We start from the raw sequence: 55,613 nt of genomic DNA, 5'->3' as shown, positions 1-55,613 counted from the left end.
CGCCGAGCTTCGCGAGTGGCGATATCAGAGCTACGCGGTGCGGGGGGTGCCCCAGCGGTCGTACCGAGAACACTCGAAGGTGGTGCGCTACCTGCGCAATCGCGACTCCGGTGGTGCACGGTTGGCGATGAACAGCCACCTCCAGCGACCCTATGACGAGCTGACCGACATCGACGACGAACCTCTCGACACCATGTACAGCGGACCAGATGTCGAGCCGGAGTGGCACAACCGCAATCCGGACGGGTAGCGCTCATCCGCCCGAGTGACGATGATGTTGGAGGGACTCGGGCGAAACGGGTGGGGTGTAATGGCGGTCGTCCTCGTGCTGGCGGCCGCCGTGGGCCTGCTGGTACTGACCGCGTTCGTGGGCCCCGGTCTGGCTGCGCCATGGTTTCGCGTGGTGTACGTGGTCATCCTGTGGGTGGGCCCGTTCCTCCTCGTCCTGCTCGCCGTGCTGATCGGCCGCCGACATGCGACCTCGCGGCTGCGACAGGCACTCGTGGACATCGCCGGACCGGCCCTGATCGGCTCGATGTCTCCGCGTGCGGCTCTCGGGTCGCTCTTGCCACGCGTCTACGGCAAGGGTTCTCCGCACGAGGACGTTCTGGTCGGAGTGCTTGGCGGCTCGGGCAGGGATCCGGCGGGCAGCGACACGGCCGTCAGCCGTGGGACGACTGCGTACTTCCGGCTACGCGCGATCGACGAGTTCACGAGCGACAATGATGTGACCTGGACCCACGATTTCTCCGGTGTCCGGAACAACCACACGTTGGTGGTCTTCGCTACGTCGGATCCGGTGATCGCCGGACTCATCCCCCGGGAACGTGTCTATCCGCTCTTCGAACTCTGGTTGATGGACGAGGACCATCTCGAGGACTTCGTCCCGATCTTGCGGGAGAACGCGCGAATCGGAATCACGTACACAGATGCCGACGGCTTCGTCCGACCTGTTTCCCCCACTCCGCTGCGCGGGGAGGAGGTGGCACTGCGCGAGTACGGCCAGTTCGTACGGCTGCCGGAAAACCTGGATCGCAAGAACGTTCGTATCGTTCAGTTCGACCTTTATGATCTCGTCGACCCCGATCACGTAGTCGAATCCATCGAGACGCTCTCGTTCCGGGTTTCAGTGCGGAATTCGAGTGCCTTGGGCTATGTAACATGGTCGCCGCCACACCCATGTTTCGTCCACAAGATCACGTTCGACGTGGCGGAGTTGCCGTTCGAGGGGCAGCGGCTTGCCTACCTTGTCCTCACCTCGACGCTGCAGAAGGCCGGGTTGCCGACGAATACTGTGTGGGAGGAAGTAGCCGACCGGATTGAGGTCAAAGTCGAGTCATGGATGCTGCCCGGTCACGCCGTGACCCTACTCTGGCGCCCGCTCGACCCACCGGTCGCGTCGTGACGCTGCTCTGGTGCCGCCTGGCCCGCTGGCCCACCGGTCACGCGGCGGCGATACGCTGGCGCTCCCCTTCGACCCGGCGGAGTCCTGACGTGCCAATCGGTGCGGCCGATCTTCAGCGCGCCCACGCGCTTTTCGGCCTGCCCGCTGAGGTGATCGCGCAGCGGCGAATGCTGTATCGGACTCTCCTGGAAATGCTGTCCGGCGAGGAACCCCGGCCAGCTGACGTGGACATACTCGATAATCCCGCCACCCGAGGCCACCTCGGTGCCGTTCTCGCGGGCGACGAGGCTTTCATGCCAACGAAGTGCTTCCCACTGAGCGAGCTGGTCGTGGAGGGGTACACGACCAGCGTCGAAGGCTGCGCGGTCCGGCTTGCTTCCACGTTGTCTGCGCGGAAGGCGCTAGCGGGCGCGGTGGTGAAGGTCAGTGGTGAGCTGCGGCGACACGGCGCCGATCCCCAGGAATCGGCTCTTGTGACAACCACCGGCCGCCCGGCTGCGGGCTCGCTTTTCGACCGGCTCGTCGACGGCATCGAGCTTGCAGTACGCATGGCGCCGATGCTGGCGCTGGACCTGCTGTCGCATGTCAGCCTGTTCGCTGTGCTGACCCGGGATGCGGCCGGTCGTTTGGGATCTGCGTCCGCCCGCGAGTTCCCGGGGCTCATTCTCCTCCCCGAACCAGAAACTTCCCTCGAGGTGGCCGAGGCGCTGATTCACGAGGGGGCGCACCAGAAGTTCTTCGACTTGGCCACCACTCGCGCTCTCTTCGGCGCACGGCCGTCTCCGGCACCGACGTTCACTCCATCCTGGGCGCAGCCGGGAGCGCCTGGCTGGCCCGTTGAACAGACCTTCGCTGCATGGCACGCCTACTGTTGTCTGAGCGCCTTCCATGATTCCCTCAATGGTCTGGACGTCCACAGCGATTCTTTGTTGCCGCACGCTGGGGAGCGGTATCCGGAGATCGCCGACTGGCTGTTGGCCCATGGAGAGTGTCTCGGTCAGGACGGGCATGCGCTGCTGGGTGCGGTGACCGGCCGCCGCCCCGAGCACATCAGCACCGATGTTCCCGTTGACCTCGGTCGATTGTCTGCCGATATTGCCGACGGATCACTGCTCGTCCGCGAGGTCGGTGAGCGGGCGCTGGTTGCGAGGCAGTCCGGACGCGCCGAACTGTTCTGGATCCGCTCTGAGACCCTGGGAGCGCACTCAAAGGCGGGCGGTCGATCTAGCGCGACCGACGGACACCTACAATAAGCCCTGTTGACTATCGCACTTCCGAGTGACATTCGGCGCCTAGTGCAGCCGCTTCAGCGACACTACAGCGACCGGTACTTTTAGGTGCGGTGTCATGGGTATAATTTTTCGCTTTTCCTGCCCACCTCCTGGAAAGTTGACGGAACCATGGCTCTGGACGTCGCCGACGACAAAACACTCCTGGCGCCTGCACTGCAGGTCACGTGGATCGGCCCCCAGCGGCCGGTGGAAGGCGGCACTGTGTTCGTGAAGCCGCTGGTCGAGGACGACGCCGCAGAGAACGAGGTCACGGCGCACTCAGCGTCCTGATCCTCGCCCGGAAGGCATGGTCGACGGCCGGCATGTGCGTCGACCTGCCCCGTCAAGTCGCGGCATCCCGATGATCGGTTCGGTCCGCAGCAATGAGCCATGTGCGCCCGAGGGCAGGAGGCGCACCGCCTTGCTGGAGACCGACGTCAGCCGAGGAGTTCTTCCAGGGCAAGCAGGGTGGCCTCTGCCGGCGCCGCGATGGGGACGCCGCGGCCGTGCCGCACCTGTGGCTCACGAGGATTGATCCGCACCAGCGCACCGGAGGCCGCGCTGGCCCGCTCCGCCTCCCGGCGCACGGTGGGGAGGGCGTTACCGGCACCAAGCTCCACAACCGCGAGGCGCTGCCCCGTGGCACGGAGCTCGCGCAGCCAGGTGTTGTGGGCCCGCATCTGGTCGGCGGAGCGATCGGCGATCCATTCCGTGTCGCCGAACATCAGGATGTTCGGACGCGCGAGCGCCCCGCACGACGGGCAGGACGGCAGTGGCGCGATAGCGCGCATCGTGGCCGTGTCGACGTCGACCGAGATTCCGTCGGCCGGCCACACCGGTTGTCCACAGTCGATCATGCACTGCAGGAAGTGGATGGATCCGTGGCACTCGGCCATCTGTTCCTCGTCGAATCCGGCGCACTGGAACTGGCCGTCGACGTTTGAGGTGAAGACGCGCATCGGCCATCGCTGCGCCCACTTCAGCAGGACGCGGAACCCGGCGTGCGGCACGGTTCTCCGGTACAGCGCCAGCCGGTGCCCGTAGAAGCCCCAGGCCAGCTCCGGGTCGGCGGCGAAGTGCACCGGGTCGGCGATCTCCTCGAACCGCAGCCCCAGGCCCCGATAGGGCGGGTAGGCCCGCCAGAAGCCTTCGGGGCCGCGGAAGTCGGGCAGGCCCGAGTCCACGCCCATCCCCGCGCCTGCGCACACCAGCAACGCATCGGCGCCGGCGATGAGTGCAGCGGCTGCCGACGCCTGGGCGAGGTCAGGGTGCAAGGCGGCTCAGGACGCCGTGGAACGCTGCACTACCTCGAACTCGAGCAGGGACGCCCCGGACGCCACCGGCTTGGCGCGCTCGCCGGCGTGCGCCTCCGCCGCCGGGCCGTTGCGCCACGCCTGGAACGACTCCTCGTCCTCCCAGTGGGTGAGCACGAAGTAGCGGGTCTCGCCACTGACCGGACGCAGCAGCTCGAACGAGATGAAGCCGGGCTGCCCGTCCACCGCGTGCAGCCGGTTGGCGAACCGCTTCTCCAGCTCGGGTCCTGCGCCCTCGGGCACCTCGATCGCATTGATCTTCACGACTGCCATGGGACCTAGGCTAGCGGGGATGCGGCGGCGAATGCTGACCAGCGACGGCGTGCAGCTCGCGGTAGTCGAGTTCGGCGGGCGGGGCACCCCGATCGTGGTGCTGCACGGGCTGATGGGCAGGGCGACGACCTGGTGGCCGGTGGCGCAGTGGCTCATTGCGCACGGCCGGGTGCTCGGCTTGGACGCCCGCGGCCACGGCAGATCCGGAGCGCGGGGAGCGTGGACCACCGAGCGCATGACAGCTGACGTCGCCGAGTTGCTCGCCGAGGTCGGACCGGCCGTTGTGGTCGGGCACTCGATGGGCGGGCTGCACGGGCTCGTGGTCGCCGCGCGGCATCCGGAGTTGGTGCGGGCGCTCGTGGTCGAGGACATGGGCGTGGATTTCCGAGGTCGCAGCGCCGAGGACGCCCGGGCCTGGTTCGGCGCGCTCCCGCAGCCCTTCCCGTCGCTCGCCGCGGTCCGCCGCGCCTTCGGCTGGCCTCGCCCCGAGTTCGGCGACTACATGGCGGAGTGTGTGGAGGAACGGCCGGACGGCTACCACCTGCTGGCCCAGGTGGAGCATGCGACCGCGATCGCGGCGGAGTGGGCCGAGCTCGACCACTGGGACGCCGTGGGCGCGGTCCGCTGCCCGGCGCTGCTGGTCGAGGCCGAGGACAGCATCGTGCCGGCCGGGCAGATGGCCGAGATGGGGCGCCGGATGCCGGCGGCGGATCACATGCGGATCCCGGGTACAGGCCACCTGGTGCAGTCCGGCGATCCGCAGGCGTACCGGTCGGCCGTGGAGTCGTTCCTGAGTACTCACATGTGAGTACTCATGCTTTACTGCGGCCCGTGAATCCCACCCGGCTGTTCGTCCTGAGTGCCCTCGCGAAGCGCGGCGCGATGTACGGCCATCAGATCCGCCGCGACGCCCGTGTCGATCGGGCGGAGCTCTGGTCCGACGTCCGCCCCGGCTCGCTGTACGGCGCCCTGCACCGGCTCGAGGGCGAGGGACTCGTGCGGGCGTTGCGCACCGAGCAGGAGGGCAACATGCCCGCACGCACCGTGTACGAGATCACCACCGAGGGCAGACGTGAGCTGCACGTCCTGCAGACGGAGGCCTTCGAGGAGGTCCAGTTCCGGCCCGATCCGGTCGATCTCGCGCTCGCCACCGGCTCGGACGTCGACGAGGCCACGTTGCGCGGCTATCTCGTCGACCGGAAACGGGCGCTGACGGCGCGGCTGTCCCAGTTGGATCATCTGCACGACCGCGCGTGGCCGGACCAGACCGTGGCCGACGATCTCGTGGTCGAGCACGCGCGGCTGCGGCTGCGCGCGGAGCTGGAGTGGCACGAGATGGTGATCGACCAGCTCGGCAAGCTCACCGCCGCGACCGAGACCCAGGAGGTCGGGTGATGACGGTCCGGCCGCTGCGCCTCATCGGCGACCCAGTGCTGCGGATGCCGTGCAATCCCGTCACCACGTTCGACTCCGCCGTGGAAGCGCTGGTCACCGACTTGCTTGACACCGTGCGCCTGCCTGGGCGGGCGGGCCTGGCCGCCAACCAGATCGGGGTGGCGCTCGCGGCGTTCTCCTATGACGTCGACGATCGGTTCGGCTACGTGCTCAACCCGCAACTCGTCGAGGCCTCCGGCGAGTACGACGGCGACGAGGCGTGCCTGTCCGTGCCGGGGGTGCACGCCCGGCGGCTGCGTGCCGCCTACGCGCGCGTGGAGGGCGTCGACCTCGACGGGCGCGCCGTGGTGATCGAGGGCACCGGCGAGCTGGCCCGATGCCTGCAACACGAGACCGACCACCTACGCGGCGAGCTCTACATCGACGCCCTCACCGGGGAGCGCCGGCGCGACGCCATGCGGATGCTGCGACGCGCACCGGCCTGAGCGCCCCCGAATCGTGATCGACTCCGAGTGGTGGTGATCGTCCGGCGGTGTGACGATGCACGGGCTTCGCAATGGGGGGAAGGGGACGGCCCGTGGCCGAGGTGGACACCGCGCTGAGCTCAGGTTTGAAGAACCGGCACGTCACCATGATCAGCATCGCGGGGGTGATCGGAGCTGGTCTGTTCGTCGGCTCGTCCGCCGCGATCGCGACGGCGGGTCCCGCCGTCCTCATCTCCTACGCGTTCGCGGGCCTGCTCGTCGTGCTCGTCATGCGGATGCTCGGCGAGATGGCGGCGGCGCAGCCCGACTCCGGGTCGTTCTCCACCTACGCCGACCGCGCGATCGGCCGCTGGGCCGGCTTCAGCGTCGGCTGGCTGTACTGGTGGTTCTGGGTGCTCGTGATCCCGCTCGAGGCCACCGCAGCGGCCACGATCCTCAACTCGTGGATACCCGCCGTTGCCCAATGGGTGTGGGCGCTGGCGATCACACTGGCCCTCACGGCCACGAACCTGTTCAACGTCGCCAAGTACGGCGAGTTCGAGTTCTGGTTCGCGCTGCTCAAGGTCGTCGCGATCATCGCGTTCATCGCCATCGGTGTGCTGGCGGTGCTCGGTCTGCTGCCGGGCAGCGATGTCAGCGGCGCGTCCCGGCTGTTCGACCAGGGTGGTTTCCTGCCGAACGGCATCGGCGCCGTGATCGCCGCGGTGCTCACCACGATGTTCAGCTTCATGGGCACGGAGATCGTGACGATCGCGGCGGCGGAGTCGGAGAAGCCTGCGGAGCAGATCGGCCGCGCCACCCGTTCGGTGATCTGGCGGATCTCGGTGTTCTACCTGGCGTCGATCCTGATCGTCGTCGCCCTGGTGCCGTGGAACAGCCCCGCGCTCGCGGAATCCGGCTCGTACCAGGCGGCGCTGGAGGTCATGGGCGTTCCCGGCGCCAAGGCGATCGTCGACGTCGTCGTGCTGGTCGCGGTCGCGAGCTGCCTCAACTCGGCGCTGTACACGGCGTCGCGGATGATCTACTCGCTCGGGCGCCGCGGCCAGGCGCCGAGTGCCGTGATGCGTACGACGACGGACGGCGTGCCTCGCGTCGCGGTGCTCGCCTCCACCGCCATCGGCTTCCTCGCCGTGATCGCCAACTACCTGGTGCCAGAGGCGGTCTTCACCACGCTGCTCGCCACATCCGGGGCGATCGCGCTGCTCGTCTACCTGGTGGTGGCGGTGTCCCAGCTGCGGCTGCGCGCGAAGCTGGAGCAGGAGGGCGCTCACATGCCCGTGCGGATGTGGGCCTACCCGTGGCTGACCTGGGCCGTCGTGATCGTGATCCCGGTGATGCTCATCTACATGGCCACCCGGGAGTCGTCGCGGTTCGATCTGGCGATGACGGCGCTGATCGCCGTGGTGGTGGTCGTCGTCGGGATCGTGACCTCCCGCCGCGGGGAGCGGTCAGCCGATCTCCACCTCGACGACACGCGCGCGGACCGGAGTGACCGGGTGTAGCGCGGCGAACGCGTCGGCGGGCCGTTCCTCGGCCAGTACGCAGTGCGGCAGCCACGTGCCGGGCAGGTAGGCGGCGACAGGCGCGCGCACGCGGCCGGCCAGCGCGTCGTGCACCGCGGCGTGCACGGCGAGGAGCTCCGCGTCGACCACGGCAGCCAGCACGAGCTCGTCGGCGCGCCCGGCCACGGTGCCCAGTGTGGCGAGCCAGATCGAGGGCAGGGCCAGCAGCCGCAGCTCGGCGGCCAGTGCGTCCCTGGCGGGCTGCGGTATGGCCCCAGCGGCGGCGACGGTGACGGCGGGCGTGTCGGTCGGCACCGCGAGCCCCAGCGACCGCAACCGCGCCCGAAGCGACTCCACCTGGGCGCACGCGTCGTCGTCCAGCCGGAAACGGACCGTCTGCGCCATCGTCAGGCGGGCAGCGCGAAGTGGCCGTCGTCGTGCTGCTCGGCGAGGCCGTCCACGAGCAGTGAATCCAGGCAGCGGTCCCGCTGCGCCGCATCAGACCAGGCCGCGTCCAGAGCCGCCCGCTCGACGGGGCCCGGCGCGTCGCGCAGCACGTCGAGCAGCCTGCCGCGGACCTGCCGGTCGGTGCCGGCGAATGCCTGCACGGGCTTGCGCGGCCCGGAGTACTCGGGCCTGCCCGCCGCCTGCCATGCGCAGACTGTGCGGACGGGACAGGCGCCGCAGCGCGGACCACGGGCTGTGCAGACCACTGCGCCCAGCTCCATCAGTCCGGCCGATACCACCGCGGCCGACGCGTCGTCGGCCGGCAGCAGCGCATCGACGTCGGCCAGATCGGCGGTGGTGCGCGCAGGCCCCGCGTCCCCGCGGCCGTGCACCGCACGGGCAACAACCCGCCGGACGTTCGTGTCGACCACCGGGCACCGCCTGCCATACCCGAAAGCCGCGATCGCACGGGCCGTGTAGGAGCCGATGCCGGGCAGCGCCTCCAGCGCATTCACGTCCGACGGCACGACGTCGCCGTGCTCCCGGGCGATCTCCGCAGCGGCCTCGTGCAGGCGCAGGGCCCGGCGTGGGTAGCCGAGCTTGCCCCAGGCCCGCAGGACGTCGGCCCGCGGTGCCGCGGCCAGCGCCGACGGGACCGGCCACCTTTCCATCCAAGCCGTCCACACCGGCTCGACGCGCGCCACCGGTGTCTGCTGGAGCATGAACTCACTCACCATGACGCCCCACGGAGTGGTCTCCGGACGGCGCCACGGCAGATCCCGGGCGGACGCGCGGTACCAGTCGAGCACGAGAGTGGGCAGTGACACGGTCGACGATCGTGCCACTGCCGCTCTGCCGGCCTCAGACCACCTCGTTCAGCTTGCCCGTAGCCACGTCGAAGACGAATCCGCGCACCTGGTCGGTGTGCGGGACGAACGGGTTGGCCTTGATCCGCTTGATCGACTGGCGGACGTCCTCGTCGAGGTCGGAGAAGGTCTCGACCGCCCACTCGGGCTTGATGCCGGTCTCGTCCTGGATGCTCTTCTTGAACTCGTCGTCGGTGAAGGTCAGCATCCCGCAGTCCGTGTGGTGGATGAGGATGATCTCCCTGGTACCGAGCAGCCGCTGGCTGATGGCCAGCGAGCGGATCTCGTCGTCGGTGACCACGCCACCGGCGTTGCGGATCACGTGGGCCTCGCCCTCGCCGAGGCCGAGGATTCCGTAGACGTTGAGCCGGGCGTCCATGCAGGCCACGACCGCAACGTTCTTGGACGGGGGCAGCGGCAGTTGCCCCGCGAAGGTCTCTGCGTAGCCGGCGTTGTTCGCGAGAAGTTCGTCCGTGATGGACATCGGTGTCTCCTGGTTCGGAACGAGATGCCGCGGGCGGCGCCCACGACAGTGGGACGCGCGGAGGCCGCGTGGCGACCGGGAAACGTGCGCGGTGCGCTACGCGGCCGGGCGACAGAACTCGTCGAACTGCATGATCCGGCGGCTCGGCCAGAAGGCCTCGAGGAGCACCGGTGTCCGGATCATGCCTGGAAGTGAACCCGCTCCGCCGAGCGGGTGCAACCCGTTCGGCATGGTCAACCGCGCCAGGAGTGAACCTGCTCCGCCGACAGTGTGCAAACCGGCGCGTCGCGACGCGCCGAGGCAACGCCAATTCCGCAACGTATGGTAATCGCTTCGATACTCTTCGTGACGTGTGGGAGCCGGTTGGGCCGCTACCCGCGTCCGTCTACTGGAGGCGGCGCTGGGTGGCGATCGCGTCCACGGCCACTGTCCTCGTGATCGTGGCCTGGGCCGTCGTCATCGTGGTGGCGTCCGCCGCGACGTCCAACACCCCCACGACCCGGGCCGCTGTCCATTCAAGCGCGTCCGCTCCCCAGCAGGCCTCACCGTCCCCGGGAGTTGCGCCGGCGTCTGCCCCGCCGCCGGCGCAACCGGGGACGGTGGGGCCTGCGCCCACCGGATCCCCGCCGTCGAGCGAACAACTGCCGCCCCCGCCAGGCGCGGCCATCGCCGCCGAGCAACTGGTGCCCGACGACACCCCGCGCCAGTCCGTGCCGGTTCCCCCGCCGGTGCCGGTTCCGCCGACCGGCCCGGTGCCCTGCACGAACGCGATGTTGACGGTGGGCGCCGAGATCGATCGCCCCGAGCATCGGGTGGTGGACCGGCCGGTGCTGCGGCTCGTCGTCACCAACGTGAGCGATCAGCCGTGTATCCGGGACCTGGACTCGGCCAGGCAGGAGATCGTGGTGTGGGGTCCCGGCGGCGCGCGGATCTGGTCCAGCAACGACTGCGTCAACGCGTCCACCAGCGACCTGCGAACGCTCGTGCCCGGACAGCCCGTGGCATTCGCGGTGCGGTGGGCAGGGCGCACCTCGACCCCGGGATGTGCCGCACCGCGCACGGTGGTGCCGCCGGGCAGCTACAACGTGATGGCCAGAGTGGACGACGCGATCAGTGCGGCAACGCCGTTCCGGCGGCTTCCCTGACGGGTTGTCTCAACGGATCGCGTGCAGCACCGAGCCGACGTCACGGACCTCGGTGATCTTCATTCCCGCGGGGGAGGCGCCGTTGTCGGGTGGCACGAGCGCGTGCGTGAAGCCGAGGCGGGCGGCCTCGGCGAGCCTGCGATCGAGCCCCGTGACGCGACGCACCTCACCGGCCAGCCCGATCTCACCGAGCACGACGACATCGGGTGGGAGCGCGACGTCACGGCGCGCGGAGGTGATCGCGAGCGCCAGTGCGAGGTCGGCCGCGGGTTCGACGACCCGCATCCCACCCACGGTGGCGGCGTAGACCTCGGCATCGTGCAGTCGCACGCCCGCCCGCTTCTCCAGGACGGCGAGCAGCATCGCGATCCGTGCGTTGTCGAGCCCGCTGACCGCACGTCGCGGGCTGGGGATGTCCTTCCCCGTCACGAGCGCCTGGAGCTCAGCGGGGAGCGGGCGGCGACCGTCCATGACCACGGTGACGGCGGTGCCGGGCACCGGGGGACCGCCGAACCGCGCCAGGAAGAGCCCGGACGGGTCGGGCATCCCGACGATGCCTTGGTCTCGCAGTTCGAAGCAGCCCACCTCGTCGGCAGGCCCGAAGCGGTTCTTGACCCCACGCACCATCCGGAGCGTGGAGTGCTTGTCCCCCTCGAATGCGAGCACGACGTCGACGAGGTGCTCGAGCACCCGTGGGCCGGCGATGGCGCCGTCCTTGGTGACATGTCCCACCAGCAGTACCGGCAGGCCGCGCTCCTTCGCGAGCCCGGTGAGCGCGACGGTGACCGCGCGGGTCTGCGTCACGCCGCCGGGGGAGCCGTCCGCGTCGCCCGTGGACATCGTCTGCACCGAGTCGACGACGAGCAGGTCAGGGCGCAGTTCGTCGATGTGCCCGACGATTGCGCCGAGGTCGGACTCAGCGGCGAGGTAGAGCTCGTCGTGGACGGCGCCGGTGCGCTCGGCGCGCAGTCGCACCTGGCCCGCGCTCTCCTCGCCGGTGACGTACAGCACGCGACCTGTGCTCGCCGCCTTGGCAGCCACCTCCAAGAGGAGCGTGGACTTCCCGACGCCGGGCTCGCCCGCCAGCAGGACGACCGAGCCGGGGACGAGGCCACCACCGAGTACTCGATCCAGTTCGGACACGCCCGTGGGCCTGGAGCGGGCCGAGTCGAGCGCGACGTCCGCGATCCGGCGGGCAGGGGCGGTGGGGGCTCCGGCCGCGACCCTCTTCCTCGCGGGAGCGGCGGCCACCGGGGCGGACTCCTCGAGGCTTCCCCAGGCCTGACAGGACGGGCAGCGCCCCACCCACTGGGCCGCGAGGTGTCCACACTCGGCGCAGCGGTAGCCCGCACGGGCCGTGCGGGTGCGGGGTGTCACGCCTGCGGCGCGGGCACGGTCACTCGGCCGCGTTCTCGCGCGGGCCGGTGGGGTTCTGGACCGGGACGGGCACCTGGATCTGGCCGGCGTTCTCGAACGTGAAGGTGACGGGGTAGGTCGGCCCGGCCGTGATGTCCTCGCGGAGACCGGTGAGCACGATGTTCGCTTCGCGAATGCCGCCGGAGACCGGCGGAGTGCCGGGAGGCGGCGTCGATCCACCCGGTCCGGGCGCGGCCGTCGTCGTCGGAGCGGGCGCCCCGGGAGCGGCCGGAGCACCGGGTGCGGCAGGGGCGCCAGGAGTGGCCGGCGCGCCGGGCACGGCAGGGGCACCGGGAACTGCCGGCGCTCCGGGAGCCGGCGGGAGAGCGGGCGCCGCCGGAGCCGGTGGAGTGCCCTCGACGAGCAACCGCTGCCCCGGGGCGAGGTCGGACGTTCCGGTGATCTGCACGGACGTGGCAATGGGGCTCGACACCGAGACCAGCCGATCGGCCTGGGAGCCGACGTTCACGATGCTCATCGACAGGGGAGCGCTGCCCCCACGGGGGTAGACGGCCGCGCCCTGGGTCCGGTCGCTGAACTCGATGACCGAGTCGCGGAGCGCGATCGTGCCCACCTGGACGTTGGCGCCGTCCACGGCCGAGAGCTGCGTATCGGTCTGGGTGATCTGGCCCGCCCCGCACCCGGCGAGCGTGACGGCCGCGGCTACGGCCCCGACGAGGGCTGCTGCGGTCGGACGGATACGCACGATGCGGCTCACGGGTCTGACGTCCTTCCTGGCGGGCCATCACGTCGTGCTGCGGGCGCAGCGGTGCAACGGACGCGGACGGCTGACGTCCCCGCCGGTCACTGGCTTCGGCCTGCACGAGCCTAACGCCCCCTGTAGGAGCGCCGGGCGCGGTCCCCCGCAGCGGCGACTATAGCTGCGCCTGCACGTTTCCCGCTGCTTGTCAATCCCCTGACCTGCGACGACAGGCCGGGTCGGGCAGCGGTGCCAGGTCCGGCCGTGTTAACCTGGTTCCAGCGAAAGGGGCAGAGGACACATGGCTTTCAAGGTCGGAGAGACCGTCGTCTACCCGCACCACGGTGCCGCTCTCATCGAGGCCATCGAGACTCGGACGATCAAGGGCGAGGAACGTCAGTACCTCGTCCTCAAGGTCGCGCAGGGTGATCTCACGGTGCGTGTTCCCGCCGAGAACGCCGAGGTGGTCGGTGTTCGTGACGTGGTGGGCCAGGAAGGTCTGGACAGGGTGTTCGAGGTGCTTCGCGCCCCGCACACCGAGGAACCCACGAACTGGTCACGCCGGTACAAGGCGAACCTGGAGAAGCTTGCCTCAGGGGACGTGAACAAGGTTGCCGAGGTCGTCCGCGACCTGTGGCGGCGGGAGAAGGATCGCGGCTTGTCCGCCGGCGAGAAGCGCATGCTCGCCAAGGCCCGCCAGATCCTCGTCAGCGAACTGGCCCTCGCCGAGGGCACCGACGAGGAGCGGGCCGAGATGCTTCTCGACGAGGTCCTCGCCACCGCCACGGCCTGAGCGCACGCCCACTGTCCCAATCTGCTGGCCACGGTCACAGCATGAGCACGCTTGCCGTGGTGGTGGCTGGCGGCCCTGAAGAGGTAGATGTCCTCACGGCTGTCGGCGGTGAGCCGATGGTCGTGAGGTCCGTGCGCTCGTTGCTGGCCACGGGTCTCCTCGACCATGTCGTTCTGCTCGCTGCGGACGAGCGGCGTGATGCCCTGGTGCAAGCCTGCTTCGGGTTGTCCGTGAGCGTGCCTATGCATGCGTTGTCCGATATGCAGCCACATGGCCCTCAACGAGCCGATGCCACTGCGGGTGACGGGCCGATCACGATCAGTTCAGCGGACGTCGTCGTCGTGCACGAGGCGTCGCGACCGTTCGCGCCCACCGCGCTCGCCACGGCCGTCGTGGCTGCGATCCATGAGGGCCACGAGATGGCCGTCCCCGTCCTGCCGTTGGTCGACACCGTCAAACAGGTGGACGCCGAGGGCCTTGTGCTGGGCACTCCGGACCGGTCGGGGTTGCGCGTGCTGCAGACGCCACTCGCGGTGCGAGGTGATCTCCTGCGTCCCGCGCTCGCTGCGGATCCACTGGCGTTGGCGCGCCACCACGCCGCCACGGGCGGCACCGTCCACACCGTCCCGGGCCACTCGGATGCGTTCGCCGTCCACAGCGCCTGGGACCTCGAGCTCGCCGAGCTACTGGCGAAGAGGATCGAACGATGAGAGTCGGCGTGGGCACCGACGTGCATCCGGTCGAGGCCGGCCGCGAGTGCTGGGTTGCGGGGCTGCACTGGCCCGGAGTCGCGGGGTGTGCCGGCCATTCCGACGGTGATGTCGCCGCACACGCCCTGTGTGACGCGCTGCTGTCGGCCGCAGGTCTGGGTGACCTCGGAGCGGTGTTCGGCACGAGCCGCCCGGAATGGAGCGGTGCGAGCGGCGTGACACTGCTCGGCGAGGTGCGCAGGCTTCTGACGGCCGACGGCTGGACGGTCGGCAACGCCGCCGTGCAGGTGATCGGTAACGCACCGAAGATCGGCACCAGGCGGGCCGAGGCACAGCAGGTGCTCTCGGAAGCCGTCGGCGGACCGGTGTCGGTCTCGGGCACCACCACCGACGGGCTCGGGCTGACCGGCCGCGGCGAGGGCGTCGCGGCGATAGCAACGGCCCTGCTCCTCGCGATCCCCTGACCCCGACGCCTGGAGCGGGGCCGGGGTCCGTCACGTCTCGTGCATCGCGTCCAATCTGCTCTGCACCTGATCCGCGTCGAGTTGTTCGATGCGCTGGCTGAGCATCCACTGGTGACCGAACGGGTCGGCGAGCCGGCCGCCGTAGTCGCCATATCCGTGGTCGGCGATCTCGAAGATCACCGTCGCGCCCGCCGCCAGCATGCGCTCGGCCACCGCATCGGCGTCCGAGACGTCCAGCGACATGATCACCGGAACGCCACCGCCGCTCGGTGCCGGGTCGCCGTCGCCCGCGTCCTTCACCGCGAAGCGCACCGGTCCTGCCTGCACCAAGCTGTGCACGACCCGCCCGTCGGTGCCGGTGTAGCGCTCGAGCACCTCGCCGCCGAACGCGGCCGTGTAGAAGGCGAGTGCGGCGTCGGCGCCCTCCACGACGAGCCGGGGATGTAGTCCGAGAATCTCAGTCATGATGCGGAGTTTGGCCGCTTGTGAGCTTCACGTCGTGGACGAAGCGGAACTGCCCTGGTAAACCATGCGGACTACGGGTCCGTACTCTGGAAGATGTGAGCCTGCGCCTCTTCGACACTGCCACCAGAAAGCAGCGGGACTTCGTCCCCCTGCGGGCCGGGGCTGCGTCGATCTACGTCTGTGGCGCCACAGTGCAGGGCATGCCGCACATCGGGCACGTCCGCTCAGGGCTCAACTACGACGTCCTCCGCCGATGGCTGGCCCACAAGGGTCTCGACGTGAAGCTCGTGCGCAACGTCACCGACATCGACGACAAGATCCTGCGCAAGGCGGCGGCTGCCGGTAGGCCGTGGTGGGAGTGGGCGTCCACCCACGAGCGCGCCTTCGACGCCGCGTACGACGCACTCGGTTGCCTCCCGGCGTCGATCGAGCCGCGCGCCACCGGCCACGTCCCGCAGATGGTCGAACTCATCGAGCGGCTCATGGAGCGGGGCCACGCCTATGCGGCCGGAGGCGACGTCTACTTCGCGGTGCGCACCTTCCCGGAGTACGGGGCCCTGTCGCACCAGAAGGTCGATGACGTCGCCCAGGGCGAGGGAGAGGGCGGCGCGAAGCGCGACCCGCTCGACTTCACGCTGTGGAAGGCGGCCAAGCCCGGAGAGCCGTCGTGGGCCACTCCGTGGGGCCGTGGCCGTCCCGGATGGCATCTCGAGTGCTCGGCGATGTCCACCTTCTACCTGGGCCCGCAGTTCGACATCCACGGTGGCGGGCTCGACCTCGTGTTCCCGCACCACGAGAACGAACGTGCGCAGTCGAACGCGGCGGGCGACCCGTTCGCGCAGTACTGGCTGCACAATGCCTGGGTCACAATGGGCGGCGAGAAGATGTCGAAGTCGCTCGGCAACACGCTCTCGATCGACGTACTGCTGCGCCGGGTCCGTGGCGTCGAGTTGCGGTACTACCTGGTGGGTCCGCATTACCGCTCGTCCATCGAGTACTCCGACGCCGCGCTGCACGAGTCCGTGGCCGCCTACCGGCGTATCGAATCGTTCGTCCACCGCGTGCGTGAGCGGATCGGCACGCCGGAGCCTGGCGAGCTCTCCCCGGAGTTCGTCGAAGCGATGGACGACGACCTGGGCACTCCCGGCGCGTTGGCTGCGATCCACGGCACCGTGCGCGAAGGCAACAGCGCGCTGGACGCCGGAGACCGTTCGGCCGCACTGCGCGCGGCCGAGTCGGTGCGTGCGATGACGGGTGTGCTCGGGCTCGACCCCCTCGACCCCCACTGGGCCGAGGACGACGGCACGGTGGACGCCACCACGGGCGCGCTCAGCGCCCTGGTCGAGGATCTGCTCGCGCAGCGTCAGGACGCCCGCACCCGACGCGACTTCGCGGCTGCCGACGAGGTGCGCGACCGGCTCACCGCTGCCGGGGTTTCCGTGGAGGACAGCCCTGACGGCCCCACTTGGTCATTGAAGGACGTGTAGGCACATTGCCCGGTAATTCCAAACGTCGCGGTGCTATGCGCAAGGACGGCACCAAGAAGGGCATGGTCGTCGGTTCCGGAGGGCAGCGCCGCCGTGCCCTGCAGGGCAAGGGACCCACGCCGCCCGCCGAGATGCGCCCCGGTCATCCCGCGGCCCGCAAGGCGGCGAGAGCGGGCACGAGCGCCGGGAAGTCCGGGAAGGGCGGCGGTGGTAGCCGTGCGGCCGCGGGCCACCGCCGCAAGCCTGGCGACGGCGAGACCCCCGAGACGGTGCTGGGGCGTAACCCGGTAGTCGAGTGTCTACGCGCGGGGGTGCCTGCCACCGCGTTGCACGTCGCGATCGGCACCACCACCGACGAACGGGTGGCCGAGGCGGTGCACCTCGCCGCCGACGCCGGGATCTCGATTCTGGAGGTTCCCCGCCACGACCTGGACCGGATCGCCGGTGGGGCGTTGCACCAGGGCCTCGCGCTGCAGGTGCCGCCCTACGCGTACGCGCACCCCGACGAGCTGCTGGAGATCGCCTCGGAGTCGCCCGAGCCCGGGCTGATCGTCGCGCTCGACGGCGTCACCGACCCCCGCAACCTCGGCGCGGTCGTCCGCTCGGTCAGCGCATTCGGTGGCCACGGCGTCGTCGTGCCGCAGCGCCGGGCGGCGGGCATGACCGCCGTCGCGTGGCGCACGTCAGCGGGCACGGCCGCGCGGCTCCCGGTGGCACGGGCCACGAACCTCACGCGCACCCTCCGCGAGTACGCCACGGCCGGTTTCATGGTCGCCGGGCTCGACGCGGAGGGGTCGGTGTCGCTCGACGACTTCGAGCTCGCGGCCGATCCGTTGGTGCTCGTCATCGGTTCGGAGGGCAAGGGTCTCTCGCGGCTGGTGAAGCAGACCTGCGACGTCACGGTCTCGATCCCGATGGCGGGGCCGGTCGAGTCCCTGAACGCCTCGGTGGCCGCAGGCGTCGTCCTGGCCGAGATCGCGCGCCAGCGCCGCCACTGAGCCCCGGAGGGCTCAGGCGGCGGCGACGCGGCGGCTACGCAGCCGGGCCACCACCCGGCAGCCGACGTAGCAGAGGAACGCGATGCCGGCGACGTAGCCGGATACCGGGAGCCCGGGCGCGAGCGACATGACGGTGCCCCCCACCAGCGCGAGCTCGGCGAACAGCACCGCGAGCACGGTGGCCAGCAGCGGGTTGGCGGTCACGCGCGCGGCCGAGGCACCCGGCGCGATCATCACCGCCAACACGAGTACAGCGCCGACGATGGGCACGGCGAGCGCGGTGGTGAGCCCGATCAGCACCGCGAACACCAGCGACAGGAATCGGACCGGCACGCCACGGGCCAGCGCGACGTCCGGGTCCGTGCTCGCGAACAGCAGCGGACGGTAGAGCAGCGTGAGCGTGCCGATCACGAGCACGGCGACGATGGCCAGCACCACCAGATTGGTGGAATCGACAGACACGATCGAGCCGGTCAGCAGCCCGAACTTGTTGGAGGCCCGGCCGCTGTAGAGGGCGAGCAGCAGTACACCGAGGCCCAGGCCGAAGGCGAGGACGACGCCGATCACGGAGTCGCGCTCGCGCTGGCGCAGCCCGAGCAGGCCGAACACCAGCCCGGCGACGACGGCCCCGACGACCGCTCCGATCTCCACACCGATCCCGACGAGCAGCGCGGCTGCGCCACCGGTGAACGCGAGCTCCGCGGTGCCGTGCACGGCGAACGCCATGCCCCGCGAGATGATCAGAGGCGTCAACGCGCCGGCGACGAGCCCGAGCACAGCACACGCGATCAGCGCGTTCTGCACGAAGGGCAGCGCCAGGAGCTCACCGGTGCCCGAGAAGGTGAAGAGCCGGCTCAGCACCTCGTTCATGCCGACTCCTCGTGATGCTCGTCGTGCTCCTCCGCGCCGACGACGACGAGTCGGCCGCGCACCTTCACCACGTCGACGCGGGTGCGGTACAACTCCGAGAGCACGTCCGACGTCATGACCTCCTCCGGGGGCCCGACCCGGAACCGGCCGTCGACGAGGTACAGAACGCGGTCCACCAGCGGCAGCACGGGGTTGATCTCGTGGGTGACGAACAGCACCGCGGTGTCGGCCGTGCGGCGGCGCTCGTCGATCAGCCGGGTGACGGTGCGCTGGTGAGAGAGGTCGAGCGAGAGCAGCGGCTCGTCGCACAGCAGCACGTCCGGGTCGCCGACAAGGGCTTGCGCCACCCGCAACCGCTGCTGCTCGCCGCCGGAGAGCCGCCCCACCGGCGAGCCCGCATATGCGGTGCCCCCGACGGCCGCGAGTGCCCGGTCGACCCGTTCGCGCCGGGCCCGCATGCCGCGCACCCCGAGGCCGAGCCGGTGCCCGTCGAGGCCGAGGCCGACGAGGTCGCGGCCACGCAGCGGCAGGTCGGGGTCGAGCGCCTTCTGCTGGGGCACGTAACCGATGTTGGGGCTGCCCCGGCGGGGCGCCCGGCCACCGACCCGCACCTCGCCCGCCGACAACGGGAGCAGCCCGAGCAGCACGCGGACCAGGGTGGTCTTTCCGGATCCGTTCGGGCCGAGGACCGCCACGAACTCACCGGGCTCGACATCGAGGTCGAGCCCCTCCCAGAGGGTGCGGGAGCCGAACCGCACCGCTGCGGAGCGCAACGACACGGCGGACCTCGTGACCGGGAGCCGGGATACGCCGGACGCGGTGGTGTGGGAAGTGGTCACTGCGGGCTCCCGTTCAGAGCGTTGGCCAGGGCCTCGATCTCGGAGTTCATCCAGGTGATGTAGTCGTCAACACCTGCGGGAAGCGTTTCCGTCACCATGACCACCGGGATCTTCGCAGCCTGCGCCGCCTGCTCCACCTGCGTGGTGGTCGGTGTCTCGGTCTGGGCATTGAGGATCAGGGCACTCACCGGGTTGTTCGTGAACAGGGCGAGGGTCTGCTGGAGTACGGCTGCGGGTGGGTCCGTGTCCTCCTCGATCGCGCGCGCGAACTCCGGCGGCGTCACGTCGGTGAGCCCTGCGCTCTGGATCAGGTAACCCGGCACCGGCTCGGTGACGGCGACGCGGGCACCGGGGTGGGCGGCGCCGATCGCCTGCTCCTTCGTGAGGAGATTCGCCACCTTGTCCTTGAAGGCCTGTGCGTTGGTCGTGAAGAGGTCCGCGTCGGCCGGATCGGCCGCGCCGAAGTCTGTTGCAAGCTGGTCGGCCACCTTCTGCACAGTGGGGAGGCTGTACCAGAGGTGCTCGTTGAAATACGGGTTCGAGGCTGCGTCGGCACCCCCCGCTCCCGCCGTCGGGTCCAGCCCGGACAGCGCGGTGACGTCGATGGAGACCGCCTTGCCGCCGGAGGACTGGACCAGCCGCTCCATGAAGTCGTCGTATCCGCCGCCGTTGTAGAGGATCACGTTGGCGGTGGCCACCTTCGCCGCGTCACCTGGGGTGGTCTCGTAGGAATGCGGGTCGGCCTGCGGATCGTTGATCAACGAGGTGACGTCGACCTGGTCGCCCCCCACGGCCCGGGCGATGCTGCCGTAGACGTTGGTCGAGGTGACGACCTTGATCGGTGGGTTGCCATGCGGGGCAGCCGGTGGGGGCGGGGCGGGGGCACTTCCGGAACCGCAACCGGCGAGAGCGAGCGCGGCCAGCACGGCCAGCGTGGCGAGGGCGCCGGAGCGGCGGAACAACATGGTCGAAGTCTCCCCGAAGCGTAGTTATTGATAACCGTTGTCGTTCACTCTAGCGCTGTGAGCTTTCGCTCCCCCGGTCGGCGGCTCACGACTTTCCCGGTGACCAACTGAACCGTTACGGTTCAGCGATGTCCGGGCTTCCGAACGTCCGACGTCCCGCGACTCTGGCCTCGTTGGCTGCCGAACTCGGCGTGTCGCGGACGACGGTCTCCAACGCGTACAACCGTCCTGACCAGTTGTCGGCCCCGCTGCGCGCGCGGGTGCTCGAGGCTGCCAGGCGCCTGGGCTATCCCGGGCCGGATCCGGTGGCTCGCTCGCTGCGCACTCGCAAGGCCGGCGCCGTCGGACTGCTGCTCACAGAAGCACTTTCCTACGCATTCCGCGACCCCGCGGCCACCGGCTTCCTCGAAGGACTCGCCCTGGCCTGCGAGCAGGCGGGCCAGGGGCTGCTGCTCATCCCGGTGAGCCCGGAGCACGCCGACGTCACGGCGGTGCATCAGGCGGGCGTCGACGGGTTCGTCGTCTACTCCGTTCGCGAGGACGACCCCCACTTCATGGCGGTCCTCGAGCGTCCGGTCCCTACCGTCGTCTGCGACCAGCCGACCGGCGTCGACGGGGTCGACCGAGTCGGTGTCGACGACCGCGCAGGCATGCTCGCGCTGGCCCGTCACCTCACGGGGCTCGGGCACCGGCGCATCGGCGTGCTCTGCATGCGCCTCGGTGCGGGCCGCAACGACGGACCCGCCTCCGCCGAGCGTCAGGCGGGTGCCACCTACCCGGTGCAGCGTGAGCGGCTGGCCGGCATTCGTGACGGACTCGCGGAGGTCGGCGTCGACTGGTCCGGGGTGCCGGTGTACGAGCGGTTCGAGCACAGCGTCGATTCCGGACGGGCCGGGGCGGCCGGCCTCCTCTCGGCCCATCCCGAGCTCACGGCGGTGCTCTGCACCTCCGACATCCTCGCGCTCGGCGCGCTGCAGCACGCCGCTGACCGGCAGCTCTCGGTCCCCGACCAGCTCACGATCACCGGTTTCGACGGCGTGCCCGAAGCCGCCCGCGCAGGGTTGACCACGGTGTGCCAGCCGCTGTTGGAGAAGGGGCGGGTGGCGGGCGAGCTCCTGCTGGAGCGCGGTGACCGCAACCGGCCCCGCCGGGTCACGCTGCCCACGGAGCTGACCCTCGGTACGACGAGCGCCAAGCCCCGCGCCGACCAGCGCTTCTTCTCGGGCTGGTGATCAGCCGCCCGGACTCAACCGGGCGGTGACGGAACGGGCCAGCGTCGCGACGTCCGTTCCGGGTTCGGGGCTGACCATGCCCTCCACGAGCAGGGCGGAGAGGCCGTGAACCAGGGCCCACCCGGCCAGGGCGGTCGTCGCGGTCTCCGGTGTGGACCCCCGGTCGTGGCTGCTCGCCCCGGCCTGTAGCTGGTCGCCGGCGCGTTGCTGGGCCGCCACCAGCTCCGGATCGTCGCTGCGAGTGAGTCCGGGAGCGCGCATCACGGCGAAGTGCGCTGGATGTGCGGTGGCGAACAGCACGTAGGTGACGCCGAGCTCGGCGAAGCTCCGCTTCTGCTCGCAGGCCTCGGTGAGAGCGTCGGCCAGGAGCGACCAACCCTCGGTGGCGAGGGCGGTGAGCAGTCCGGCCTTGTCCCCGAAGTGGTGTGTGGGGGCTGCATGTGAGACGCCGGCCCGGCGCGCGACGTCGCGCAGGCTGATCGCGGCCGGCCCTTGGTCGGCCACCGCCTCGAGCGCGGTGTCGAGAAGGGCCCGGCGCAGGTCGCCGTGGTGGTAGGGCATGGCGCCAGAGCATATCTCAGATCTTTACGTTGACAAGATTGGCGGATGGCTGGCATCTTGCCACTGCCAAGACCGACAACGAGGAGGAAACGTGCCCGCTCTGCCCTGGATCCCCGTCCATGAGCCCGCCCCGGCAACCGAGATGGTCGTGATGGCGTCCCGCTTCCGCGTCAAGGGGTACCGGCATGTCCTGCCGTTCCTCGTCGACTCGATCCGCGTGCTCGCCCAGATCCGGCGCGCCGACGGCGCACTGGGCGTATCGCTGGTGGCACACCCCCTGCGCCGCGAGTTCTTCACCCTCAGCGCCTGGACGGACCGTGCCGCGCTCGACGCGGTGGTGGGCGCGGAGCCGCACCGTTCCGTGATGAGGCGCCAACGGGCCGCGATGGCCGATTCGGCGTTCACCTTCTGGACGGCTCCCGCCGCCGCACTGCCGCTCACATGGGAAGTGGCTGAGGAGCGCCTTGCAGCGGCGGCCTGATCCGGCTCGCTATCCCTGCAGGGACGAGCGAACGGCCAGTAGTTCCTGCAGGAGCGTGGCGACCTCGGGAGGGCCGGGAACGCGATACTCGGCGGCGGTCTCGCCGGGACCGACCTTCACACCCACATCGCCGGGCCGGAGCCGGACGAACGCCGTCTCGTCGGTGACGTCGTCGCCGACGAACAGGACCGCCTCGGGCTTCGTTCGCTCGCGGAGCACGTCGAGCGCGAGGCCCTTGCTCACCTGCAGCACGGCCAGGTCGAGCACGGCCTTGCCGGGCGTGACCTCGATGCCCTGCCGAGAGGCGGGCCCGGTGCGTACGGCCTCGAAAACCCGCTCGCCGACGTCGGCAGGCGCGTTGCGCACGTGCACGGCGATCCCGGCAGGCTTCTCCTCCAGCCTGACACCGGGCTCGCCGTCGACGAGCTCGTGCAACTCCGTGCGGAGACGGTCGAGCCGCTCGCTCTGTGCGTCGTCGAGAACGGCACCACCGTCGTCGAACTCGCCGCCGTGGCTCCCGATGAGCCGGATCGGGCTGCCGAACCCCGAGACGGCGGCCAGGTCGGCCAGCCCACGTCCGGACACCAGCGCGACGGTGGTGTCCGGCAGAGTCGCCAGCGAACCGATGGCCGCGGCCGATGTGGGGAGCGGCCGGGCGTCCGAGGGGACGTCGACGATCGGGGCGAGGACGCCGTCGAAGTCCAGGGCTACGAGAAGGACCGGGACGCGGGCGATCGCCCGTACTGCCTCGTCGAGATCGCTCACGACGCCGCCCCCTCGGCGGGCGGCAGCCCGAGCGCGTCGAGGAAGGAACGTGCCCAGCGGTCGACATCGTGCGTGAGTACCTGGCGGCGTAGTGCGCGCATCCGCTTCTGGCCTTCCTCCGCAGGCATCGTCAGGGCCACCTGCAGGGCGTTCTTCACGCCGTCGGTGTCGTGCGGGTTGACGAGGATGGCTTCCTTCAGCTCGTGCGCCGCGCCGGTGAACTCCGACAGCACGAGCACGCCGCCGTTGTCGTGCCGGCAGGCCACGTACTCCTTGGCCACGAGATTCATCCCGTCCCGCAGCGGCGTCACCAGCATCACGTCGGCGGCCACGAAGAAAGCGGCCAGTTCCTCGCGCGGCAATGACTGGTGCAGGTAGTGCACAGCAGGGTGGCCGACGCGGGCGTACTCGCCGTTGATCCGCCCAACGGACTGCTCGATGTCGTTGCGCATCTTCTGGTAGTGCTCGACGCGCTCGCGGCTGGGCGTCGCCAGCTGGATCATCACCACGTCCTCCGCGCTCACCCGGCCCTCCGTCAACAGCTCCTCGAGAGCGCGCAGTCGCACGTCGATGCCCTTGGTGTAGTCCAGCCGGTCGACGCCGAGGACGACCTTCTCGGGCTCGCCGAGGTCGGAGCGGATCTGCTTGGCCCGTTCGAGCACCTCGGGCGTGCGTGACAGCTGGTCCAACGCCGCCGAGTCGATGGAGATGGGGAACGCCCCGAGCTTGACGGTGCGGCCGCCGTAGGTGACCTCGGTGCGGCCATGGCCCGGAATGGCGTCGGTGAGGCGCGTGGCCAGCCACCGGAAGTTGCGGACGCCGCCGGGGGTGTGGAATCCGACGAGATCGGCCCCGAGCAGCCCCTCGATGATCCGTCTTCGCCATGGGAGCTGCATGAACAGCTCGGTGGGCGGGAACGGGATGTGCAGGAAGAACCCGATGCGCAGGTCGGGCCGCAGCTTCCGCAGCGCGGCGGGGAGCAACTGCAGCTGGTAGTCCTGGATCCAGACCGTGGCGTTCGGGCTGGCCACCTCGGCCACCACCTCGGCGAACCGTTCGTTGACGCGGACGTAGGCCTGCCACCAGTGCCGGTGGAACGCGGGCGGCGCGACCACGTCGTGGTAGAGCGGCCAGAGCGTGCCGTTGGAGAAGCCCTCGTAGTAGTCCTCGACCTCGCGGGCGGACAGGCGCACCGGGTACAGCTGCAGGCCGTCCTCGACGAGCGGCTCCACGTTGGCGTCGGCCAGGCCGGGCCAGCCGACCCAGGCGCCTTCGCGGTTGCGCAGCATCGGTTCGAGAGCGGTGACGAGGCCGCCGGGGCTGCGCTTCCAGCGCTGCGATCCGTCGGGCAGCTTCTCGAGGTCGACCGGTAGCCGGTTGGCCACCACGACGAAGTCGGCATCGGAGAGCGTGGTGCCGGTTGGCATGTTCCTCCTCGTACATTCGCCAGCTCGGCGCAAGTCTGAAGGCTGCTGGCCGCTGCCACCTTCTGGCGAAAGCCTACTGCCGCTGGTGCTCGTTCGTGGTGTTTCCGGGAGCCCGCCGGCGGGCCCAGGGGCGCGTGACGAAGTCGCCGAAGGTCACCCCGGCCGCGAGCGCGAGCCCGATGGCGAGCGCGAGGGTCACCGTCACGAGCCCGTCCGCGACTCCCTCGACGGCCAGTTGGTAGAAGCCGCGGTAGGCGGTGAGGCCGGGTAGCAGCGGGGTGATCCCGGCGAGGATGACGACGAGCGGCGCGACCCTCCCGCCCCGGCGAAGCAGACCGGAGGCGATCCCTACGACGACCGCCGCCACACCGGTAGCGGCCACCGGGCCCAGGTCGACGAGCTGCGTGAGCGCGCCGTATGTGGCCCAGCCGGCCGCCCCCGCCGTCCCGGCAGCCAGCAGTGGGCGCAGCCGGGCGTATCCGGCGAGCGAGAACGCCGCGGCACCCACGGCCGACGCGAACACAGCGATTCCGTACCAGCCGGGCCCCTGCGGTAGCGGTCCGGCCACCTGGAGCGTGAGGCCGAATGCCAGGCCGATCTTCAGCGCGAGCACGACGCCGGTGAGCAGCCCGGCCGAGAGCAGCGCGATCTCCGCCGCCCGCCCCGCCGCCGTGACGTAGTAGCCCGAGATCGCGTCCTGGACGGTGCCGACCACCGAGAGCCCCGACAGCAGCACCGTGATCCCCGCGGCGACCACCAGCGAAGGTTGCGTACCCGCGGGAAGGACGCCTCCTGCGAACATCGCGAGACCCGAGCCGGTGGCGATCATGCCGCCCGTGACCTGCTGGAAGAACGAGGGCAGGCCCCAGCGGTTGAGCACGCGACCGACCCGGTCGATGAGTGCGGTCACCGTGAACGCGGCCAGCGCGGTGATCGGGGCGGCGCCGAGCAGGAGGGCGATCGACCCGGCCAGCAGGGCCCAACCCAAGGTCGCGACCCAGCGGGGATACGGGTGCGGGGCGCTCACCGCCTCGGTGAGCACGGCCGAAGCGTCCTCGGCGTCGATCTCGCCGTGCTCCACCCGGTCGACGATCTTGGCGACCTCCGCGAGCCGGGTGAGGTCCAGCGACCGGTACCGGACCAGCCGCATCGACGTCACAGGCGCGGCCGCCCTCCCGCGGTGGCACGAGACGGTGATCGACGTGAAGGTGATGTCCACTTCGACGGTGGCGAGCCCGCAGGCCGCAGCCACCCGCAACATGGTGTCGGTCGTCTCGCCGGCGCTCTCTCCACTGGAGAGCAGTACCTCGCCGACCCGCATGCACAGGTCGAGCACCTGCTGCACGTGTGCGTCGTCCGGAACCCGGGGGCCGAGCGGCCGCATCAGCGGCACGGTGGGCGGGCCCGCGCGTAACAGTTCGTGCGCCTCGCGGCTCAGAACAGTGCGAACCCGTCGGGTCAGACGTCGGGCCGTTGTCACGACGAATCACCGGTGATCAGACCGGCCGCGATCAACTGCACCATGGCCGCCAGGGTAGGTGCCGAACTGCCCGCGGCCGAGACCCGTTCCTGTGCACGGCCTGTTCTAGACGTCGAGTTGCTCGCCGGGGTAGATGAGATCCGGATCGTCGATCACGTCTCGGTTCCGCTGAAAGAGCCTCGGCCAGGTGGTTCCATGATCGTCGGCGATGCTCGAGAGTGTGTCTCCGCGCTTCACCACATAGCGATCCCGCTCAGCGGGAGGACGCCTGTCGGGCCTGTGCGGCGGCTCCCTGTCCGGCCCCGGCTCAGGTGCCTCCTGGATCCGGGGCTCCGGGATCTCGTCGTCCATCTTCGGCCCCCAGCATTCCTCGGAGGCTTCCCAGGGGTTGTAACCCTCGTTGGAGTATGCCCGCTCGGCCACGAGCCGCTGTTCCTCGTACGTGGCATCGATGGCCCTGCGTCCGAACTGCTGGCCGCCGTATCGCCGCCACGTGCCGTCGACGAACTGAAAGTATCCGCTGGCCGTGGAAGGCCCAGGATTCTCGACGTTCCGGCCGCCTGATTCGCATTGCACGATGGGCCCCCAGTCGGCGGCCCGGGCCACGCCGGACGGCGACAGCGCGGCGACCGCAGCCACCACGACGACGATTCCCCACCTGGCTCGGCCGGCGTACCGGCGCCGGCAGGGACCCATGGGGCGGCAGCTGCCCAGCTAGTGCCGGACCTCGGCCACGAGACCACCGGCGCCGGAAGAAGATCGCTCGCCGTTCGTTGCCGGAGGTGCGTGCATATCTCGTCCTCCGATCAATGGAGTGAGCCGGCGGCAGTCAACGGTAACGGAACAGGGGTCCACATTCCGATCGAACGGCTCGGCTACCTCCTGATGGCCCAGGCGCTGGTCGAAACGACGTACATGGCGACTACGGAGCGTTCTGGACAACCTGTGCCATCCAGGTAATCGATAATGAACGATGCTCCGGACGTTCCCTTCACCGCCGAATCGGTTGGGTGCTGCGCCCAGGAGGATCATCAACGTTCGATGCGGGGCACGGCGTGCGACTGTGTAGTCCCGGACCGATGCCGTCGCCTGCTCCGGCCCATGTCACCATGTACCCAGGTCCTGACGCTGGACGGCCGGGTACGTAGCGCCGTCATGGGCGCCCGGTTCCTGAAGATCGTCTGGTCGGCGGTTTCGCGGGCCAGCAGCGTGTGAGTCGGCCGGTGTAGCTCAGTGGTAGAGCAACCGCCTTGTAAGCGGTAGGTCGTCGGTTCGATCCCGACCTCCGGCTCCACGTCTGACCAGGGGTTTCAGCTCGGCCAAAAGGATCAGATCGGGCGACGTGGCATCAAACGTGGTGCGAGGCGCCCTACGATCTTGCCGCGCCGCGCCGTTCCGCCAGCGGTCAAGCCCGCGCGCGGGGCAGCGTCGAGGCGCTGCCCAGCGGCGCGCAATCGGCTCCTGAGCCAGGTCGCGGAGAAGCGGAACCCGCGAACGAGCGCGACCGTGGATCAGCTGCTCGCCCGCTACCTCGACCAGTTCGACGGCGCCCCGAACACACTGACCTTGTACCGCGGTTATGTCCGCAACCACATCTCGCCGTTCCTCGGGCAGCTGACGGTCGGCGCGCTCGACACTGACGTGCTCGATGCCGGACGCGTTGCACGGGGCGGCGTCGGATGGACCACCACACCGCTGGCTCGCACGATTGCGACCGGCGGTGCAAACCGCACGTCTGTCTGTCGGCCGCTGGAAGTGTGATGGGCGGTGGTTTCCTCACGGCGCGCCGGAGGCTGCCGTCGCTCTATTTGGAACGATTCAGGTCGAACTGACGTCGGGTCCAGCGCGAGCGACCTGGGATGGCGAGTTGCCACCGACGTGCGCCGATGCGTGATGGCTGGCCGCTGCCCGCCCGGATTCAGCATTGGCCAGCTCGGCCGCCAGTACGGACGACAGGGGTGGCTGTGGGCGACGAGGAGGCCCGGTCTATGAGCCAATGCACATGTCTTTGTTCCGCGCGGATCACTCGGCTACCGTAGTTGGCGGCGCTTACACGTGTAAGGCGGGCGCAACTATCGGACCCCGTGGGCTTGAGGCGCTCGTGAACAGCTGGAGGGATGACCTGATCAGGCATTGGTCTCGTCTGTCCAGTCCTGATGATTGCCGCAGCATCGAAGAGCAGGAGGCATATGGCGAGTTTTCCAGATTTATCGCATGCCAATAGCGTCAAGTCTGATCACGAATTGGCCATGGAGTTCGTGGAGCGAGTGGTGGCCGACGGTGTGGCTGCGGTCGCTGGGCTCTCCACGGCGCTGGGTGTCCGCCTCGGGCGGTACTCGGCGATGGCCGGAGCCGGTCACCTCACGTCGGTACAGCTGGCGGGGCGCATCGGCCTGAACGAGCGCTACGTGCGGGAGCGGCTCTCCGGCCATGTGTCCGGGGAGTACGTGCAGTACGGCGAAGACAGCGACACCTATCTGCTTCCGGACGCGCACGCCGCCGTGCTGGCCGACCCGGACTCGCCCAGCTACGCCGTTGGAACCTCTCGGAGCCTGGGGGCCTTCCACGGTAAGGAGGACGCCCCGGCCGAGGCGTTCCGCACAGCCGAGCGCGTGGGCTGGCAGGACTACGGCACGGGGCTTTTCGAGGGCACGGCTACGTTGTGCCGTCTCGGGCATGCGGCCGCGTTAGTCTCGGAATGACTCCCCGGCGCTGGACGGGGTCGTCGAGAAACTGGAATGCGGCGCAACGGTAGCGGACATCGGGTGCGGCTTCGGATTCCACGCACCTCATGAGACGTTTCCGCGGTCCCGCTTCCACGGGTTCGACTTTACGTCCCGTCGATCGAAGCGGCCCGCCGATTAGCGGCGGAACAATGAGTGGACGACCGGGTGAGCTTCGAGGTCGCGACGGGTCGGGACTACAGCAAGTTGCATTGCGCGCCACAGCCACGACATCTGGAGGCACCGATGACGGATAGCACCACCGCGGAGACAGCACAGACCGCTGAGGCACTGGGCGAGCGACTGTTCGCGGCCGTCCTTGACGCGCAGCTCGTCCAGGCGCGCAAGAACACTGAGCCGCGACAACGTTGTCTGAATGGCTGGCCGCCGGCCCACAGCCGGCCGACCAATCTGAGCGGGCCTGGCCTGGACGGGGCTGAAGAGTGCGAGCCTGATTGTCCACCGCGGCCTGGACTCGTGATCGAACAATCTCGGTTGTTGAGGTTCGGAGGGGGCCGATGAAGACCAAGGCCGCGGTACTGCGCGGGCTCAACCGACCGTTCGAGATCGAGGAGCTCAACCTCGATCCGCCCAAGGCCGGCGAGGTGCTCATCAAGTACGTCGCAGCGGGGCTCTGCCACTCGGATGAACACCTGCGCAACGGAGACCTGGTGCCGCGTTTCCCGATCGTCGGTGGTCACGAAGGTTCGGGGATCATCGAGGAGGTCGGCGAGGGCGTCACCCGCCTCAAGCCTGGCGACCACGTCATCTGCACGTTCCTGCCGGTCTGCGGCACATGCCGCTTCTGCGTTGCCGGGATGACCAACCTGTGCGACACGGGCGCCGGCGCCGTGAACGGCACCATGCTCGACGGCACCTTCCGCCTTCACTCCGACTCCGGTGAGGACCTCGGCGGGTTCTGCATGCTCGGCACGTTCTCCGAGCGCGGCGTGATCTCGCAGAGTTCCTGCGTCAAGGTCGCCGACGACGTCCCGCTCGACAAGGCCGCGCTCATCGGCTGCGGAGTGCCGACCGGTTTCGGCTCAGCGGTGCACGCGGCCGAGACGCAGCCGGGCGACACGATCGCGATCTACGGCGTGGGCGGTATAGGCATCAACGCGGTGCAGGGCGCTGCGCTCGCCGGTGCCACCAACGTGGTCGCCATCGACCCGCTGGCCAACAAGCGGGAGATGGCCGAACGCCTCGGGGCCACGCACTCCTGTGCCACTGCGGAGCGCGCACAGGCGTTGATCCAGGAGCTCACGCGCGGGGTCGGTGCCGACAAGGCGATCGTCACCGTCGGCGTGGTGGACACCGAGGTCACCACCAACGCCTTCCACGCCATCCGCAAGGGCGGCACGGTCGTCGTCACCGGCCTGGCGGACCCGACCAAGAACACCATCGAGATCCCGGGCGCGCTGCTCACGCTCTTCGAGAAGCGGATCCAGGGCTCGCTCTTCGGCTCCGGCGACCCGTTCACGGACATCCCGCGGCTGGTGGACATGTACCAGGCCGGGCAGCTCAAGCTCGACGAGCTGATCACCAACACCTACAGGATCGACGATGTCAACAAGGGCTACGAGGACCTGATCAACGGGGTGAACGTCCGGGGTGTGATCCTCTTCTGACGCTCAGCCCCGCAAGGTCAGCAATGACGTCGATGCGCCGGGCCCGTCTGTACGGGTCCGGCGCGGTCGTCACCAGAGGTCGCGCCGCCCGTGACGCGTGTGACTGCTCCACCCGCCCGGACCGGCTCCAACCCAGGCCAGATCGCCACGCCTCCACCCTCCGCGGAGGCGGCCGCGACGTCGACCGGATAACTGCCTGGCTGATGCGGACCGCCGCGCCCGGTGCTGGGCGTCGCGGCGCACCTGACTCACGCGCCGGCGATCACCGCATGGCGGTTGGCACTCCCGCCACGTCCCCGCGGATCAGCGTCAGGTCCGAGGACTCTATGGCCACATCTGTGTCGATGCCCAGCGCGATGCCCAGATCGGCAGCCACCAGGGCGGGGGCGTCATTGACTCCATCCCCACCATCGGCACGACCTGCCCAGTGGCCTGCAACCGCGCCACCTCGGACTGTTTTGTCCGCGGGCAACACCTCGGCCGGCGCCGTGTCGATACCCTCGCTGCTGCGCGATCGCCTGGGCGGTCCGACTGTTGTCACCAGTGATCATGGCGACCTGCAGACCCGCCCGGTGCAAGTCCGTGCACTGGCGGACGGCCCGAGCTGCGGCGCCGGGCTGGCCGCGCCCGTTGGCAGTCAGCCGAGCAACGTCTACGCCACGCTGGCGGAGCTGCGGGCGGCCGGCTTGGTCGAGGACGCCGGCCGGGAACCTGGCGGCTACGGCCGGCGGCGAACCGACAGCGACCGCGGCGACTGGAGGGTAAGTCAGTGCGCCGGGCACGGGCAGCCGGGCACTCGGCACCGCGCGTTGATGAGGTTGCCGGGCCGATCCCAGCCGCAGCCCTCGTGCTCGTGGAGCATGTGGTCGCAGTCGCCCACCGGCACCTGATCGCCGCCGCGTGGACCACCACCGGCACGGACCCGCTGACGTGGGTGCGCGAGAGGTGGGCTGCTGGTGCGCTCCGCGCTGGCGCCGGTCTGGAACGCCGTGTGCGGCTGTCTCGCTATGAGCGAGCTCGTGGAGAACGGGTGCCACCGCCGTGGCGGGCGGGGGCCGGGCCGCGGCCGCGGCCCGGCCCGATCCCCCCGGGCCAGGGATCAAGCGACGAGCGACTCGGGGCTCCCCAGCCCGGATCGCGTCTGCTTATCCCTCATTGGCTGTGCACACATTCGACCAACGAGGGCATTCAGCGTGTACAGCGATTCCTGCTCGGCACCATGAGTTTTCTGCAACAGGGTCACAGGAGCGGTCCAGAGTGCTGGAGGTGCTCACGCCGCCAACCGGCCGGCGTCGTCCCGTACTGCCGCCGGAACGCCCGTTCGAACGCATTGAGGTCGCGGAACCGGACGGCAGCCGCGATGCTCGATACCGGGCGACGGTCGTACCTCGGGTCGGACAGCATCGTCCGGGCCGCGAGTAGCCGCTGCTCGCGCAGGTACGCACCGGGCGTGGTCCCGATCCGTTCGGACAGGCTGTACGTCTGACGGACCGACACATGGTGCCGCCGCGCCAGCTCCTCGACCCGCAGCTCTGGGTCGGCCAGGTGTTTGCGAACGTGCGTCCGCATCACGTCGAGCAACACGCCCGGAGCCGTCCGCGCCGGGTACGGAGGGCGTGACGTCCCGCAGCGTCATCGGGAGCAGATCGACCGCGGCCCGACCGGCGTCCCGCCGCTGATGGCTGCTGAGGTCGTCGGCGACCTCGAACAGCCGATTCAGGTAGCTGGCCAGCAACTGCATGGCCGGGGCTGCGGGGTGTCCCTCACCGCCTGACTCGCTGCTTCGACGTCTTGCGTCCGTCGATGATCGGCCGCAAGCCGCGACCACGGGCCCGCGTAGCCCCTCGACTCGAGCAGTGCAGCCTGGTCCAGGACCAATGGCGTGGTACCTCTCTACGGGTTCCTTGGCGGGTTCCTGCAGAGGCTCACGCGGTGGCCCACCTCACTCCCTCAGGCACGCCGTCGAGACCCCGACCTTCCACGACCGGCACCTACCCTTTCTTGCATGAGCACGCTGCGGGTGGCAGTCGTGGGCGGAGGGATCGGCGGCCTGTTCGCCGCGATCGCGCTGCGGGAGCGCAGGATGGAGGCGACGGTCTACGAGCAGGCCGCCGCGCTCAGCGAGATCGGTGCGGGGCTCTTCGTGACTCCGAACAGCCTCCGCCTGCTCGACCGGGTGGGGCTGCTCGGCCGGGTCGAGGAGGCGGGCGCGCTCGTCGGTCCCAACTCCGCGTACTTCCGCGACGACGGCACTCCGATCCCCGGTCGCCTGAGCTTGGACTCGAGCGGCACGGTCCGCGTCTACGGCATGCACCGTGCCGACCTCATCGAGATCCTCGCCGGCGCGCTGCCCGCAGGCACGGTCGCGACCGGGCACCGCTGCGTGGGCTACGAGGAGACCGACGGCGGTGGGCGGCTGCGCTTCACGAACGGCACGACGGCGGACGCCGACGTCGTCGTCGGTGCCGACGGCATCCACTCCGTCCTGCAGGGGCACGTCGTGGAGCCCTCCACGCCCGTCCGCTCGGGCTCGGTCGCCTACCGCGGGCTCGTCCCGCGCAGCGTCCTGCCCGGCTGGCCCGTCGAGGCGAGATTGCTGTGGATGGGGGAAGGCCGGCACATCATCGTCTATCCCGTGCGCGGCGACACGCTCCTGAACTTCGTCGGCTTCGTACCCGCGGACGAGGTCATGCGCGAGTCGTGGTCGGCACCCGGCGACCCGAAGGAACTCGCCGCCGAGTTCGCCGGCTGGGACGCACCGGTCGGGCAGCTCCTCGAGCACGTCGAGTACACGTTTCGCTCCGCGCTGCACGACCGTGAGCCGCTCGCCCGGTGGACGGCCGGGCACCTCACGCTGCTCGGCGACGCCGCGCACCCGATGCTCCCGCACCTGGGGCAGGGCGCGAACCAGTCGATCGAGGACGGCATGGCGCTCGCGACGCTGCTCGCCGCGAGCCCGGAGGAGCCCCAGCGGGCGCTGCTCGCCTACGAACGCATCCGCAAGGCGCGCACCGACGCGATCCAGGCCGGCGCGCGTGGGCAGGGCCGCCGCTTCGACTCCGAGTTCGACGACCTCGACGAGCGTGACGCCGGGATGGCCGAGTCCGAGCGCTTCCTCCAATGGCTCTACGACCACGACGTCCTCGCCGAGGCGGAGGAGGAGGGCCTCGCCCTGCGCTGAGGTGGCCTGCAGGCAGACAGTTCGACCACATCTCCCGAAGCACGTCATAAAGGGGTCGGTTCGGCCTCACGGGGCCCAGTCCACCGCAGCCCTCACTATCGGTCGCCCTCCAGGCATGGTGGAGCTCCGCCCGCGTGCTTTCGACGGCGCCGAGTGCTGGGTAGGTTGGCTTGCGGTCCCTCTTCTCGGCATAGCGGAAATGCTGGCTATCGGGATCCAGTTTGTATCAAGGTCACGAGTCGTGCCCCGGGTAAGCAACTCTTCGGCGAGGATCTCGGCGGTGCACCGAAACCGCATAATCCGGCTATGGAGACAAATTCCTTGATTCTGGCAACAACCTGCTGAGATCACCTCGGTGGCTAGTTGAGAGGCGTGGTGGGCGCGTAAATTCCTTGGCAAGAGCGTTGTGTGCCGGTGCCGCCACCGCCGTGGAACGTCAACTGGCTTGAGCGGTGTGTACGCACCCTGCGGTGTCGGATGCTTCTCGCGGGTTATGGCGCTCTGCCACCGGAATGGCAACGCTGCCTGGAAGGAGCTGCGGCGTGCTCTGAGGAACCAGCGGCTTGGCGAGCCTGCGAGACAAGGAGCCCTATGGCTATGCCCGATGTGTCCGGATCGCAGGCCGTCAATCCGGATGGACGGGTTGACCTCGCCGACCGGGCCGCGCTGGCCGGAGGCCGTTACGCGAACTCCGAGCTACTGCCCACCGAGCTGTCCAAGCGGACCTGGACGACCTACAACTACGCCGCGCTGTGGATGGGTATGGCGCACAACATCCCCAGCTACCTGCTGGCCTCCGGGTTGGTCGCGCTGGGGATGGACTGGTTGCAGGCCTTCGGAACGATCACGCTGGCCAACCTCATCGTGCTGGTCCCGATGCTGCTGAACAGCCACGCGGGCACGAAGTACGGTATCCCGTTCCCGGTGTTCGCCCGGGCGTTCTACGGGGTGCGGGGCGCGAACCTGCCGGCCCTGTTGCGGGCGTTCATCGCCTGCGGCTGGTTCGGGATCCAGACCTGGGTCGGCGGTCAGGCGATCTTCGTGATCGTCGGCGCACTGGCCGGGGATTCCTGGTTGCACGCCGCCGGGTTCGGTGGTCAGCCGTGGACGATGTGGTTGTCCTTCGCCGTGTTCTGGGTCGTGCAGATGGCCTTGATCTGGCGGGGAATCGATGCCCTGCGCCGCTTCGAGAACTGGGCCGCACCGCTGGTGTCGGTGGGCTTCCTAGGGTTGATGATCTGGGTCGTGGTGAAGGTCGGCGGATTCGGCCCGATCTTCGCCGAACCGTCCAAGCTCGGCTGGGGTCCGGGCTTCTGGACGGTCTTCGCCCCCTCGCTCATGGGCATGATCGCGTTCTGGGCCACGCTGTCGCTGAACATGCCCGACTTCACCCGCTTCGGGGGCAGCCAGCGCACCCAGGCTCTTGGCCAGCTCTATGGCCTGCCCACCACGATGGCGTTCATCTCGATGATCTCCATCGTGGTCACGTCCGGGACGATCGTGCTCTACGGCCAGGCAATCTGGGATCCGGTCGAGGTGGCCAGTAAGTTCACCAGCCCGGTCGCGGTGATCATCGGTCTGATCATGGCGGTGTTGGCGACGATCTCGGCGAACGTCGCGGCGAACGTGGTGAGCCCGTCCTACGACTTCTCCAACGCGCTACCCCGGCTGCTGAACTTCCGCACCGCGGGCCTGGTCACCGGGGTGATCGGCATCGTGATTCAGCCGTGGCACCTCGTGTCCAACCCGAAGACCTACATCTTCACCTGGCTGGGTTTCTACGGCGGTGTGCTGGCGTCGGTCGCGGGGGTGCTGATCGCGGGGTACTGGGTGGTCAACCGCCGCCAGCTCGAACTCGCCGAGCTGTACTCCGAGAGTGGACGCTACTGGTTCACCTCGGGCTGGGACCTGCGCGCAGTGGTCGCCACCGTGATCGGCGCGGTGGTCGCGGTCGGCGGGGCCTACTCGGCGGCCGGCAGTGGGCCGTTCCCGTCCGGCGGGCTGATCCCGGTCCTCAAGCCGGTCTACGACTACAGCTGGGTGGCCGGCCTGATCGTGGGGTTCGGGGTGTATCTGCTGATGAACCGCCCGGCCGGACAGCGCAAGGCCGGCAGACCGAGTGGACCCTGCTGCCCCACCGGGAGGACGGCGTGCTGACCGCCCGCGCCGTGGTGCCGATCGGCCCGGCTCCCACCGATCTCTTCCCGGAGGGGTACACGCCGGCGGACATCTGGCTGCACGACCTGGCCAGACGGCGACCGGAGACGCGCCGATCCGGGCGGTTGCCCGGGGCGCCGGCCCGAGCCAGGCTGTGACCATGGATCCTCGGGGGCCGCACGTGGTGGCGGTCGTCCTGTCCCCCGGTGTGGACGCGCTCGACGTGACGGGGCCGGCGGAGGTGTTCGCGCTCGCGACGAAGCTCCTCGCCCGGGACGGGAGCGCGACCGGCGGGTACGACGTGCGGTTCGTCGGTGAGCGGGAGGGGCTGGTCCCGACCTTCTCCGGGCTGCGGCTGTGCGCCGAGGAGACCTTCGCCTCGTGGCGGCGGGGGATCGACACCCTGCTCGTGCCCGGCACCGTCGAGATCGAGGCCGACCGCCCTGTGCCGCACACCGACGCCGCTGCCGTCGAGTGGGTGCGCGCGGTCGGGCCGGGCGCGGGGCGGGTCGCCTCGGTGTGCGCGGGGGCGCACCTGACGGCTGCCGCGGGGCTCCTCGACGGCTACCGGGCGACCACGCACTGGGGAACCGCCGCCGAGCTCGCGCGGTACCCGAAGGTCGAAGTGCTGACGGACCCGATCTTCGTCCGCTCAGGGAAGATGTGGACGAGCGCGGGGCTGATGGCGTCCATGGATCTGGCGCTGGCGCTCGTCGCCGAGGACCACGGCCACGAGGTCGCGCTCGAGGTCGCCCGGGTCATGGTGATGTACCTGCAGCGGCCGGGTGGCCAGAGTCAGTTCAGCGCGCCGCTGGCGCACCGGCCCAGCACCCGGGACGACCTGCGCCGGCTCCGGGCCTGGATCGGTGAGCACCTCGCCGGGGACCTGTCGGTGACCGCGCTGGCCCAGCGGGTGGCGATGAGCCCGCGGCACTTCGCCCGGGTCTTCCACGCCGACACCGGGACCACGCCCGCTGCCTACGTCGAGAGGCTGCGGCTGGAGCTGGCGCGGCGGCTGCTCGAGCAGACTGACCGCACGGCGCAGGGCATCGCGCGGGAGAGCGGCCTTCGGTCCGTGGAGACGCTCCACCGGGTCTTCCGCGACCACCTGGGGACCACGCCGGGGGAGTACCGCCGCCGCTTCCGCCCCGACACCGCCCCCGCCGGTGCTCGCCAGCCGCCTATCGGGGGAACGGTGCCGCGCGGATGAGCAGCGGGAGGGCGGCGTGGCGGGTGAGCCACCGGGCGCGCCCGCCGGGGACCGCCCGCGACTCCGCCCGCGAATAGCTGCTCATCGCCGGCCGAAGCCGTCGCGCGGGTGCTCGCGCAGCAGCCGGTCGACCCAGCGCGGGTCGACCTCGTCGAGGCGCTGCCCGGTGAGATCGAGCAGGGCGCTCGCCGACACGAGCCCGCCGGGCTCGGCGATCGCGCCCACTCCCAGCTCAGCGACGGCCGGGCGTCACCGGGCCGGGAGCTCGTCGAGCCAGTGGGCGACGGCGCGCCCGATGCCGTGGGGGTCCTCCTCAGGGATCCAGTGGGCGCCGGTGACGCGGGCCTCCGTCAGGGCCGTGTACTCCCGGATCGCGGCGGCGCGACGTCCGCCGAGGGCGGCGATGCCGCCCGGGTGGGCCTGCAGGAACAGCTTCGGGACGGGGCTGGTCGCGAGCCATGCGGCCTGCTGCTCGAGCTGCGCCCGGACGGGGGTGTCGTCGTCGCCGAAGGGCACCTGGCGTGGCCAGTCGATCGTGGGCCGGCGGCCCTCGCCGGGCTCTGCGTACGGGCGCGCGATCTCCGCGAGCTCCTCCGGGGCGAGCACCCGGGTGAGGGCGAGCGGAACGCTCTCGACGAAGGCGTTGTGCAGCAACACCGCCTGCTCGCCTTCGGGGGAGCGGAGGAACCGGAAGAGCGGCTGCACCGACTCCGGCCAGTCCTCCCAGTCGAAGGGCGGGGTCAGGGCCTCGCTGAAGGCGATCCCGGCGGTCCGGCCGGGGTGTCGCATCGCCCAGTCGAAGGCGAGGTTGGCGCCCCAGTCGTGGCCGACGAGGACGACGTCGTCGCCGACGTCCAGCGTCTCGAGCAGGCCGTCGAGGTGGCGGGCGTGCTCGGCGAAGGAGTAGGTGCCCTCGCCGGAGCCCGGCAACTTCTCCGAGTCGCCGGCCCCGACGAGGTCCACGGCGAGGAGCCGCCCGCGGCCCTCGAGGTGCGGCATCACGTTGCGCCACAGGAAGGACGACATCACGTCGCCGTGGAGGAGGACGATCGCCCGGCCCTCGCCGTGCTCGGCGTAGCTCATGCTGTGGCCGTGGGACACGGCGGACCTCTTCGGGTACCGCGACTGCGGGGCGATCTCCTCCGTCTGCACGGCCGGTTCCTCCAGCCGGGCGTTCGCGTTGAACAACCCGATCGGGGTCAGGGCGGCGCCGGAGAGGTTGACCTGGTCGAAGTAGCGGTACCAGCCCGAGCCCTCGACGGCCTTCTCGAAGAGGCGGCGGGTCTGGAGATCGGGCACGCCGTAGACGCAGAAGAAGTCGTAGGGCGCGCGCCGGTCGGTGTCCGGGTCGTTGACGCCGTACGCGACGACCTCGATGCCCAGGGTCCGCAGTTCGCCGGCGGACCCGAGGATCTGCCGGGTGAACTCGTTGCGTTCGCCGTCGGTGAGCCCGGTCCACGCCTCGGTGTAGCGGTACAGCTCGATGAAGGTCTGCAGCACGCTTCGAGCGTGTCGCCGCGGCCGGACGGCGGCAATGACACGGCTCTGCAGGATCCGGCCATGGCCGGGTCTGGAAAGGCCGACGGGCCGGGGGCGGCAGCTCTCGCTGCACGATCTCCAGGGCGCAGGGGGCCCTGTGACACACCTCATCACAGGGAACGACATGTCACACCACTGTCGTCCGGCCTCGTCTACACGCCGTAAGCAGGGCCTCCGCAAGGAGCACCCACGGCGCTCGTGGCGAGCCCTGCTCATGAGTGACATCGCCGAAGAAAAAGGAGGAGGTCGTGCCGGAATTCTGATCATCGGTGGCGGATTCGCGGGCGTGAGCCAGCATTGAGAACGGCAGCGTCGTGTGAATCGGGCGAATCATGAAGTTTCACGGGAAAGGGCGAGCTTGTCCGGCGCGCGGACGAGGTCGACCCTGGAGATACGGTTGCCTTCGAGCGTCAGAGAGAGCACGAAGTCGCGCGTGCCGCCGTTGAGCGCTGCCAGCCCGGGCGCGCCGTTCACCATCACCGGGGACGGTGGGGGGTCGGACTTCAGAAGTCTCGCGATGCCGCCGACCATCATTCGTGCGACCCGGTCCGCTCCGTGCACGGGTCGGCGGGCCGATCGCACCTGTCCGCCGCCGTCGCTGGTCAGCGTCACGTCGGGATCGAGCATCGTCATCAGAGTGGGCAGGTCGCCTCCGACGGAGGCGCGCCGGAACGCGTTGACCACTGCCTCGTGGGTGGCGTGGTCGACCTCCAGCCGAGGCGTGCCGGCGGCCACATGCTTGCGGGCCCGAGCCGCGAGTTGCCGCACCGCGGCGGGGGAGCGCCCGACGACGCGAGCGACCTCGGTGAACTCCATGTCGAACAGGTCGTGCAGTACCCAGGCGGTTCGTTCGGGTGGGCTGAGCGTTTCGAGCACCACCAGCAGTGCGAAGCTGATGCGGTCGTCGAGAGTGACGCGGTCGGCGGGATCGGTTGCTGAAGGCGAATCGACCCACGGCTCGGGGAGCCACGGTCCGACGTAGGTCTCCCTGCGAACGCGGGCGGATCGCAGAGTGTCCAGCGCGCGACGAGCTACGACGACGGTGCCCCAGGCCTCGACGTCCTTCACCGGCGTGTGCGCGTCTGCTGCGACCAGGCGTAGCCAGCAATCGGAGACGACGTCCTCGGCCTCGGCGTGGCTGCCCGTCACGGCGTAGGCGACCCGCACCAGCCGAGGGCGGGCCCGGGTGTACGCGGCCGCCAGTTCCGCTTCGGCGGTCACGACCACCGCCTGGATGGGGCTTTCCCCGATCCCGGCATCTCCAGCGTCACCGCGTCACTCCTCTCGCTGCCTCGACGGTGCGGGTCGTCCGCACGCGTGATGAAGACGAGATGGGGCGATGACATGTGACAGCGATGGGGTGTGGGGTTCGATTCTCGGTCGATTCTGACGCGTTGATTTTCCGATGCGGTGGATCCTTCCATCGTGAACCAGGCAAACGTGATGAAGAATGCGTCCCCGGTCAGCCGATGCTGATCCTGGTGAGTGCTGACGAGCTCGAAGCCGGTTGTCCGGGAGTGGGGCTGCTGATCGTTACCTTGGGGCTTTCGGTGCCGATACATAAACTGCACTGATGCCCCTTCCGTCTCGAGTCAGCGATCTGACCAGCTTCGACCTGCTGCTGAGTGTGGCGAAGCTGGGCAGCATCGGGCGCGCGGCAGCGGCGCACCAGCTGTCCCAGCCGGCCGTGAGCGCGAGATTGCGGCAACTGGAGCATCAGGTCGGCGCTCGCCTGCTGGAGCGGGGTGCACGCGGTGCGCGGTTGACGACCGTTGGTGAGCTGGTGGCCGGTTGGGCTCAGCAGGCGGTGGATCGCGCCGCCGACCTTGAGGAGGGTATCGCGGCCTTGAGGCGCGACCGGCACACGCATCTGCGGGTCGCAGCCAGCCTGACCGTGGCTGAGTACCTGTTGCCCGCGTGGTTGATCGCGTTGCGGTCGGTTGACCCGGACACGATGACCGCGCTGAGTTCCGGGAATTCCGCCGAGGTTGCCGCTCAGATACTCGCCGGCGAAGCCGAGATCGGTTTTGTCGAGGGACCGAAGCTGCCCGGAGGTGTGCAGGCTCGTGAAGTCGCGCGGGACGAGCTGGCTGTGGTGGTGGCGCCATCCCACAAGTGGGCGAGGCGGAGACGGGTGCGCGCCGCGGAGCTGGTCAGAACACCGCTGGTCAGCCGGGAACCGGGCTCCGGTACCCGGCAGGCATGGGAACAGGCGGTACGTGAACAGCTCGACACCGACATGGCCACTCCGATCCTCGAGGTGTCCTCGACCACGGCGATCAAGGCGGCGGTGATGGGAGGGATCGGTCCCGCGGTGCTCAGCGTGCGCACAGTCACGTCCGAACTGGCCGCCGGAACGCTGGTGCGGCTGGCCGTGCCCGGTCTGGATCTCACGCGGCGAATGCATGCGATCTGGCCGACCGGGAACACCTTGCAGGGCCCGGCCGGTGACTTGTTGGCCATCGCACTGCGAAGCGCGGTTGCCTGACCTTCGTTGGTCGACCGAGTCCTTTCTGCCGTTGCGCCGTCGCCGACACAGTGGTGAAATCCCGTGGCTCATCGCTCCGCATAGCCCAAACGTGAGTGGACCCATAAGCGCCGGCTATGCATCCATCAGCGATTCCGCCGGCTCGACCTGGGCAACTACGCACACAGTGGAGCTATGACAGCTTCGAGGAGCGCCCAGACCACGACTGGGGCTACTTCTGCGATCGACCACGACGGGCGCGGCGTCGTCAAACCCACGCCGGCGGAGGTCATGGAGGACACCGGCAGTGGGCTGGACTACGGAGTGCGGCCGGACCGGATGCCGGGCCTCCTCACCCCGACCGATCGCTTCTACATCCGCAGCCACGCACCAACGCCACGGGTGGATGCCGCGACGTGGACGCTGCGGGTCGAGGGCAGCGGCGTGCACGAACCGGTCAGCTACAGCTACGACGATCTGTGGAACCGGTTCCCACACGTTTCGGTGGTCCGCACGATCGAGTGCGCAGGCAACCGCCGGGTGCTGTTCGGTGAGGAGGTCGGTCGGCCGTTCGCGGGCACGCAGTGGGCCCGGGGTGCGATCGGGACCGCGGAGTGGACCGGCGTTCGGCTCCGCGACCTGCTCGAACCGGCCGGAATCACACCGAAGGCGCGCGAGGTCATGCCGGAAGGGCTCGACGAGATCCGGGCCCGTCGGCCACTGCCGCTGGACAAGGCGTGGGCCGACGACACCGTGGTCGCGTTGGCCATGAACGGTGAGGTGCTCCCGCCCGATCACGGGTTCCCGGCCCGGCTGGTGGTGTCCGGATGGCTCGGCGCGGCGAGCATCAAGTGGCTGGGCCGGATCGAGGTCTCGGAAGAGCCCCTGTACGTGCCCTGGAACACCGTGGACTACGTGCTGATCGGCCCGGACTTCCCAGCGGAGGGACCAGCGCGGGGACCGGTGATCACCGAACTCCCGGTCGCGAGTCTGGTGGAGCTGCCCTGGCCCGCGCGGCTGCGGGCGGAACCGCAGGTGATCCGCGGGCGGGCGTTCGCGGGCGAGAACCGGGTGGCGCGGGTCGAGTACCGCATCGACGACGGGCCCTGGCAGGACGCCGCAATCGAATCGCCGACGACACCGGGGGTGTGGGTGCGCTGGCAGTTCCGCTGGGACCCGGAACCGGGCGAGCACGCGCTCCGGGTCCGTGCCACCGACGACAAGAGAAACACGCAACCGGAGTTCTCCACCCGGAACGAACTGGGGTATCTGCAGACTTCGGTGCTGGCGCACCCCGTGCGCGTCGAACCAGCCCGTTAGGAGAAGATCATGAGTGAGTACATCGCAGGTGTCGCCATCCCCGACTCTCAGATGGCCAATGAGACAACCGCCTTTATTCAGGACACCGAGTCGCCAGTGCTGTACCACCATTCCCGACGAACGTATCTGTTCGGGGTGCTGCACGGTCAGCGTCTTGGGATCAAGGCCGATCCAGAGCTTCTTTACGTCGCAGCGATGTTCCATGACCTCGGCCTGGTGGAGGGGCACCGAAACCTGACCCAGCGGTTCGAGGTGGACGGTGCTGATGCGGCCCGTGACTTCTTGCTGGCGCACGACGTGCCCGCCGATGCTGCACGTCGCGTCTGGTTATCCATCGCCGTGCACAGTACGCATGGAATCCCGAGGTTCATGGAGCCCGAGGTCGCGCTCCTGGCGGCCGGAGTGAGAATCGACGTCGACGGCGCCGGCCTGGACCTGCTCGACCCGGCTGCTATCGAGGAGATCATCGCGGTCCATCCTCGGCGCGACTTCAAGCGCCAGGGCCTGAAAGCCATTGCCGAAGGGGTCAAGGACCGGCCCGACACCCTCCTCGGAACGATCGCATCCGATATGCTCGCGCGCTACTCACCCGACTTCAAGCGCGTCGACTTCGTCGATGTCGTCAGGAACAACGCCTGGTCCGAATAGGGCTGAGAGCGTGTTTGAGATGTCGCGGCATGTCTACGTCATCACGGCGGCAGGGTCGTCCACAGTGGACCGATGCCACGCGCCGGCCGCGGCAGGACCCGCCGTGCCAGGTACCCGCCGACTCTGACCGATCGGCAAGCCCGACGTCTCCGCGAACACCAACGCCGCGGTCGACGTGACGGAACGCGCCGTCGAGCAGGCGGCGGGCGGCCTCGACGCGGCGTCCGGTGAGGTAGCGGTGGGGCGGGAGCCCGTAGGTGCGGGTGAAGCATCGCACCAGGTGGGACGGGTGGGCGTGCAGAACGGCGGGTGCGGCGCAGGTGTCGGCGGATCCGGTCGCCGATCAGGGCAGGTGCGCTGGGCTTGCCGTCGAAAGTTCAAGTGTCACCTGCGGTGACGATCTGTTCCCTCCGGGCTGTCGCGCCCACCACACTCAAGGCTAAATGTACGGACGTTGTCCTACATTAAATGTACGTACATTCAACTGCTTCCCGAGGAGATGCCGAACGTGGACGACACGCACTTCGATCTTGTAGTGATCGGATTTGGCAGAGGCGGCAAGACGTTGGCCGCCGCGATGGGGCGGCGCGGCAAGCGCGTCGCTGTGATCGAGCGGTCGGCGCAGATGTATGGCGGTACCTGCCCCAACGTCGGGTGCGTACCCACCAAGTCGCTGATCCACCACGCCGAGACCGGCGCCGGCCACGGCGAAGCTGTCGAAAAGACCCGAAACCTGACCACTCGGCTTCGCGGTATCAACTTCTTCATCCTCGACACGATGGACTCGGTCACGGTCCTCACCGGCCGGGCCGCTTTCGTCGACCCCAAAACGGTGGAGGTCAGCGCTGGCTGCGACAGCATGACCGTGACCGGCGACACCATCATCATCGATACCGGGGCTGAGCCCGTCCTGCCGGCCATCCCCGGACTCGCCGCAAGCACCCGCGTCCATACGAGCACCGATCTCATCGGGCGGGACAACCTCCCACGGAGGTTGGCCGTGCTCGGCGGTGGGCACGTGGGCATCGAGTTCGCCTCGATGTTCGCGCAGTTCGGCAGCGAGGTGACGGTGCTCGACCAGGCTCCGCGCATCCTCGGCCACGAGGACGACGACGTCGCGGCGGCTGCGGAACAGGTGCTGGCCGACACGGGAGTCCGGTTCGTCCTCGGCGCTCAGGTCATCGGGCTGTCCGAGACTGCTGAGGGTGCCGAGCTCGACTACCGGCAGGGTGACGCTGGTGGCACGGTAGTTGTGGATGCGGTGCTGGTTGCGGCCGGCCGCAAGCCCGCCACAGAAGGCCTCCGACTGGACCTCGCGGGCGTGGCGACCACGCCCGGCGGTGCGGTCGAGGTGGACGATCAACTGCGCACCAGCCAGCCCCACATCTTCGCGGTCGGCGATGTCAAGGGTGGACCGCAGTTCACCTACGTCTCCCTCGACGACAGCAGGATCGTCGCCGACCAGCTCACCGGCCTCGGAACCCGATCCACTGCCGACCGCGTACACATCCCCTACGCGCTTTTCCTGACGCCCCCATTGGCGCGGGTGGGGCTCACTGAACGAGATGCGCGCGAGCAGGGGTATGCGGTGAAGGTGGCAGAGAAGGCGGTCGCGGACGTCGTCGCGATGCCCAAGGCGAAGATCCTCGGAGAGACCCGAGGGCTGATGAAATTCGTCATCGACGCGAAGACCGATCTGATCCTCGGCGCCGCCCTGCTGAGCGTCGACGCGCAGGAGCTGATCAACCTCGTCACGCTGGCAATGCGTCACGGCGTGACCGCGGGCGATTTGCGTGACGGGATCTACACGCACCCGTCGTCGACTGAAGCCTTCAACGAGGTGCTGGCTGCTACGCGGAGCTGATCGAGCAGGAGGGAAAGACGGCAAAGCGTTGTGGTGAGAAGAGGTGGAAGGCCTGATGCCCGGCGTAGTTGATCGTATCTTCAGCATCTACTCCAACGGATTGCTCACCTATATGATCGATTTGGGGTACCGCACCGGCCTGTTCGAGGCCGCGGCCGCCGGTCCGACGACCTCGCAGGTCCTGGCCGAGCGTGCGGGGTTGCAGGAGCGGTACGTGCGGGAATGGCTCGGCTCGATCGTGGCCAACGGAATCATGGCTTATGACCCCGATACCCGCGAATACATGCTCCCGCCCGAACACGCCGCGTCTCTCACCGGAGCCGGTTCGGCAAACATGGCTCCGACAGCGGGAATGGTCGTGATCTATGGAAAGCACCTCGCGGAGCTCGAGCACGCTTTCCGGGCGGGCGGGGGAGTGCCGTACTCGCGGTTTGGTCGCGAGTGGGCCGAGAAGATGGACCAGGTCAGTCGCCGGCCGGTGGACGAGTTGCTGGTGGACCGCTGGCTGCCATTGGTGGCCGGGCTGTCCGAACGCTTCACTGCGGGAGCCCGGGTGGCCGATATCGGCTGTGGCAGCGGACATGCCGTTGCGGTGATGGGGGCGGCGTTCCCCGCGTCGACGTTCGTGGGATACGACCTCTCCGAGGACGCGATCGAACGGGGCCGGGCCGAGGTCCGCGAAGCCGGGCTCTCGAACGTCACGTTCGAGGTGGCCGACGTGGCCGAGCTCAAGCCCGACCAACCGTTCGACGCCGTGTTCGCCTTCGACGCGATCCACGACCAGGCCAAGCCCGCCGCCGTGCTGCTCGCGGCTCACGATGCGCTGGTGCCCGGTGGCACGTTCTTCATGATGGATCTGGCGCTGTCGAGCAACCTCGAGGACAACATCGGCAACCCTCAAGCTCGGTGGACCTACTCCTCCAGCACGCTCTACTGCATGACCGTCTCGCTGGCCGAGGGCGGAGCCGGGCTCGGCGGCGCCTGGGGTTGGCAGACTGCGAAGCGGATGCTCGCCGAGGCAGGGTTCGGTGAGGTCGTCACCCACCGCCCGGCGCCGGGTTCCGAGCGGAACATGATCTGTGTGACGCACCGGCCGAGCTGATCTACTACCGCCGCGCGGCCTCCACCCTTGATCGACGTGTGACCGACGAAAGTGCCCTCTGAGCTTGGACGATAGGTGTTCCGAGGCGCCAATCAAGGCGCCGCGGATTCGCTCCGGTGGGGCGAAGTCGGTACCCAAGCTGCTGATCGTGATCGCCGGAATGTGCGCCGGCGCGGACAGCATTGACGAGGTGCCCAAGACCAGCCGTCGCGTGCCTATCGCCCGCGAACATTAGTGAGGAGAACCTGATGACGCTGCAGGATTCCGGTCTTGGGGCCATCGATCCGCCGGAGCCCAACCTGACGCCGGAGGAGCTGATCGCGCGCGCGGCGGCGCTACGCGGGAAGCTGCGCGAGCGTCAGGCCGAGTGTGAGCGGCTGGGCCGTCTCCCCGACGCGACGCTGCAGGACTACCTCGACGCCGGCTTCTACCGGGTCATGCAGCCCCGGCGGTTCGGCGGCTACGAATTCGACCTGGATACCTTCCTGAGCGTCACGGTCGAGCTGTCGCGCGGGTGCCCGTCGAGCGGCTGGGTCTTCGGGCTCATGGCCACGCACAACCTCATCGCCGGCCTCTTTCCGGAGCAGGCACAGGCCGAGCTGTTCGGCGACGGCGACTTCCGCTGCTCGCTCTCCGCCCAGCCGGTTCCGGTGCTGAGGGTCGAGGGTGGCTACCGGGTCAGTGGCTGGTGGGACTACGCGTCCGGCTGTGACGTGACAACGCACTTCATCGGCGGCACGAGCGTTGTCATGAAGCGGGGTGGCGAGGTTGTCGACACGCGGTTCATCGCGATGCGCCGGGACCAGTTCGAGATCATCGACAACTGGGACACGCTGGGCATGCGTGGCACGGGCTCGCGGCGGGTCGTGGTCGAGGATCTCTTCATTCCCGAGCATCACACGGTGCCGTCGCCGAACCCCTTGCGGCCCATCGTGCAGTTCCCCGGACGCGGCCTGTACCCGAACCCGACGTTCTACGGGTCGCTGGCGTCGCTGCTCGTCTCCGAACCGGCCGCTGTCTGTGTCGGCATCGCACGGGCTGCGATCGATGAGTACCGCGAAAACATCCTGACCAAGCGACAGTGGGGGCCGACGTCGCCGCAGCGCTGCCAGTTGGCGGTGTTCCAGCGATTGCTGGGGGAGGCGACGGCCTATGTCGACACCGCCGAGGCGGCATTGCATCAGGTCGCACGCATGTGGACCGAGCTGGCGCGACGCTCGATGGATACCGATGCGCTGGTGAGCGATGCCGACGACCGCCGCCTGATCCTCATCGAGCAGCAGGTTGTCGAGCTGGCGTCGAAGGCGGTCGAGGCAATCTTCCGCACGAGCGGTTCGAGTGCGTCGAACCGAGGCCAGCGGATCGAGCGCTATTTTCGCGACCTCAGCATGATCCGCACGCACGTCACGCTGCAGTTCGAGCGCACGTGGGAGAATGTCGGCCGCTTGCGGCTCGGTCTCCAGCCACAGATGCCGTTCTAAACGCTTGTCTTTTCGTGGCAGTCGGGGCTGTTGGTGCTCACCCCGGGTCGAGCCGGCCCCCGTCGCCGCGGGGTCCGTGCGTGGCCGCTCCCCGTCGAGATCGACGCCGCGCGACCCGCCGCTGGTGAGACGCTCGGCAGATCATGACGTGGCGCCGCTCTCGGTGTTCGCCGACGCCGGTACGCGCAGCGAGGTCTCCGATTCTCATGTGCTCGAGCGAACGGTTGACATTCACATCAATGTGAGGGTTCAGACTCGGTGGTGGACCGAGAACAGTCGAAACCGGCACTCTGCCTGGAGGCTCGGCCCAGGTTCCTACGGCGGCCGCGACGATCACGACCACATCGGAGGCTTCAATGAAACTCGGACTTCGTCTGCCCCAGAGATTGGGAGTCGATCTGCAACACGACTTGGTCGAGGCAGCCAGAACGGCCGAAGCGGCCGGATACGCCAGTTTGTGGACGTACGAACGTTTGCTCTTCCCGGAGGCGCCCGTTGAACCGTATGCCCCGCCGGACGTGCCGTGGCCGGAAACCTCGCGGCAGGCCGCCGACCCCCTGGCGGTCCTCACGGCAGCGGCGGTGGCGACCGAAAGGGTGCGCCTCGGTTCTGCCGTTCTGATCGCTGCACTCCACACACCCATCCAGCTGGCGAAGGCGCTGGCCACGATCGATCAGATCAGCGGCGGCCGCATCGTCGCAGGTATGAGCACCGGCTGGGCCACCGACGAACTCCAGGCCACTGGCGCCACCCGAGCGGATCGCGGCCGCTTCCTCGACGAGACGCTGGACGTCTTCGATGCCGTGTGGGGGCCCGACCCCGTGACCTTCCGGGGTCCGCGCGTAGTCATCGACAACGCCTCGGTCCTGCCCAAGCCCGTTTCGAAAATCCCCGTGATGCTCGGCGGCGGTGGCAGCAACCTGGGCCGCGGCACCAGTTCCAAGGCCGTGCAGCGCATCGCCCAGCGCGCAGACGGCTGGCTGCCGCTACTCAGCATCCCCGGGCCGGCCGGAGCCGCAGAACTGCGCGCAAGCTGGGACCGTATCCGCGGAATGGCTTCTGAGTACGGCCGGGACACGAGCCGGATGGAGATGGTGGTGGTGGGAAACGTCACCTTCACCGACCGTCCGGCAGGGCCTGACCGGTCGGCTTTCGTCGGCACTCTCGACCAGATCATGGACGACATTCACACGGCCGCAGAGGCGGGCGCAGACGAGCTCATCGTGGATCTGAATCTGCAGGACTGGTTCACCAGCACTCGGCAGATGCTCGACACGGCGGTGGAGATCCGCGAACGGGCCGGAGCCTCATGACCGCGCGGTTGCCGACGCCAGAGACGGCGAGATCTCTTCTGCGCCGGCTGCGTTGAAGCGCAGGACCATGGCCAATTCCACCTGGTGATGGCCTGGCGACCACGACGACCTGGTGGCTCGTCCATCACGCGTGGTGGGTGGGGGGTAGTGGGAGTTCGGCGTGGAGGGTGGTGCCTTCGCCGGGCGCGGTGTGGATGGTGAGGTGGCCGCCGAGTGCTTCGGCCCGGTCGGTGAGCCCGAGCAGGCCGGTTCCGCGGGTGGGGTCGGCGCCGCCGTGGCCGTTGTCGCGGATGCGCACCCGCAGCACGGTGGTGGTGTCGTGGTGGGTGGTGTCGATGGTGACGTGGATGGTGGTGGCGTGGGCGTGTTTGGCGGTGTTGGTGAGGGCTTCGGCGACGAGGTAGTAGGCGGCGGTCTCGATCGGTTCGGGTAGTCGGGTGTTGGTGTGGATGTCGAGTTCGACGGGGATGGGGCTGCGGCGGGCGAGGGTGTGGAGTGCGGGGGGTAGGCCGCCTTCGGCGAGGAGGGCGGGGTGGATGCCGCGGGCGAGTTCGCGTAGTTCGTCCAGGGCGCTGTCGGCGCGGGTGGCCAGGTCGTGGAGTTGGGCGGCCAGCTCGTCCGCGTCGGGGGGGACGAGTGTTTGGGCGGCGCGGGCTTGCAGGGCGAGGGCGACGAGTTCTTGTTGGGCGCCGTCGTGCAGGTCGCGTTCGATGCGGCGGCGGGTTTTGTCGGCGGTGGTGACGATGCGGGCGCGGGAGGTGGTGAGTTCGGCGTAGAGCTGGGTGTTGTCCAGGGAGACGGCGAGTTGGCCGGCGATGAGGATGACCGCGTCGAGCCGGTCGGTGGTGAAGGCGGCGCGGATGAGCCGGTTCTCCAGCAGTAGCACCGCGCGTAGCCGGCCCCGGCTGAGGATCGGCACCGCGAGCAGTGAGCAGCAGTCCCGGTCGGTGAGGTAGGGGTCGCGGGCGAAGCGGTCGTCGTCGGTGGCGTCGGGGACCACCAGTGGTTGCCCGGTGCGTTGGACGTAGCGCAGCACCGACAGCGGCGCCAGATGCTCTTCGGTAGTGCCGGTGACCTGGGAGGTTTTGCTGTCGGGTGTGGGCAGTAGCCAGTCGTTGCGTTCGGTGTTCCACAGCAGCAGCTGCACGCCGGTGGCGCCGGTCATCTCGCTGAGTACCTCGACGACGCGGGCGTGCAGGCGGTCGATGGTGGTCTCGGAGCTCAGGGCCTGTGAGGCGGACAGGATGCCCAGCAGGTCGAGTGTGCCCGTGGTGACCGGCTGGTCGCCGCCCTGCCCCAGCGTCGCGTCGGGGTGTGGCCGCAGGGTGGGGTAGGCCCAGTCGAGCTGGTCGACTTTCGCGCTCGCGCCCCAGTCGGCGTAGAGCTGGCGGGCCTGGGTGAGCAGATCACGGCCGGCGTGGTCCAGGCCGCGGGCCAGGTAGAAGCGTGCGGCACGTTCGGCGATCAGGGCCTGGTGCCACGGTCGTGCACGGCCGGCGACCTCGCGGCGGGCAGCGTCGAACGCCAGCTCGGCGGCCCGGAAGTCACCCGCCGCCCACGCCCGCTCGGCCTCGAGCAACCGCAGCAGGTGCACGAAGTTGTCCGGCGCGTCCACGGCACGCGCAGCCAGCCACTGTGTGGACGCGCCCAGTTCGGACAGCAGAGCGGTGCGCTCGCCGCCGTGGCCGGCGCGGGCCTGCTCGGCGAGGGCGAGTCCGTGCAGGAGGTGGGCGACGGCGGTCGGGTAGAGCCCCAGAGCAGCTGGGAGCAGCGGCATCGCCGCTGCGGTGTGTCGCGTCAGGTCGACCGCATGGCCGAAGATGGCGGCGGCGATCGCACCGTTGACGTGCGCGTGGAATAGCGCGAGCGGGTTGTCGGAGTACCTATCGGTGGGATCCGTCGAACCGATCGCGTCCGAGCTCGCGCCGCGCAGCACGCCGGCCAGCCACCGGTGGCTGTCGAGCACCTGGCCGAGCTGTTCGTTGCCGGTGCGCCGTGCGAAGGCGACGCCTGCTTCCACCTGGTCGACGAGGTGATCAAGAACCGGCGCGCAATCCAGCAGGCTGTACACGGTCGGGTTGTAGGTGTAGCCGGCATACGCGAGCTCACCACCGGCGATCAGCCCCTCGCGGGCGCGCCGAGCGGCGTGAAGACTGTTCTCGATCGGCTCGAACCAGCAACTGAGGGCGGCGAACACGAAGCGCGCCTGCGAGGTCTCGGGCTCGTAGCCGCGGGCCTCGCCCAACGCCAGGAGCCGCTGCACCGCGCGGTACCCGGCGACGCTGTCGCCCCGCTCCGCCACGGCGTGGAAGGCGACGAAGGAGGCGGCGCCGAGCAGGGATTGTCCCGGGCCGTGCTCGATCCAGATCCGCAGCCCTTCCAGGCTCAGCCAGGCGTGCATGGCGTGGTCGGTGACGAAGTAGCCGGCCGGCAGGATTGCGTCGAGCAGGCGAGTCGCGGCGAGCAGCGCCGGGTCGGTGGTCTCCGGCCGAGCCAGATCAGCGGCGGCGTCGGTGTCCAGCCACCGGTACAGATACTCGTACTGGCGGTCGAGCTCCTGGTCGAGCCGGTCCCCCGCCGGAACGACGATGCCGCACTCGTACAGCGACTCCACGCCCAAAGCGATCGCTGCCGTAGGGCGTTTGCGGTGAGTCAGGCAGCGCACCTGCACGGCCGTCGAGCCGGCACGTCGGATCGCGTCGGGACACAGCCTCTCGATCGTGCGGTACTCCTCGTCCGCCTCCTCGAGGCGCCCCAGGCCGTAGAGGGCGGCGTGGCGGCCGGTGTGCACCTCGATCAACGTGGCGGTCTCGCCCGGCTCGACGAGGCGTAGTGCACCGGTCAGCAGCGCGTTCACCAGGGCGTACTCCCCGATCAACACCGCTTGGTCAGCGGCGCGACGCAGCAGCGCCACCACGAGCTGTCGCTCGTCCGCGTCGGCGATGTTGTCGATCACCGGCAGGTACTGCTCGGCCGCCACCGCGAACAGCTGCGGCGCCTCGGCCAGCCGCCGGGCGATCGCCAGCTGCAGCGCGCGTCGCCGCTGCGGGTCCAGCCCATCCAAGATGACCTCGCGGGTGCGGTCGTGGCGAAACCGCACGGCCTCACGCGGCCCCGGCTCCACCACGAGGACGCCCTCGTCGAGTGCGGGCGCCAGCTGCTGGTCCACCACGCCCGCCGGTGCGTCGGCGACGGTCTGCAGGAGGCTCACCTCGGCTCGTCCACCCAGGCACGCCATCGCCTCGACCACGGCGCGGGACGTCGGCGGCAGCGCCGCGACGCGCGCCGCGAGCAGCCCGCCCACCTCGGACTCGCCCAGCCGAGCACGTGCGGCCGCGTCGTCCCACCGCCACCCGGCGGCCGTCGGTGACAGCACTCCCTCACGGCGCAACGCGTTGAGCAACTCAACCGTCTCGTACGGATTGCCAGCCGTGCGGTTGTGGATCACCTCGACCAGACCGGCCGCCGCGGCCCGGTCCACGTGCAACATCTCCCCCACCATGGTGGCCAGGCTCGACACTGGCAGGTTGTCCAGTCCCAGCCAGCGCACCCCGGCCTGCTCACGCCACCGGGACATCAGCACGGCCAGCGGATGCGCCGCATCCACGTCGGTGTCGCGGTAGGCCCCCACCAGCAACAGACCCTCGACCGGCTCCTCGGACAGCACGAGATCGACGAAGCCGAGCGAGGTGCGCCCGCCCCACTGCAGATCGTCGAGAAACACCACCACCGGCCGTTCCCGTGATGCGACTGCCCGCAGCCCCTGCACGGCGGCTCGTTGTGTCCGCGCCTGGGCTGTCAGCGGATCCCCTGGGTCGGGCGGCACTCCGAGCACCGTCGTGAACTCCGGCACCGCCGCGCTCAACAGGCCCGCGTTCGGGCCGAGCGCCGTGAGGGCCCGCTCGCGGACCTGGCTGAGTTTGTCCTCCGGCTCGGCCAAGAGAAGCCGGCCCAACGCCCGGAACGCCTGGAAACCCGCGTCGAACTCCAGATCCCGCCGGTACTGGTCGAACTTGCCGGCCACGAACCAGCCGTCCCTGCCCGTCACCACCGGTCGCAGCTGATCGACCAGTGCGGTTTTGCCCACTCCTGGGGCGCCGCCGACCAGCACTCCCTGGCAGCGGCTCGTCAGCGCCTCGTCGAACGCCGTCTCCAGCACCGCCACCTCGGGGTCGCGCCCCACCAGCCGTGATGGCGGCAGCAGCCGCAGCGGAACGTCGCGCTCGCCGATGTGCACCGGAGTCGCCGCCGGACGTGTTCGGATGTCGAGGACCTGTTCCAGGTCGTGGGCCAGGCCTTCCGCGGTCTGGTAGCGGTGGTCGGGTTCCTTCGCCAACAGATGCATGACGATCTCGGACAACGGCCCTGGTAGAGCCGGGTTCACCTGCGCCGGCGGCACCGGCACGCGGGCCAGGTGATCGTGGGTGAGGCGTAGCGGGTCGCCGGTACCGAACGGCGGCCCGCCCGTGGCCAGCTCGTACAGCGTCGCGCCCAGCGCGTAGAGGTCGGCGCGTTGGTCCACCGACCGGCCGGTGCGCCCGGTCTGTTCCGGGGCGAGGTAGGCGAGCGTTCCGACGATCTCGCTGTGGTGGGTGAACGCGGGGCGGATCTCGGCGAACGAGGACGCCAACGCGAAGTCCACCAGGCATGGGGCCCCGTCACGGGAGATCACGATGTTGGCCGGAGTGATGTCTCGATGCAGCACTCCACGGCGGTGCATTCCCGCCACGGCCTGGGCCAGCTTGCCTGCCAGCCGGATCAGCTCATCGACGGCCACCGGCGTGGCCAGCCCGGCCAGGGTGGTCTCGCCGGCGTCCGCCAGCACGACCGAGCCCGGGTACTGCGGCGCGTCCACCAACTGCGCGACCCCGACGACACCGCGCAGCCGCTCCAGGATCGCCACCTCGTGCCGCAGCCGCCGCTGCGCGTCCGGCCCCAGCGGCTCCTTGCGGATGACCGCGCGCTCAGAGAGGAACAGTCGGGTCACCCGCGTGTGTGCGCTCTCGTGCAGTACCGCGGCCCGAGCGGGCGGATCCCGGCCCGCCAGGGCCTCGTCCGTCCCCATCCGACACCTCCGCGACGCTATCTACGCTTTGACCGCCTACTTTCGCAAGTACCGGTCCTCGGTGACAGCGGCCCGCGGGTCATCACGCCCACGGTCGAGGACGAGATGCGCAAGATCGTGGCTGGTGGCCGAGGAGGACAACGGTTCCCCTACTCCAACAGCTCCCAGAAGGCCCTCCGCCAACTGCCGCATCTCCGAGCGTGAGCGTCACGTGATGCCGGGGCATCCCGGGTTCGGCGCGCTGTCGGCGAGGGGCTTGCCGGCCGGGTCGACGTACAGCACATCGAGCACCACCGGGGTCTTCCCGAGGTTCCGTCCGATGTGCACGTGGCGGGCGCCGCTCGGCTCGATGAACATGTCGCCCTTCGTGTAGAGGCCGTCCTGCTTGCAGGTATCCGCCGTGTGGGTCAGCGTCCCCTCCTTCACCAGGGCGTACAGCGTGCCGTCAAGCGACCCCCGTCCTCGCGCTCACGCTCGCAGCTCAGCAGGCCGCCGAGGGCGAACGATGGCTGGACCGGGCGACGATGTTGCGTGCCGCGCTCCGTGGCGACATCGACGATCCCGAGCCGCGCGTCCTGACCGGCATCGACAAGTGCGCGGACCACCTCCTCCTCAACTGCCGGCTGGCGGGCGGTCCGGGCAGCGCGTGGCGGTTGGCTCCACCTGTCGTCAGGGTCGCGACGGCACTCCCCGCCTCGACGACCTCCTTCTCCGACGGGGACGACCTGGTGGTGGTGTGCCCGAGGAGCGAGCGGGACGCGGTCGTCACAGCGATCCAACGGGCGCTCCGCGATACCGACTTCGTCGTGGGGATGGCCGGACCCTGCAAAGGCGAGCTCACCGAATTGCGATCGACGTGGACGTCCGCCCGCCGCACCGCCGCCGGACTCGTGGCACTCGGTATGAAGGGCGCGGTCGCCCATGCTGCTGAACTCGGTCCGTTGTCCCTGGTCCTCTCGGCTGCTCAGGACGCCCACACACTCGACCACGCTCATGCCGCGCTGAGCCCGCTCGACCAGGTGCCGGACAGACGAGCCCGCGACATCCGCCTGACGATGCTCACCTTCCTGCGGCAGAGCCAGAACATGCTGCGGACGGCCGAAGAGCTGAACGTGCACGTGAACACGCTCTACCAGCGGCTCGCGGCGGTCGACGATCTCTTCGGCCCGGACTGGCGTACCGCCAGGAGGAGCCTGAACCTGCGGCTGGCTCTGGAGATGATCGACGTGGCCGGACACATCCGTCGACATGAGCTCGGCGGCTAGCCAGAACTACTCGCGAGCAGAGCGGAAGACGGGGATCGGTCGGAGTGGTTTTGTGCGGCGGTCCTTTCCTGGTCCGTCGACTTCAGGTTACAGTACAGTGGTGTAACGTATCACGCTGAAGGCGACCAACGAAACAAGGAGGGCGATCCCCATGGGAAGCATGATGGCGTTGCGGGCGCACACCCGGGGTGGTCCCGAAGTTCTGGTGTACGAACCTGCGCCATGGCCGACGGCGGGCGCGGGTGAGGTGCTGGTCAGCGTTGACGCGGCGGCGATCACGTTCGACGAACTGAGCTGGCCCGAGACGTGGGTCGTCGGCGGTGTCGACCGCACTCCGGTCATCCCGTCCCATGAGTTCTCCGGGGTCGTGGTCGACGTCGGCGACGGTGTCAGCGGGCTCTCGGTCGGTGA

General features: G+C 69.5%; 54 protein-coding genes, 1 tRNA gene and 1 pseudogene (1 of these 56 running past the window's edge). 33 read left to right on the top strand and 23 right to left on the bottom strand.

The genetic code is table 11. The features are described from left to right. The 4 genes from ABD743_RS06520 to ABD743_RS06505 all read left to right on the top strand — a co-directional run. On the top strand, positions 1–250 hold the final stretch of the coding sequence (locus ABD743_RS06520; protein ID WP_344719838.1) for a FadR/GntR family transcriptional regulator. 536 nt of this gene lie to the left of the window's left edge; only the last 250 of its 786 coding nucleotides appear in the window; its start codon lies off the left edge, out of view; it ends in the stop codon at positions 248–250. A 60-nt stretch (positions 251–310) separates the two neighbouring features. Next, positions 311–1,405, top strand: a complete 1,095-nt coding sequence (locus tag ABD743_RS06515; RefSeq protein ID WP_344719836.1) for a hypothetical protein — start codon at positions 311–313, stop codon at positions 1,403–1,405. After that, positions 1,402–2,658 (top strand): aKG-HExxH-type peptide beta-hydroxylase, encoded by a 1,257-nt coding sequence (locus tag ABD743_RS06510; protein WP_344719834.1) that lies wholly within the window; start codon positions 1,402–1,404, stop codon positions 2,656–2,658. Before ABD743_RS06515 ends, ABD743_RS06510 begins: the two co-directional genes overlap by 4 nt. Positions 2,659–2,805: 147 nt before the next feature. Then, positions 2,806–2,967: a hypothetical protein gene (locus ABD743_RS06505; protein WP_344719832.1), complete on the top strand. Its 162-nt coding sequence runs from the start codon at positions 2,806–2,808 to the stop codon at positions 2,965–2,967. Between the two features lie 146 nt (positions 2,968–3,113). Here the strand turns inward: ABD743_RS06505 and ABD743_RS06500 are convergent, their stop codons facing one another. Together ABD743_RS06500 and ABD743_RS06495 are read right to left on the bottom strand one after the other, a co-directional pair. Then, entirely contained in the window at positions 3,114–3,866 is a 753-nt protein-coding gene (locus ABD743_RS06500; protein ID WP_379659026.1) for an SIR2 family NAD-dependent protein deacylase, read from the bottom strand. A 90-nt stretch (positions 3,867–3,956) separates the two neighbouring features. Beyond that, entirely contained in the window at positions 3,957–4,262 is a 306-nt protein-coding gene (locus ABD743_RS06495; protein WP_344719828.1) for an antibiotic biosynthesis monooxygenase family protein, read from the bottom strand. Between the two features lie 19 nt (positions 4,263–4,281). Between ABD743_RS06495 and ABD743_RS06490 the strand changes: the two genes are divergently transcribed. The 4 genes from ABD743_RS06490 to gabP all read left to right on the top strand — a co-directional run bounded on the left by ABD743_RS06490 (position 4,282) and on the right by gabP (position 7,644). Next, positions 4,282–5,070 (top strand): alpha/beta fold hydrolase, encoded by a 789-nt coding sequence (locus tag ABD743_RS06490; RefSeq protein ID WP_344719826.1) that lies wholly within the window; start codon positions 4,282–4,284, stop codon positions 5,068–5,070. A 23-nt stretch (positions 5,071–5,093) separates the two neighbouring features. Further along, positions 5,094–5,657 carry a PadR family transcriptional regulator gene (locus ABD743_RS06485; RefSeq protein ID WP_344719824.1) on the top strand — a complete coding sequence of 188 codons (564 nt, stop codon included), beginning with the start codon at positions 5,094–5,096 and terminating at the stop codon, positions 5,655–5,657. Beyond that, entirely contained in the window at positions 5,657–6,142 is a 486-nt protein-coding gene (locus tag ABD743_RS06480) for a peptide deformylase (RefSeq protein ID WP_344719822.1), read from the top strand. The genes ABD743_RS06485 and ABD743_RS06480 overlap by 1 nt, the downstream gene beginning before the upstream one ends. Before the next feature lie 92 nt (positions 6,143–6,234). Further along, entirely contained in the window at positions 6,235–7,644 is a 1,410-nt protein-coding gene (gene gabP / locus ABD743_RS06475) for a GABA permease (RefSeq protein WP_344719820.1), read from the top strand. On the opposite strand, the gene ABD743_RS06470 is transcribed toward gabP, so the two are convergent. Genes ABD743_RS06470 through ABD743_RS06460 form a run of 3 tightly spaced genes read right to left on the bottom strand, consistent with a single transcriptional unit; the run spans position 7,591 to position 9,441 of the window. Beyond that, entirely contained in the window at positions 7,591–8,049 is a 459-nt protein-coding gene (locus ABD743_RS06470) for a 2'-5' RNA ligase family protein (protein WP_344719818.1), read from the bottom strand. The genes gabP and ABD743_RS06470 overlap by 54 nt on opposite strands. Before the next feature lie 2 nt (positions 8,050–8,051). Beyond that, the gene (locus ABD743_RS06465) at positions 8,052–8,918 is read right to left on the bottom strand and encodes an HhH-GPD family protein (RefSeq protein ID WP_344719816.1); all 867 of its coding nucleotides are present in this window, start codon (positions 8,916–8,918) and stop codon (positions 8,052–8,054) included. A 34-nt stretch (positions 8,919–8,952) separates the two neighbouring features. After that, a complete protein-coding gene (locus tag ABD743_RS06460) occupies positions 8,953–9,441 on the bottom strand; it encodes a beta-class carbonic anhydrase (protein WP_344719814.1) in 489 nt (162 codons plus the stop codon). 350 nt (positions 9,442–9,791) lie between these two features. Between ABD743_RS06460 and ABD743_RS06455 the strand changes: the two genes are divergently transcribed. Continuing rightward, positions 9,792–10,586 (top strand): hypothetical protein, encoded by a 795-nt coding sequence (locus ABD743_RS06455; RefSeq protein ID WP_344719812.1) that lies wholly within the window; start codon positions 9,792–9,794, stop codon positions 10,584–10,586. A gap of 9 nt (positions 10,587–10,595) precedes the next feature. On the opposite strand, the gene radA is transcribed toward ABD743_RS06455, so the two are convergent. Both radA and ABD743_RS06445 read right to left on the bottom strand, forming a co-directional pair. Beyond that, positions 10,596–11,963, bottom strand: coding sequence for a DNA repair protein RadA (radA, locus tag ABD743_RS06450; protein WP_344719810.1), 1,368 nt, complete (start codon positions 11,961–11,963; stop codon positions 10,596–10,598). A gap of 19 nt (positions 11,964–11,982) precedes the next feature. Further along, positions 11,983–12,720, bottom strand: coding sequence for a copper chaperone PCu(A)C domain-containing protein (locus tag ABD743_RS06445; protein WP_344719808.1), 738 nt, complete (start codon positions 12,718–12,720; stop codon positions 11,983–11,985). Between the two features lie 283 nt (positions 12,721–13,003). Here ABD743_RS06445 and ABD743_RS06440 point away from each other — a divergent pair, with 283 nt between their 5' ends. From ABD743_RS06440 to ispF, 3 genes are read left to right on the top strand one after another with little or no spacing between them, the layout of a single operon-like run. Next, positions 13,004–13,495 carry a CarD family transcriptional regulator gene (locus ABD743_RS06440; protein WP_241036899.1) on the top strand — a complete coding sequence of 164 codons (492 nt, stop codon included), beginning with the start codon at positions 13,004–13,006 and terminating at the stop codon, positions 13,493–13,495. Positions 13,496–13,536: 41 nt separating this feature from the next. Beyond that, positions 13,537–14,205, top strand: a complete 669-nt coding sequence (locus ABD743_RS06435) for an IspD/TarI family cytidylyltransferase (protein ID WP_344719805.1) — start codon at positions 13,537–13,539, stop codon at positions 14,203–14,205. Next, on the top strand, positions 14,202–14,669 hold the full coding sequence (gene ispF / locus ABD743_RS06430) for a 2-C-methyl-D-erythritol 2,4-cyclodiphosphate synthase (RefSeq protein ID WP_344719802.1): 468 nt from the start codon (positions 14,202–14,204) through the stop codon (positions 14,667–14,669). The genes ABD743_RS06435 and ispF overlap by 4 nt, the downstream gene beginning before the upstream one ends. 30 nt (positions 14,670–14,699) lie before the next feature. Here the strand turns inward: ispF and ABD743_RS06425 are convergent, their stop codons facing one another. Beyond that, positions 14,700–15,134 (bottom strand): VOC family protein, encoded by a 435-nt coding sequence (locus ABD743_RS06425; RefSeq protein ID WP_344719799.1) that lies wholly within the window; start codon positions 15,132–15,134, stop codon positions 14,700–14,702. Between the two features lie 95 nt (positions 15,135–15,229). Here ABD743_RS06425 and cysS point away from each other — a divergent pair, with 95 nt between their 5' ends. Together cysS and rlmB are read left to right on the top strand one after the other, a co-directional pair. Beyond that, positions 15,230–16,621, top strand: a complete 1,392-nt coding sequence (gene cysS / locus ABD743_RS06420; RefSeq protein WP_344719798.1) for a cysteine--tRNA ligase — start codon at positions 15,230–15,232, stop codon at positions 16,619–16,621. A 5-nt stretch (positions 16,622–16,626) separates the two neighbouring features. Then, the gene (rlmB, locus tag ABD743_RS06415) at positions 16,627–17,619 is read left to right on the top strand and encodes a 23S rRNA (guanosine(2251)-2'-O)-methyltransferase RlmB (RefSeq protein ID WP_344719796.1); all 993 of its coding nucleotides are present in this window, start codon (positions 16,627–16,629) and stop codon (positions 17,617–17,619) included. A gap of 12 nt (positions 17,620–17,631) precedes the next feature. Here rlmB and ABD743_RS06410 read toward each other — a convergent pair whose 3' ends face one another. The 3 genes from ABD743_RS06410 to ABD743_RS06400 are packed head-to-tail and all read right to left on the bottom strand — an operon-like array spanning position 17,632 to position 20,293. Beyond that, on the bottom strand, positions 17,632–18,489 hold the full coding sequence (locus ABD743_RS06410; protein ID WP_344719794.1) for a metal ABC transporter permease: 858 nt from the start codon (positions 18,487–18,489) through the stop codon (positions 17,632–17,634). Continuing rightward, positions 18,486–19,328: a metal ABC transporter ATP-binding protein gene (locus tag ABD743_RS06405; protein ID WP_344719793.1), complete on the bottom strand. Its 843-nt coding sequence runs from the start codon at positions 19,326–19,328 to the stop codon at positions 18,486–18,488. The genes ABD743_RS06410 and ABD743_RS06405 overlap by 4 nt, the downstream gene beginning before the upstream one ends. Further along, entirely contained in the window at positions 19,325–20,293 is a 969-nt protein-coding gene (locus ABD743_RS06400) for a metal ABC transporter solute-binding protein, Zn/Mn family (protein ID WP_344719792.1), read from the bottom strand. Before ABD743_RS06400 ends, ABD743_RS06405 begins: the two co-directional genes overlap by 4 nt. Before the next feature lie 128 nt (positions 20,294–20,421). On the opposite strand from ABD743_RS06400, the gene ABD743_RS06395 reads away from it, so the two are divergent. Then, entirely contained in the window at positions 20,422–21,525 is a 1,104-nt protein-coding gene (locus ABD743_RS06395) for a LacI family DNA-binding transcriptional regulator (RefSeq protein ID WP_344719790.1), read from the top strand. On the opposite strand, the gene ABD743_RS06390 is transcribed toward ABD743_RS06395, so the two are convergent. Next, positions 21,526–22,086: a TetR/AcrR family transcriptional regulator gene (locus ABD743_RS06390; RefSeq protein WP_344719788.1), complete on the bottom strand. Its 561-nt coding sequence runs from the start codon at positions 22,084–22,086 to the stop codon at positions 21,526–21,528. It lies immediately after the preceding gene. A gap of 91 nt (positions 22,087–22,177) precedes the next feature. Between ABD743_RS06390 and ABD743_RS06385 the strand changes: the two genes are divergently transcribed. Next, positions 22,178–22,567: a hypothetical protein gene (locus ABD743_RS06385; RefSeq protein ID WP_344719786.1), complete on the top strand. Its 390-nt coding sequence runs from the start codon at positions 22,178–22,180 to the stop codon at positions 22,565–22,567. A gap of 9 nt (positions 22,568–22,576) precedes the next feature. On the opposite strand, the gene otsB is transcribed toward ABD743_RS06385, so the two are convergent. From otsB to ABD743_RS06365, 4 genes are all read right to left on the bottom strand, one after another. Continuing rightward, a complete protein-coding gene (gene otsB, locus ABD743_RS06380; RefSeq protein ID WP_344719784.1) occupies positions 22,577–23,332 on the bottom strand; it encodes a trehalose-phosphatase in 756 nt (251 codons plus the stop codon). Then, positions 23,329–24,759, bottom strand: coding sequence for an alpha,alpha-trehalose-phosphate synthase (UDP-forming) (locus ABD743_RS06375; RefSeq protein WP_344719782.1), 1,431 nt, complete (start codon positions 24,757–24,759; stop codon positions 23,329–23,331). The genes otsB and ABD743_RS06375 overlap by 4 nt, the downstream gene beginning before the upstream one ends. 73 nt (positions 24,760–24,832) lie before the next feature. Further along, complete coding sequence (locus ABD743_RS06370; RefSeq protein ID WP_344719780.1) at positions 24,833–26,143, bottom strand: threonine/serine exporter family protein; 1,311 nt, start codon at positions 26,141–26,143, stop codon at positions 24,833–24,835. Between the two features lie 201 nt (positions 26,144–26,344). Continuing rightward, positions 26,345–26,878: a LysM peptidoglycan-binding domain-containing protein gene (locus tag ABD743_RS06365; RefSeq protein ID WP_344719778.1), complete on the bottom strand. Its 534-nt coding sequence runs from the start codon at positions 26,876–26,878 to the stop codon at positions 26,345–26,347. 580 nt (positions 26,879–27,458) lie between these two features. Here ABD743_RS06365 and ABD743_RS06360 point away from each other — a divergent pair. The 4 genes from ABD743_RS06360 (at position 27,459) to ABD743_RS06345 (ending at position 30,590) form a co-directional block, all read left to right on the top strand. Continuing rightward, positions 27,459–27,533, top strand: a tRNA-Thr gene (locus ABD743_RS06360). A gap of 212 nt (positions 27,534–27,745) precedes the next feature. Then, entirely contained in the window at positions 27,746–28,000 is a 255-nt protein-coding gene (locus ABD743_RS06355) for a hypothetical protein (protein ID WP_344719776.1), read from the top strand. A 488-nt stretch (positions 28,001–28,488) separates the two neighbouring features. After that, positions 28,489–28,941: a hypothetical protein gene (locus ABD743_RS06350; RefSeq protein ID WP_344719775.1), complete on the top strand. Its 453-nt coding sequence runs from the start codon at positions 28,489–28,491 to the stop codon at positions 28,939–28,941. Between the two features lie 539 nt (positions 28,942–29,480). Further along, a complete protein-coding gene (locus ABD743_RS06345) occupies positions 29,481–30,590 on the top strand; it encodes an NDMA-dependent alcohol dehydrogenase (RefSeq protein WP_344719773.1) in 1,110 nt (369 codons plus the stop codon). Between the two features lie 1,239 nt (positions 30,591–31,829). Here ABD743_RS06345 and ABD743_RS06340 read toward each other — a convergent pair. Further along, entirely contained in the window at positions 31,830–32,174 is a 345-nt protein-coding gene (locus ABD743_RS06340) for a helix-turn-helix domain-containing protein (RefSeq protein ID WP_344719772.1), read from the bottom strand. 421 nt (positions 32,175–32,595) lie between these two features. On the opposite strand from ABD743_RS06340, the gene ABD743_RS06335 reads away from it, so the two are divergent. The 4 genes from ABD743_RS06335 (at position 32,596) to ABD743_RS06320 (ending at position 37,138) form a co-directional block, all read left to right on the top strand. After that, on the top strand, positions 32,596–33,771 hold the full coding sequence (locus tag ABD743_RS06335; protein WP_344719771.1) for an FAD-dependent monooxygenase: 1,176 nt from the start codon (positions 32,596–32,598) through the stop codon (positions 33,769–33,771). A 591-nt stretch (positions 33,772–34,362) separates the two neighbouring features. Further along, positions 34,363–35,928, top strand: coding sequence for an NCS1 family nucleobase:cation symporter-1 (locus ABD743_RS06330; protein WP_344719769.1), 1,566 nt, complete (start codon positions 34,363–34,365; stop codon positions 35,926–35,928). Further along, positions 35,922–36,086, top strand: a complete 165-nt coding sequence (locus ABD743_RS06325; RefSeq protein WP_344719767.1) for a hypothetical protein — start codon at positions 35,922–35,924, stop codon at positions 36,084–36,086. Before ABD743_RS06330 ends, ABD743_RS06325 begins: the two co-directional genes overlap by 7 nt. Positions 36,087–36,088: 2 nt before the next feature. Further along, a complete protein-coding gene (locus ABD743_RS06320; RefSeq protein WP_344719765.1) occupies positions 36,089–37,138 on the top strand; it encodes a GlxA family transcriptional regulator in 1,050 nt (349 codons plus the stop codon). Between the two features lie 81 nt (positions 37,139–37,219). On the opposite strand, the gene ABD743_RS06315 is transcribed toward ABD743_RS06320, so the two are convergent. From ABD743_RS06315 to sigJ, 3 genes are all read right to left on the bottom strand, one after another. After that, on the bottom strand, positions 37,220–37,363 hold the full coding sequence (locus ABD743_RS06315) for a hypothetical protein (RefSeq protein WP_344719763.1): 144 nt from the start codon (positions 37,361–37,363) through the stop codon (positions 37,220–37,222). A 24-nt stretch (positions 37,364–37,387) separates the two neighbouring features. Then, positions 37,388–38,638, bottom strand: a complete 1,251-nt coding sequence (locus tag ABD743_RS06310) for a haloalkane dehalogenase (protein ID WP_344719761.1) — start codon at positions 38,636–38,638, stop codon at positions 37,388–37,390. 369 nt (positions 38,639–39,007) lie between these two features. Then, positions 39,008–39,898 (bottom strand): RNA polymerase sigma factor SigJ, encoded by an 891-nt coding sequence (sigJ, locus tag ABD743_RS06305; protein ID WP_344719759.1) that lies wholly within the window; start codon positions 39,896–39,898, stop codon positions 39,008–39,010. Between the two features lie 352 nt (positions 39,899–40,250). On the opposite strand from sigJ, the gene ABD743_RS06300 reads away from it, so the two are divergent. From ABD743_RS06300 to ABD743_RS06290, 3 genes are all read left to right on the top strand, one after another. Beyond that, a complete protein-coding gene (locus ABD743_RS06300) occupies positions 40,251–41,165 on the top strand; it encodes a LysR family transcriptional regulator (protein ID WP_344719757.1) in 915 nt (304 codons plus the stop codon). 174 nt (positions 41,166–41,339) lie between these two features. Then, the gene (locus ABD743_RS06295; protein ID WP_344719755.1) at positions 41,340–42,464 is read left to right on the top strand and encodes a sulfite oxidase; all 1,125 of its coding nucleotides are present in this window, start codon (positions 41,340–41,342) and stop codon (positions 42,462–42,464) included. 9 nt (positions 42,465–42,473) lie between these two features. After that, on the top strand, positions 42,474–43,112 hold the full coding sequence (locus ABD743_RS06290) for an HD domain-containing protein (protein WP_344719753.1): 639 nt from the start codon (positions 42,474–42,476) through the stop codon (positions 43,110–43,112). Positions 43,113–43,296: 184 nt separating this feature from the next. Here ABD743_RS06290 and ABD743_RS06285 read toward each other — a convergent pair. Further along, positions 43,297–43,425: pseudogene (locus tag ABD743_RS06285) on the bottom strand (helix-turn-helix domain-containing protein); the annotation flags it as partial. Between the two features lie 195 nt (positions 43,426–43,620). Between ABD743_RS06285 and ABD743_RS06280 the strand changes: the two are divergent. The 4 genes from ABD743_RS06280 (at position 43,621) to ABD743_RS06265 (ending at position 48,872) form a co-directional block, all read left to right on the top strand. Next, the gene (locus ABD743_RS06280; RefSeq protein WP_344719752.1) at positions 43,621–44,976 is read left to right on the top strand and encodes an FAD-dependent oxidoreductase; all 1,356 of its coding nucleotides are present in this window, start codon (positions 43,621–43,623) and stop codon (positions 44,974–44,976) included. 112 nt (positions 44,977–45,088) lie between these two features. Next, the gene (locus ABD743_RS06275; RefSeq protein WP_344719751.1) at positions 45,089–46,078 is read left to right on the top strand and encodes a class I SAM-dependent methyltransferase; all 990 of its coding nucleotides are present in this window, start codon (positions 45,089–45,091) and stop codon (positions 46,076–46,078) included. 248 nt (positions 46,079–46,326) lie between these two features. Beyond that, a complete protein-coding gene (locus ABD743_RS06270) occupies positions 46,327–47,559 on the top strand; it encodes an acyl-CoA dehydrogenase family protein (RefSeq protein ID WP_344719749.1) in 1,233 nt (410 codons plus the stop codon). 356 nt (positions 47,560–47,915) lie between these two features. Continuing rightward, positions 47,916–48,872 carry a TIGR03619 family F420-dependent LLM class oxidoreductase gene (locus ABD743_RS06265; RefSeq protein WP_344719747.1) on the top strand — a complete coding sequence of 319 codons (957 nt, stop codon included), beginning with the start codon at positions 47,916–47,918 and terminating at the stop codon, positions 48,870–48,872. A gap of 124 nt (positions 48,873–48,996) precedes the next feature. Here the strand turns inward: ABD743_RS06265 and ABD743_RS06260 are convergent, their stop codons facing one another. Continuing rightward, entirely contained in the window at positions 48,997–53,937 is a 4,941-nt protein-coding gene (locus tag ABD743_RS06260) for an AAA family ATPase (protein ID WP_344719745.1), read from the bottom strand. 207 nt (positions 53,938–54,144) lie between these two features. Further along, on the bottom strand, positions 54,145–54,363 hold the full coding sequence (locus ABD743_RS06255; protein ID WP_344719743.1) for a cupin domain-containing protein: 219 nt from the start codon (positions 54,361–54,363) through the stop codon (positions 54,145–54,147). A 98-nt stretch (positions 54,364–54,461) separates the two neighbouring features. Here ABD743_RS06255 and ABD743_RS06250 point away from each other — a divergent pair, with 98 nt between their 5' ends. Beyond that, positions 54,462–55,202 (top strand): PucR family transcriptional regulator, encoded by a 741-nt coding sequence (locus ABD743_RS06250; RefSeq protein ID WP_344719741.1) that lies wholly within the window; start codon positions 54,462–54,464, stop codon positions 55,200–55,202. Positions 55,203–55,353: 151 nt separating this feature from the next. After that, on the top strand, positions 55,354–55,613 hold a 260-nt coding region (locus tag ABD743_RS06245), incomplete at its 3' end, for an alcohol dehydrogenase catalytic domain-containing protein (RefSeq protein ID WP_344719739.1).

It is taken from the genome of Pseudonocardia yunnanensis (genome assembly GCF_039534065.1).
In the GTDB taxonomy this organism is placed as follows: domain Bacteria; phylum Actinomycetota; class Actinomycetes; order Mycobacteriales; family Pseudonocardiaceae; genus Pseudonocardia; species Pseudonocardia yunnanensis.
Note: the sequence above shows the minus strand (reverse complement) of the source record. Positions and strands in the feature narration are given on the sequence as shown.

What these genes read in the sequence shown, in the direction of transcription:
- ABD743_RS06515 (WP_344719836.1), top strand. Translation starts at nt 311, where the DNA reads ATGGCGGTCGTCCTCGTGCTGGCGGCCGCCGTGGGCCTGCTGGTACTG.
- ABD743_RS06505 (WP_344719832.1), top strand. Translation starts at nt 2,806, where the DNA reads ATGGCTCTGGACGTCGCCGACGACAAAACACTCCTGGCGCCTGCACTG.
- ABD743_RS06500 (WP_379659026.1), bottom strand. Translation starts at nt 3,866, where the DNA reads ATGGGCGTGGACTCGGGCCTGCCCGACTTCCGCGGCCCCGAAGGCTTC.
- ABD743_RS06495 (WP_344719828.1), bottom strand. Translation starts at nt 4,262, where the DNA reads ATGGCAGTCGTGAAGATCAATGCGATCGAGGTGCCCGAGGGCGCAGGA.
- ABD743_RS06490 (WP_344719826.1), top strand. Translation starts at nt 4,282, where the DNA reads ATGCGGCGGCGAATGCTGACCAGCGACGGCGTGCAGCTCGCGGTAGTC.
- ABD743_RS06480 (WP_344719822.1), top strand. Translation starts at nt 5,657, where the DNA reads ATGACGGTCCGGCCGCTGCGCCTCATCGGCGACCCAGTGCTGCGGATG.
- ABD743_RS06470 (WP_344719818.1), bottom strand. Translation starts at nt 8,049, where the DNA reads ATGGCGCAGACGGTCCGTTTCCGGCTGGACGACGACGCGTGCGCCCAG.
- ABD743_RS06460 (WP_344719814.1), bottom strand. Translation starts at nt 9,441, where the DNA reads ATGTCCATCACGGACGAACTTCTCGCGAACAACGCCGGCTACGCAGAG.
- ABD743_RS06440 (WP_241036899.1), top strand. Translation starts at nt 13,004, where the DNA reads ATGGCTTTCAAGGTCGGAGAGACCGTCGTCTACCCGCACCACGGTGCC.
- ABD743_RS06435 (WP_344719805.1), top strand. Translation starts at nt 13,537, where the DNA reads ATGAGCACGCTTGCCGTGGTGGTGGCTGGCGGCCCTGAAGAGGTAGAT.
- ispF (WP_344719802.1), top strand. Translation starts at nt 14,202, where the DNA reads ATGAGAGTCGGCGTGGGCACCGACGTGCATCCGGTCGAGGCCGGCCGC.
- ABD743_RS06425 (WP_344719799.1), bottom strand. Translation starts at nt 15,134, where the DNA reads ATGACTGAGATTCTCGGACTACATCCCCGGCTCGTCGTGGAGGGCGCC.
- ABD743_RS06410 (WP_344719794.1), bottom strand. Translation starts at nt 18,489, where the DNA reads ATGAACGAGGTGCTGAGCCGGCTCTTCACCTTCTCGGGCACCGGTGAG.
- ABD743_RS06400 (WP_344719792.1), bottom strand. Translation starts at nt 20,293, where the DNA reads ATGTTGTTCCGCCGCTCCGGCGCCCTCGCCACGCTGGCCGTGCTGGCC.
- ABD743_RS06395 (WP_344719790.1), top strand. Translation starts at nt 20,422, where the DNA reads ATGTCCGGGCTTCCGAACGTCCGACGTCCCGCGACTCTGGCCTCGTTG.
- ABD743_RS06390 (WP_344719788.1), bottom strand. Translation starts at nt 22,086, where the DNA reads ATGCCCTACCACCACGGCGACCTGCGCCGGGCCCTTCTCGACACCGCG.
- ABD743_RS06375 (WP_344719782.1), bottom strand. Translation starts at nt 24,759, where the DNA reads ATGCCAACCGGCACCACGCTCTCCGATGCCGACTTCGTCGTGGTGGCC.
- ABD743_RS06370 (WP_344719780.1), bottom strand. Translation starts at nt 26,143, where the DNA reads ATGCGGCCGCTCGGCCCCCGGGTTCCGGACGACGCACACGTGCAGCAG.
- ABD743_RS06350 (WP_344719775.1), top strand. Translation starts at nt 28,489, where the DNA reads ATGGAGTTCGTGGAGCGAGTGGTGGCCGACGGTGTGGCTGCGGTCGCT.
- ABD743_RS06345 (WP_344719773.1), top strand. Translation starts at nt 29,481, where the DNA reads ATGAAGACCAAGGCCGCGGTACTGCGCGGGCTCAACCGACCGTTCGAG.
- ABD743_RS06335 (WP_344719771.1), top strand. Translation starts at nt 32,596, where the DNA reads ATGAGCACGCTGCGGGTGGCAGTCGTGGGCGGAGGGATCGGCGGCCTG.
- ABD743_RS06330 (WP_344719769.1), top strand. Translation starts at nt 34,363, where the DNA reads ATGGCTATGCCCGATGTGTCCGGATCGCAGGCCGTCAATCCGGATGGA.
- ABD743_RS06320 (WP_344719765.1), top strand. Translation starts at nt 36,089, where the DNA reads ATGGATCCTCGGGGGCCGCACGTGGTGGCGGTCGTCCTGTCCCCCGGT.
- ABD743_RS06300 (WP_344719757.1), top strand. Translation starts at nt 40,251, where the DNA reads ATGCCCCTTCCGTCTCGAGTCAGCGATCTGACCAGCTTCGACCTGCTG.
- ABD743_RS06295 (WP_344719755.1), top strand. Translation starts at nt 41,340, where the DNA reads ATGACAGCTTCGAGGAGCGCCCAGACCACGACTGGGGCTACTTCTGCG.
- ABD743_RS06290 (WP_344719753.1), top strand. Translation starts at nt 42,474, where the DNA reads ATGAGTGAGTACATCGCAGGTGTCGCCATCCCCGACTCTCAGATGGCC.
- ABD743_RS06275 (WP_344719751.1), top strand. Translation starts at nt 45,089, where the DNA reads ATGATCGATTTGGGGTACCGCACCGGCCTGTTCGAGGCCGCGGCCGCC.
- ABD743_RS06270 (WP_344719749.1), top strand. Translation starts at nt 46,327, where the DNA reads ATGACGCTGCAGGATTCCGGTCTTGGGGCCATCGATCCGCCGGAGCCC.
- ABD743_RS06265 (WP_344719747.1), top strand. Translation starts at nt 47,916, where the DNA reads ATGAAACTCGGACTTCGTCTGCCCCAGAGATTGGGAGTCGATCTGCAA.
- ABD743_RS06260 (WP_344719745.1), bottom strand. Translation starts at nt 53,937, where the DNA reads ATGGGGACGGACGAGGCCCTGGCGGGCCGGGATCCGCCCGCTCGGGCC.
- ABD743_RS06250 (WP_344719741.1), top strand. Translation starts at nt 54,462, where the DNA reads ATGTTGCGTGCCGCGCTCCGTGGCGACATCGACGATCCCGAGCCGCGC.